The 56912-nt window shown below is 41.3% G+C and carries 61 protein-coding genes and 4 tRNA genes (2 of these 65 running past the window's edge); 21 read left to right on the forward strand and 44 right to left on the reverse strand.

Features of this window, described 5'->3' with window-relative positions:
* The 7 genes from murC to QE422_RS01640 form a co-directional block, all read left to right on the forward strand.
* Positions 1-1137, forward strand: partial view of a UDP-N-acetylmuramate--L-alanine ligase gene (gene murC / locus QE422_RS01610; RefSeq protein ID WP_307454636.1) — the 3' portion only. 237 nt of this gene lie to the left of the window's left edge; the window shows 1137 of its 1374 coding nt (coding positions 238-1374); its start codon lies off the left edge, out of view; it ends in the stop codon at positions 1135-1137.
* 47 nt (positions 1138-1184) lie between these two features.
* The gene (locus tag QE422_RS01615) at positions 1185-2153 is read left to right on the forward strand and encodes a cell division protein FtsQ/DivIB (RefSeq protein ID WP_307454638.1); all 969 of its coding nucleotides are present in this window, start codon (positions 1185-1187) and stop codon (positions 2151-2153) included.
* A gap of 19 nt (positions 2154-2172) precedes the next feature.
* Positions 2173-3564: a cell division protein FtsA gene (ftsA, locus tag QE422_RS01620; protein WP_307454640.1), complete on the forward strand. Its 1392-nt coding sequence runs from the start codon at positions 2173-2175 to the stop codon at positions 3562-3564.
* 70 nt (positions 3565-3634) lie between these two features.
* Positions 3635-5533 carry a cell division protein FtsZ gene (gene ftsZ / locus QE422_RS01625; RefSeq protein ID WP_307454641.1) on the forward strand — a complete coding sequence of 633 codons (1899 nt, stop codon included), beginning with the start codon at positions 3635-3637 and terminating at the stop codon, positions 5531-5533.
* 86 nt (positions 5534-5619) lie between these two features.
* Entirely contained in the window at positions 5620-6066 is a 447-nt protein-coding gene (locus QE422_RS01630) for a GatB/YqeY domain-containing protein (RefSeq protein WP_307454643.1), read from the forward strand.
* A 410-nt stretch (positions 6067-6476) separates the two neighbouring features.
* Complete coding sequence (locus QE422_RS01635; RefSeq protein WP_149245884.1) at positions 6477-6887, forward strand: BrxA/BrxB family bacilliredoxin; 411 nt, start codon at positions 6477-6479, stop codon at positions 6885-6887.
* 221 nt (positions 6888-7108) lie between these two features.
* A complete protein-coding gene (locus QE422_RS01640; protein WP_307454646.1) occupies positions 7109-8623 on the forward strand; it encodes a GH3 auxin-responsive promoter family protein in 1515 nt (504 codons plus the stop codon).
* A gap of 37 nt (positions 8624-8660) precedes the next feature.
* Here QE422_RS01640 and QE422_RS01645 read toward each other — a convergent pair whose 3' ends face one another.
* From QE422_RS01645 to QE422_RS01710, 14 genes are all read right to left on the reverse strand, one after another.
* Entirely contained in the window at positions 8661-9032 is a 372-nt protein-coding gene (locus QE422_RS01645; protein WP_307454647.1) for a hypothetical protein, read from the reverse strand.
* A 33-nt stretch (positions 9033-9065) separates the two neighbouring features.
* Positions 9066-9428, reverse strand: a complete 363-nt coding sequence (locus QE422_RS01650) for a hypothetical protein (RefSeq protein WP_307454649.1) — start codon at positions 9426-9428, stop codon at positions 9066-9068.
* Positions 9429-9432: 4 nt separating this feature from the next.
* Entirely contained in the window at positions 9433-10485 is a 1053-nt protein-coding gene (locus QE422_RS01655) for an endonuclease/exonuclease/phosphatase family protein (RefSeq protein WP_307454651.1), read from the reverse strand.
* Positions 10482-11468 carry an endonuclease/exonuclease/phosphatase family protein gene (locus QE422_RS01660; RefSeq protein WP_307454652.1) on the reverse strand — a complete coding sequence of 329 codons (987 nt, stop codon included), beginning with the start codon at positions 11466-11468 and terminating at the stop codon, positions 10482-10484. Before QE422_RS01660 ends, QE422_RS01655 begins: the two co-directional genes overlap by 4 nt.
* Before the next feature lie 10 nt (positions 11469-11478).
* Positions 11479-12234, reverse strand: coding sequence for a rhomboid family intramembrane serine protease (locus QE422_RS01665; protein ID WP_307454654.1), 756 nt, complete (start codon positions 12232-12234; stop codon positions 11479-11481).
* Between the two features lie 3 nt (positions 12235-12237).
* Positions 12238-14028, reverse strand: coding sequence for a DNA mismatch repair endonuclease MutL (mutL, locus tag QE422_RS01670; RefSeq protein ID WP_307454655.1), 1791 nt, complete (start codon positions 14026-14028; stop codon positions 12238-12240).
* A 325-nt stretch (positions 14029-14353) separates the two neighbouring features.
* On the reverse strand, positions 14354-15199 hold the full coding sequence (locus QE422_RS01675; protein WP_307454657.1) for a YoaK family protein: 846 nt from the start codon (positions 15197-15199) through the stop codon (positions 14354-14356).
* Between the two features lie 22 nt (positions 15200-15221).
* Entirely contained in the window at positions 15222-15716 is a 495-nt protein-coding gene (locus QE422_RS01680; protein ID WP_307454659.1) for a hypothetical protein, read from the reverse strand.
* Positions 15717-15949: 233 nt separating this feature from the next.
* The gene (locus QE422_RS01685; RefSeq protein WP_307454661.1) at positions 15950-17362 is read right to left on the reverse strand and encodes a HAMP domain-containing sensor histidine kinase; all 1413 of its coding nucleotides are present in this window, start codon (positions 17360-17362) and stop codon (positions 15950-15952) included.
* Between the two features lie 3 nt (positions 17363-17365).
* Positions 17366-18070 carry a response regulator transcription factor gene (locus QE422_RS01690; RefSeq protein ID WP_307454663.1) on the reverse strand — a complete coding sequence of 235 codons (705 nt, stop codon included), beginning with the start codon at positions 18068-18070 and terminating at the stop codon, positions 17366-17368.
* 98 nt (positions 18071-18168) lie between these two features.
* A tRNA-Leu gene (locus tag QE422_RS01695) sits at positions 18169-18250 on the reverse strand.
* Between the two features lie 228 nt (positions 18251-18478).
* Positions 18479-18562 (reverse strand) — tRNA-Leu (locus tag QE422_RS01700).
* A gap of 5 nt (positions 18563-18567) precedes the next feature.
* Positions 18568-18643 (reverse strand) — tRNA-Gly (locus QE422_RS01705).
* A gap of 6 nt (positions 18644-18649) precedes the next feature.
* Positions 18650-18731, reverse strand: a tRNA-Leu gene (locus QE422_RS01710).
* 178 nt (positions 18732-18909) lie between these two features.
* On the opposite strand from QE422_RS01710, the gene QE422_RS01715 reads away from it, so the two are divergent.
* From QE422_RS01715 to QE422_RS01725, 3 genes are read left to right on the forward strand one after another with little or no spacing between them, the layout of a single operon-like run.
* Positions 18910-19287, forward strand: coding sequence for a DUF3127 domain-containing protein (locus tag QE422_RS01715; protein ID WP_225687715.1), 378 nt, complete (start codon positions 18910-18912; stop codon positions 19285-19287).
* Between the two features lie 57 nt (positions 19288-19344).
* Positions 19345-19998 carry a leucyl/phenylalanyl-tRNA--protein transferase gene (aat, locus tag QE422_RS01720; RefSeq protein WP_307454666.1) on the forward strand — a complete coding sequence of 218 codons (654 nt, stop codon included), beginning with the start codon at positions 19345-19347 and terminating at the stop codon, positions 19996-19998.
* Entirely contained in the window at positions 19985-20875 is an 891-nt protein-coding gene (locus QE422_RS01725) for a DMT family transporter (RefSeq protein ID WP_307454668.1), read from the forward strand. Before aat ends, QE422_RS01725 begins: the two co-directional genes overlap by 14 nt.
* Positions 20876-20951: 76 nt before the next feature.
* Here the strand turns inward: QE422_RS01725 and QE422_RS01730 are convergent, their stop codons facing one another.
* The 7 genes from QE422_RS01730 to QE422_RS01760 form a co-directional block, all read right to left on the reverse strand.
* Positions 20952-22334: a tetratricopeptide repeat protein gene (locus tag QE422_RS01730; RefSeq protein ID WP_307454669.1), complete on the reverse strand. Its 1383-nt coding sequence runs from the start codon at positions 22332-22334 to the stop codon at positions 20952-20954.
* A gap of 340 nt (positions 22335-22674) precedes the next feature.
* On the reverse strand, positions 22675-24057 hold the full coding sequence (glmM, locus tag QE422_RS01735) for a phosphoglucosamine mutase (RefSeq protein WP_307454671.1): 1383 nt from the start codon (positions 24055-24057) through the stop codon (positions 22675-22677).
* A 336-nt stretch (positions 24058-24393) separates the two neighbouring features.
* On the reverse strand, positions 24394-26427 hold the full coding sequence (gene feoB, locus QE422_RS01740; protein ID WP_307454673.1) for a ferrous iron transport protein B: 2034 nt from the start codon (positions 26425-26427) through the stop codon (positions 24394-24396).
* The gene (locus QE422_RS01745; protein WP_307454675.1) at positions 26427-26681 is read right to left on the reverse strand and encodes a FeoA family protein; all 255 of its coding nucleotides are present in this window, start codon (positions 26679-26681) and stop codon (positions 26427-26429) included. The genes feoB and QE422_RS01745 overlap by 1 nt, the downstream gene beginning before the upstream one ends.
* Before the next feature lie 131 nt (positions 26682-26812).
* Complete coding sequence (locus QE422_RS01750) at positions 26813-27721, reverse strand: GLPGLI family protein (protein WP_307454676.1); 909 nt, start codon at positions 27719-27721, stop codon at positions 26813-26815.
* A gap of 203 nt (positions 27722-27924) precedes the next feature.
* The gene (locus tag QE422_RS01755; RefSeq protein WP_307454678.1) at positions 27925-30630 is read right to left on the reverse strand and encodes a carboxypeptidase regulatory-like domain-containing protein; all 2706 of its coding nucleotides are present in this window, start codon (positions 30628-30630) and stop codon (positions 27925-27927) included.
* A 206-nt stretch (positions 30631-30836) separates the two neighbouring features.
* Entirely contained in the window at positions 30837-31346 is a 510-nt protein-coding gene (locus QE422_RS01760) for a hypothetical protein (protein WP_307454680.1), read from the reverse strand.
* 235 nt (positions 31347-31581) lie between these two features.
* Here QE422_RS01760 and QE422_RS01765 point away from each other — a divergent pair, with 235 nt between their 5' ends.
* The gene (locus tag QE422_RS01765; protein WP_307454682.1) at positions 31582-32466 is read left to right on the forward strand and encodes a cupin-like domain-containing protein; all 885 of its coding nucleotides are present in this window, start codon (positions 31582-31584) and stop codon (positions 32464-32466) included.
* Positions 32467-32513: 47 nt separating this feature from the next.
* Here the strand turns inward: QE422_RS01765 and QE422_RS01770 are convergent, their stop codons facing one another.
* A complete protein-coding gene (locus QE422_RS01770) occupies positions 32514-32792 on the reverse strand; it encodes a hypothetical protein (RefSeq protein WP_307454683.1) in 279 nt (92 codons plus the stop codon).
* Between the two features lie 357 nt (positions 32793-33149).
* Between QE422_RS01770 and QE422_RS01775 the strand changes: the two genes are divergently transcribed.
* On the forward strand, positions 33150-33314 hold the full coding sequence (locus tag QE422_RS01775) for a hypothetical protein (RefSeq protein WP_307454685.1): 165 nt from the start codon (positions 33150-33152) through the stop codon (positions 33312-33314).
* 216 nt (positions 33315-33530) lie between these two features.
* Here the strand turns inward: QE422_RS01775 and QE422_RS01780 are convergent, their stop codons facing one another.
* Positions 33531-34121 carry a Crp/Fnr family transcriptional regulator gene (locus QE422_RS01780; RefSeq protein WP_307454687.1) on the reverse strand — a complete coding sequence of 197 codons (591 nt, stop codon included), beginning with the start codon at positions 34119-34121 and terminating at the stop codon, positions 33531-33533.
* 347 nt (positions 34122-34468) lie between these two features.
* On the opposite strand from QE422_RS01780, the gene QE422_RS01785 reads away from it, so the two are divergent.
* From QE422_RS01785 to QE422_RS01795, 3 genes are read left to right on the forward strand one after another with little or no spacing between them, the layout of a single operon-like run.
* Positions 34469-34669, forward strand: coding sequence for a hypothetical protein (locus tag QE422_RS01785; protein WP_307454688.1), 201 nt, complete (start codon positions 34469-34471; stop codon positions 34667-34669).
* Between the two features lie 18 nt (positions 34670-34687).
* On the forward strand, positions 34688-35515 hold the full coding sequence (locus QE422_RS01790) for a Type 1 glutamine amidotransferase-like domain-containing protein (RefSeq protein ID WP_307454690.1): 828 nt from the start codon (positions 34688-34690) through the stop codon (positions 35513-35515).
* 21 nt (positions 35516-35536) lie between these two features.
* Positions 35537-36382: a cyanophycinase gene (locus QE422_RS01795; protein ID WP_307454691.1), complete on the forward strand. Its 846-nt coding sequence runs from the start codon at positions 35537-35539 to the stop codon at positions 36380-36382.
* Positions 36383-36436: 54 nt separating this feature from the next.
* On the opposite strand, the gene QE422_RS01800 is transcribed toward QE422_RS01795, so the two are convergent.
* Both QE422_RS01800 and QE422_RS01805 read right to left on the reverse strand, forming a co-directional pair.
* Entirely contained in the window at positions 36437-37048 is a 612-nt protein-coding gene (locus QE422_RS01800; protein WP_307454693.1) for a ferritin-like domain-containing protein, read from the reverse strand.
* An 88-nt stretch (positions 37049-37136) separates the two neighbouring features.
* Positions 37137-37733, reverse strand: coding sequence for a Crp/Fnr family transcriptional regulator (locus tag QE422_RS01805; protein WP_307454694.1), 597 nt, complete (start codon positions 37731-37733; stop codon positions 37137-37139).
* Positions 37734-37966: 233 nt separating this feature from the next.
* Here QE422_RS01805 and QE422_RS01810 point away from each other — a divergent pair, with 233 nt between their 5' ends.
* Positions 37967-38734: a succinate dehydrogenase/fumarate reductase iron-sulfur subunit gene (locus QE422_RS01810; protein ID WP_307454696.1), complete on the forward strand. Its 768-nt coding sequence runs from the start codon at positions 37967-37969 to the stop codon at positions 38732-38734.
* A 30-nt stretch (positions 38735-38764) separates the two neighbouring features.
* Positions 38765-39769: an SDR family NAD(P)-dependent oxidoreductase gene (locus QE422_RS01815; protein ID WP_307454698.1), complete on the forward strand. Its 1005-nt coding sequence runs from the start codon at positions 38765-38767 to the stop codon at positions 39767-39769.
* A gap of 3 nt (positions 39770-39772) precedes the next feature.
* On the opposite strand, the gene QE422_RS01820 is transcribed toward QE422_RS01815, so the two are convergent.
* From QE422_RS01820 to QE422_RS01860, 9 genes are all read right to left on the reverse strand, one after another.
* The gene (locus QE422_RS01820) at positions 39773-40144 is read right to left on the reverse strand and encodes a hypothetical protein (RefSeq protein ID WP_307454700.1); all 372 of its coding nucleotides are present in this window, start codon (positions 40142-40144) and stop codon (positions 39773-39775) included.
* 189 nt (positions 40145-40333) lie between these two features.
* A complete protein-coding gene (locus QE422_RS01825; RefSeq protein ID WP_307454701.1) occupies positions 40334-41350 on the reverse strand; it encodes a KGG domain-containing protein in 1017 nt (338 codons plus the stop codon).
* A 176-nt stretch (positions 41351-41526) separates the two neighbouring features.
* Positions 41527-42123 carry a Crp/Fnr family transcriptional regulator gene (locus QE422_RS01830; RefSeq protein WP_307454704.1) on the reverse strand — a complete coding sequence of 199 codons (597 nt, stop codon included), beginning with the start codon at positions 42121-42123 and terminating at the stop codon, positions 41527-41529.
* A 54-nt stretch (positions 42124-42177) separates the two neighbouring features.
* Positions 42178-42585: a cytochrome C gene (locus QE422_RS01835; protein WP_307454705.1), complete on the reverse strand. Its 408-nt coding sequence runs from the start codon at positions 42583-42585 to the stop codon at positions 42178-42180.
* A gap of 12 nt (positions 42586-42597) precedes the next feature.
* Positions 42598-42858: a hypothetical protein gene (locus QE422_RS01840; RefSeq protein ID WP_307454707.1), complete on the reverse strand. Its 261-nt coding sequence runs from the start codon at positions 42856-42858 to the stop codon at positions 42598-42600.
* 2 nt (positions 42859-42860) lie between these two features.
* Positions 42861-43862, reverse strand: coding sequence for a cbb3-type cytochrome c oxidase subunit II (locus QE422_RS01845; protein ID WP_307454708.1), 1002 nt, complete (start codon positions 43860-43862; stop codon positions 42861-42863).
* A gap of 8 nt (positions 43863-43870) precedes the next feature.
* Complete coding sequence (locus QE422_RS01850; RefSeq protein ID WP_307454710.1) at positions 43871-45622, reverse strand: cbb3-type cytochrome c oxidase subunit I; 1752 nt, start codon at positions 45620-45622, stop codon at positions 43871-43873.
* A 130-nt stretch (positions 45623-45752) separates the two neighbouring features.
* Complete coding sequence (locus QE422_RS01855) at positions 45753-45971, reverse strand: hypothetical protein (RefSeq protein WP_307454712.1); 219 nt, start codon at positions 45969-45971, stop codon at positions 45753-45755.
* 183 nt (positions 45972-46154) lie between these two features.
* Positions 46155-46760, reverse strand: a complete 606-nt coding sequence (locus QE422_RS01860) for a hypothetical protein (protein WP_307454713.1) — start codon at positions 46758-46760, stop codon at positions 46155-46157.
* 201 nt (positions 46761-46961) lie between these two features.
* Here QE422_RS01860 and QE422_RS01865 point away from each other — a divergent pair, with 201 nt between their 5' ends.
* The 4 genes from QE422_RS01865 (at position 46962) to QE422_RS01880 (ending at position 50215) form a co-directional block, all read left to right on the forward strand.
* Positions 46962-47360, forward strand: a complete 399-nt coding sequence (locus QE422_RS01865; protein WP_307454716.1) for a low affinity iron permease family protein — start codon at positions 46962-46964, stop codon at positions 47358-47360.
* 68 nt (positions 47361-47428) lie between these two features.
* Positions 47429-47947: a CinA family protein gene (locus QE422_RS01870; RefSeq protein ID WP_307454718.1), complete on the forward strand. Its 519-nt coding sequence runs from the start codon at positions 47429-47431 to the stop codon at positions 47945-47947.
* A 30-nt stretch (positions 47948-47977) separates the two neighbouring features.
* Complete coding sequence (locus tag QE422_RS01875) at positions 47978-48730, forward strand: SDR family oxidoreductase (protein WP_307454720.1); 753 nt, start codon at positions 47978-47980, stop codon at positions 48728-48730.
* Between the two features lie 9 nt (positions 48731-48739).
* On the forward strand, positions 48740-50215 hold the full coding sequence (locus tag QE422_RS01880) for an alpha-amylase (RefSeq protein ID WP_307454722.1): 1476 nt from the start codon (positions 48740-48742) through the stop codon (positions 50213-50215).
* Here the strand turns inward: QE422_RS01880 and QE422_RS01885 are convergent, their stop codons facing one another.
* From QE422_RS01885 to QE422_RS01930, 10 genes are all read right to left on the reverse strand, one after another.
* Positions 50216-50617, reverse strand: coding sequence for a hypothetical protein (locus QE422_RS01885; RefSeq protein ID WP_307454725.1), 402 nt, complete (start codon positions 50615-50617; stop codon positions 50216-50218).
* Positions 50607-50888, reverse strand: coding sequence for a hypothetical protein (locus QE422_RS01890; protein WP_307454726.1), 282 nt, complete (start codon positions 50886-50888; stop codon positions 50607-50609). The genes QE422_RS01885 and QE422_RS01890 overlap by 11 nt, the downstream gene beginning before the upstream one ends.
* Positions 50889-51027: 139 nt before the next feature.
* The gene (locus QE422_RS01895) at positions 51028-52752 is read right to left on the reverse strand and encodes a hypothetical protein (protein ID WP_307454729.1); all 1725 of its coding nucleotides are present in this window, start codon (positions 52750-52752) and stop codon (positions 51028-51030) included.
* Between the two features lie 219 nt (positions 52753-52971).
* Positions 52972-53724 carry a metallophosphoesterase family protein gene (locus QE422_RS01900; RefSeq protein WP_307454731.1) on the reverse strand — a complete coding sequence of 251 codons (753 nt, stop codon included), beginning with the start codon at positions 53722-53724 and terminating at the stop codon, positions 52972-52974.
* 3 nt (positions 53725-53727) lie between these two features.
* A complete protein-coding gene (locus QE422_RS01905; protein ID WP_307454733.1) occupies positions 53728-54057 on the reverse strand; it encodes a hypothetical protein in 330 nt (109 codons plus the stop codon).
* Positions 54057-54599, reverse strand: a complete 543-nt coding sequence (locus tag QE422_RS01910) for an RNA 2'-phosphotransferase (protein WP_307462264.1) — start codon at positions 54597-54599, stop codon at positions 54057-54059. The genes QE422_RS01905 and QE422_RS01910 overlap by 1 nt, the downstream gene beginning before the upstream one ends.
* Positions 54600-54607: 8 nt before the next feature.
* Complete coding sequence (locus QE422_RS01915; RefSeq protein ID WP_307454735.1) at positions 54608-55573, reverse strand: ADP-ribosylglycohydrolase family protein; 966 nt, start codon at positions 55571-55573, stop codon at positions 54608-54610.
* Positions 55573-56259, reverse strand: a complete 687-nt coding sequence (locus QE422_RS01920; RefSeq protein WP_307454737.1) for an NAD-dependent deacylase — start codon at positions 56257-56259, stop codon at positions 55573-55575. The genes QE422_RS01915 and QE422_RS01920 overlap by 1 nt, the downstream gene beginning before the upstream one ends.
* Entirely contained in the window at positions 56256-56849 is a 594-nt protein-coding gene (locus QE422_RS01925) for a hypothetical protein (protein WP_307454738.1), read from the reverse strand. The genes QE422_RS01920 and QE422_RS01925 overlap by 4 nt, the downstream gene beginning before the upstream one ends.
* Positions 56849-56912: the final stretch of an O-acetyl-ADP-ribose deacetylase gene (locus QE422_RS01930; RefSeq protein WP_307454740.1), read on the reverse strand. The gene runs 440 nt beyond the window's last position; only the last 64 of its 504 coding nucleotides appear in the window; its start codon lies beyond the right edge, outside the window; it ends in the stop codon at positions 56849-56851. The genes QE422_RS01925 and QE422_RS01930 overlap by 1 nt, the downstream gene beginning before the upstream one ends.

The following is a 56912-nucleotide window of genomic DNA, read 5'->3' on the forward strand; positions in this document are numbered from 1 at the left end:
GCCATTAAGGCTTTAGGGATTTTAGATTATTTTAATGAAAATCAGTTCGAAGTATTGAAGCGGGCAAAGGTATTAGGTTTAATTACGGAAAATACCGACTGTATCGCTGTTGCCGGAACCCACGGAAAAACAACGACTTCCACGCTTGTTTCTCACCTGTGTAAAGAAGCGGATCTGCCTTTTTCATGTTTCCTGGGAGGAATTTCCGAGAATTTTAAATCGAATTTCCTCTACAATGGCTCCCAATACTCTGTGGTGGAAGCCGATGAGTACGACCGAAGTTTCCTGAACCTTTCTCCGGATTGGGCTGTGATTACTTCTACCGATGCGGATCATCTGGATATCTACGGCGATAAAAACACCATTGAAGAAGGATTCAGGCAGTTTGCAGCCTTGGTTCCTGACGACAAACAGCTGTTTGTACGAAAGGGAATTGAAATCGGAAGGCCGGCGCTGACGTATGCCGTCAACGAAGAAGCCGACTATTATTCGGATAACCTGAGAATGGAAGGCGACCAGATTTATTTTGACTTCCACACCCCTACTGAAACGGTAAAGGATTTCATCTGGGATACACCGGGCATCCACAATGTAGAAAATGCAACCGTAGCGTTGGCAATTCTTCACAACATAGGCGTGGATTTCGACACCCTGAAAAAAGCAATTGCCAGTTTTAAGGGCATTAAAAGAAGATATACCAAACACCGCTATGAGAACGGTAAAATTTACATCGACGATTATGCGCACCATCCAACGGAAATCAATGCCGTGATGGGCTCGATCCGTACGTTTTACCCTGATAAAAAATTGCTGGTGGTTTTTCAGCCGCATCTCTTCAGCAGAACACGTGATTTTGCAGATGGATTTGCCGAAAGCCTCAGCCAGTCGGACGAATTGATTTTACTGGATATTTATCCCGCCAGAGAAATTCAGGAAAATTTTCAGGAAATTACTTCCGAATGGTTGTTAAAAAAAGTAACTTTAAATAAAAAGGAGGTTTCACCACTAAATGAAGCTTTCTCTAAAATAAAAGAAAAAGATTTCGATATCCTCCTCACCATCGGTGCCGGAAACATCGACACCCTATATGATCCTGTTTGTGAGTGGATAAATGAAATGCAAAGTGAACAAAAATAAAAACTAAAAAAGAAAAAACTTGGTGAACTCTGTGTTCAAAAAAGAAAATGAAAAATAAATACAGAATATTAAAAATTGCTATTACGGTAATCCTTCTTGGGTTTCTGCTGAGTTTTTCGTTAAAGAAATTCAGCGGTCAGAAGATTACGGATAAGCAGATTTCTGTAAAAATGAATGAAAAAACACCGGTGTATTTCGTCGATGAGAAAGACATCCGTGAGATTGTAAAAAAGGAAAACCCTTCCGGAGAAGTAGGTGACCTGGATATTCCGGCGCTCGAAAAGAAGATCAACAACCTTCCGGCAGTAGACAGCGCCAATGTTTATCTGAATCTGAACGGAAAACTGAACCTCGACATCAAGCAGAGGGTTCCGGTGTTCAGGCTGAATAAAGAAGGAAGAGACTTTTATGTGGATGATAAAGGCGTGGAATTCCCTATCTCGAAAACCTATTCTCATCCCTGCATGCTGGTGACGGGAAATGTGAAGAAAGAAGAATATGAAAAGCTGGCTGAGCTGGTGGAAAAAATCGATAAGGATGATTTCAGTAAAAAATACTTCATCGGGATTTCCAAAGATCGCCACGGCGATTATAATCTGCTGACCAGCGAAGGGAATTATAAAGTAGAAATAGGAGACCTGGAAAGTATTGAGTTTAAAGTAAAGGGCTTTAAGACTTTTGTAGAAAAGTACCTTGTGTATCAGGATCCGGAAAAATACAGCATGGTTTCCGTGAAATACCAGAACCAGATTGTGACCACTTTAAACCCCTATTTTAAAGAGAACGACAGCATCCTGGAGGCCGGTAACAAAGAACTGGCAAAAGCACCTGTACTCACTGCAAAAGCAGTTGAGAATAGAACCAAGCCGACAGAAAATAAAAGAATAAACACCGCTTCAGCAAGAACAGCGGGGAACATAAAGAAAACTGTAACCAAACCGAAACCAACCAGAAAAACAGAGAAAAAACCTACGGCTGCAAAGCCGAAAACCAAGGCAACCGTTAAAATAGAATAAAAATCAAATCGATATAAAAATGGAAAATCAAGAGTATTCAGTAGGTCTGGACATCGGGACGACGAAAATTGTCGCGATTGTCGGAAGGAGGAATGCACACGGGAAGATAGAAGTTCTCGGTGTAGGAAAGGCGAAAAGTCTTGGGGTTCACAAAGGTATTGTGAATAATATTTCGCAGACCATTAATTCAATTAAGGCTGCGGTGTTAGAAGCACAGTCCAGTGCAGGTGTTCCGATCCGTAAAGTAACGGTAGGAATTGCAGGAAAACATATCCGTTCCCTGCAGCATTCGGATTATATTATGCGTGAGCACCCCGACAAGTTTATTACAGATGACGACATTGAAGCATTAAAAGACCAGGTCAAGAAGCTGGTCATGCTCCCTGGTGAGGAAATTATCCATGTTCTTCCCCAGGAATATAAAGTGGATTCCGAAGGTGAAATTCAGGAGCCTGTAGGAATGCACGGAAAACGTTTAGAAGCCAACTTCCATGTAGTCGTAGGGCAGATGGGAAGCATCCGCAATATTGCAAGATGCGTCCGTGAAGCCGGGCTGGAAATGGAAGCGCTTACCTTGGAACCGCTGGCATCTTCAGAAGCGGTTCTTACCAAAGAAGAAAAAGAAGCCGGTGTGGCAATTGTAGATATCGGTGGCGGAACAACGGATATTGCGATCTTTAAAGACAATATCATCCGTCATACCTGTGTAATCCCTTACGGCGGCGGCATCATTACGGAAGACATCAAAGAAGGATGCTCCATTATCGAAAAGCATGCCGAGCAGTTAAAAGTTAAATTCGGTTCTGCGGTTCCGGAATTGGAAAAAGACAGTACCTATGTTACCATTCCGGGGCTTCACGGAAGACCGGACAAAGAGATTTCTTTGAAAACCCTGGCGCAGATCATCAATGCACGGGTAGAGGAAATTCTTGAGATGGTAAATACTGAATTAAAAGCCTACGGCGCCTTTGAACAGAAGAAAAAGCTGATTGCGGGAATCGTCCTGACAGGAGGCGGATCCAACCTGAAACACCTTCGTCAGCTCGCTAATTATACGACGGGTTTTGACAGCAGAATCGGTTTTGCCAATGAGTATGTAGCGAACGATAAAAATCAGTATCTTAAAGGCCCGGAATTTGCTACTTCGATCGGGTTATTAATGGAAAGTTTAAAGATCCGTGATAAAAAGCAGAATGCCGAAGCGCAACAGCCTATGGAAGAGGAAGTACAGCCGCAGCCGAAAGCTGAAACTGTAACTGTTCCGGCCGAAAGCGTACAGCAGATCCAGCAGCCGGAACCTGTTCAGCAACAGGAAACGATGCAGGAACAGCAGCAGAAAAGAGCGGCAAAGCTGACCTTCGGACAGTCGCTGATGGAAAAAGTGAAAAAATTTTTTGAGGAAGTAGAGTAGAAATTATAAATGAGAAGTGATAAGATGTGAATGATGCCTCAATTATCATTAATTATTAAAAAGAAAAGTTATGGAAAATATAGGTACACAGGGGTTTTCGTTTGATTTGCCAAAGGGAAATTCGTCGATCATCAAGGTAATTGGTGTAGGAGGCGGCGGAAACAATGCACTCAAGCACATGTACGAGAAAGGAATTCACGGGGTAGATTTCGTGATATGTAATACGGATGCACAAACTTTAGATAATAACCCGGTTGCCAACAAAGTACAGTTGGGAACTACCATCACCGAAGGTCTTGGTGCCGGTGCGGATCCTGAAGTAGGGGAAAAATCGGCCATTGAAAGCATCGAAGACATCAAAGCAGCCATGGGTCAGAATACCAAGATGGTATTCATTACTGCCGGAATGGGCGGTGGTACGGGAACCGGTGCGGCGCCCGTAATCGCCAAGGTAGCGAAAGATATGGGTATTCTGACGGTGGGAATCGTTACCGTGCCTTTTAGCTTCGAAGGTAAAAGAAGGCTGGAACAGGCAGAAAACGGCCTTGATAAATTAAGAAACAATGTTGACTCACTGATTGTCATCAACAACGATAAATTAAGACAGCAATTCGGAAACCTTGGGTTCAAACAGGGATTCTCAAAAGCCGATGAGGTATTGACAAACGCCGCTAAAGGAATGGCGGAAGTAATTACCGGTTACTTCGATGTAAACATCGACTTTAGAGATGCTAAATCCGTATTGCAAAACTCCGGTACCGCATTGATGTCTACCGGAATTGCTTCCGGCGAAAACAAAGCTGAGGAAGCCGTTAGAAAAGCGCTGGATTCTCCATTATTGAACGATAATAAGATTACAGGAGCCAAAAATGTACTGTTGCTGATTAGAAGCGGTGCAGAAGAGGTAACAATGGACGAAATTGGGGTGATCATGGATCATATCCAGAAAGAAGCCGGACATACGGCCGATATTATCTTCGGGGTAGGTGCTGATGAAGAACTGGGAGACTCTGTAAGTGTACTGGTTATTGCAACAGGATTTTCAAACGATAACAAGAAGTTTGCAGGACCTACTGAGAAAATCAAAATCAGCCTGAACGACAGTTTTGAATCTCCGAAGGAGTCGCCTTTTAAAACAAGAGAAGAAAGAGAATCTTCCGATCACAGCTATGATTTCGGTGGAAAAAGCCTCTTCAGACTGGATGACGAAGACAGCGATATCCCGCAGTTCGGAAGCACGGCTACTGAAAAAAAAATGACTATTGGCAGCGAAGAGACTAAAACGGAAATAAAATTCTTTGATAAAGAGGAAGATAGAAACAATCCTGCCCAGCAATGGAGAAATGAGGAAGAGGAGCAGGAGTCTTTCAGCCTGTTTTCGCTGGACGACGAAGCCGAAGATCCGAATGACCTGGAAATCGAATCTTTTACCTTTGATTTCGACAGCAAGAAGGACGAACCGCAACAAAACAATTCATTCGGCAATCCTTACACAGAGGAAAAGCCTGTAGAGTTTAACTTTTTCGTGAATGAGCCGAAGAACGATTCAAAATCCGATTACGGCCAGCCGAAAGCGGAGTTTACCTCTTCTACAGAAGTAAACCAGCTTACCGAAGAGCCCCTTCAGAAAGTGGAACATTTCTTCCAGCACCTGAAAGAAGAACCGGTGATTGAAGATAAAGCGGAAACACAGGCTCCGAAACCGGCGGAAGAAGAATTTACGTTCGTTAATAAAACCGTGGATCAGGAAAGAGTGATGGAAAGAAGAAACAAGCTGAAAGAGTTCAACTCGCGCTACCAGAACTTCGACAGCTCAAGCGAATTTGAGTCTGTTCCTGCTTTCAAGAGAAAAAATATTTCCATTGACGGCAATAATGCCTCAGACCAGAATATCAACACGTATCTGTCTGACAACAACGGAAACATGCAGATCAGAGAGAACAGGTTTTTAAATAAAGACGTAGACTAAGAAATATAACAATGTAGAAATGTACCAATGTAACAATGCCTATCATTTGGTAAGCTGTTACATTGATACATTGTTAAATTAAAATCATGAGTTTAGAAAATACCATAAGTGAAGCAATAAAAACAGCCATGAGAGCTAAGGATAAAGTAGCTTTGGACTCCCTTCGTGCTGTAAAATCACAGATATTATTGCTGAAAACCGAAGCATTAGGTGCAGAAGTTTCAGCCGAGCAGGAAATCGCCATTCTTCAGAGAATGGTAAAACAGCGTAAAGATTCCCATGACCAGTTTGCCGCACAGGGAAGAAACGATCTTGCCGAAGTGGAAGAAGCACAAATGAAAATCATTGAGCAGTTCCTGCCAAAGCAACTTTCTGCAGAAGAACTGGAAGCAGAAATGAAAAATATTATCGCTGATACCGGCGCCGAATCGATGAAAGATTTGGGAAAGGTAATGGGAATAGCATCAAAATCTTTAGCCGGAAAATCGGATGGAAAAAGCATTTCCGAAATGGCGAAGAAGCTGCTTTCCTAATATAATTGATATTTGATGATTGACAAAGTCATCATTTACCGTTATTTTTATTTATTGTTGGATATTCAACCTTTGCATATCGATTTGATTAAAGAAGCCCGGAACTTTTTAAGTTCCGGGCTTCATTTTTGTGTTCAGATTTTATTTAATAATGATGATTCTCATTCAGAATTAATCATTTAAATAAAACTGAGGGAAATAGTAAACGTTTTTTCATTCTCCATTGTTTTCAGAATCATTTCAAATTTACTAATATTTTATGGATATTAACATATTTAATTCACAAAATAACAAATATGATTATACAATTAATACTCAGTGCATTCTGTTTAACAAAAACATCGATAGTTTTTATATATTGATGAAGAGCGGGGAATTCCTTAAATTTGTACTTTACAAAAAACAAAAATATGTATCCACAAGATTTAGTAATGCCGATGAAGGCTGAACTTACAGATAAAGGCTTTGAGGATCTGACCACACCGGTGCAGGTAGAAGAAGCATTAAAACAATCAGGAACCACGCTTTTGGTAATCAATTCTGTATGCGGATGTGCTGCAGGAGCGGCAAGACCGGGCGTTGTTTATTCTTTAACAGGAGATAAGAAGCCAGATCATTTAACAACGGTTTTCGCAGGTTTTGATACAGAAGCTGTTGTAGAAGCCAGAAAACATTTGGCACCATTCCCTCCAAGCTCTCCTTGTGTAGCACTTTTCAAAGACGGAGAATTGGTTCACATGCTGGAAAGACACCATATCGAAGGAAATCCTGCTGGAGCAATTGCTGCAAACCTTCAGGCTGCTTATGATGAGTACTGTTAAGAATAGAACGGAACTTTAAGTATAGAAACCGCTGCCAGTTGGCAGTGGTTTTTTGCTTCCCAAAATTTTCATTAATAATTTTTACCCGTAAATATTTAGCTACCACACTTTCTTTAGGTCTTGTACGACTCTGCATAAAACACGCAAAAAACACTATAAAATTTACATTTTTACGTCAGAAAAAATTCCTGGAAAATCCAATTATTGTTATATTTGTTGGAATGGCAACGAAAGCACTTTTCAATACGGTGGTCAATTGGTTTATCCGTCAGCGGATAGATCAGATCCAGAATTTTATGGATCATCCTATTGAGACTCAGAAAGGTATCTTATTCTCTCAGTTGTTTCATGCTGAAGATACGGAATACGGAAAGAAATATGGTTTTAATTCCATTTTGAGTTATCAGGACTTTAAAAACAAAGTTCCGATCATTACCTACGAGGAAATGGAGCCGTACATTGAAAAAGCGAGACAGGGTCAGAAGGATATCAGCTGGCCTGGCTACATTAAGCATTTTGCAAAATCTTCCGGAACAACAAACGCCAAAAGCAAGTTTATCCCGATTTCAGCCGAAAGCCTTGAATACTGCCATATGAAAGCGGGAAAGGATATGGTTTCCATTTATGCCAACAATCACCCCGAAAACCAGCTTTTTAATTATAAAAATCTTCGTCTGGGCGGCAGCTCTGAACTGTATGCCGACTTCAACACCAAATTTGGGGATTTATCGGCTATTCTGATTGATAATCTTCCGTTTTGGGTGGAAGTTACCACAACCCCAAGTAAGAAGGTTTCTTTGATGGGAGAATGGGAAAGCAAGCTGAAAGCCATTACTTCTGAAGTGAAAAATGAAGATGTCGGAAGTATCCTGGGCGTTCCGAGCTGGATGATGGTGCTTCTTCAGCGGGTACTCAAAGAAACCGAATTCAATAATATATCGGAATTATGGCCGAATCTGGAAGTGTTTTTCCACGGTGGAATCAGCTTTAAGCCATACCGCGAACAATACAGGCAGATCATCGGGAAGAGCATTAATTACTACGAGATTTACAATGCCTCCGAAGGCTTCTTCGGAATCCAGGACCGATCAAACAGTGACGAAATGCTTTTGATGCTGGATTACGGTATTTTTTATGAATTTATTCCGATGGACCAGTTCCATTCCTCTAATCCGAATGTGGTAAACCTTGAGGATGTGGAGGTAGGAAAAAACTATGCAATGGTTATCACAACCAATGGAGGTTTATGGAGATACCTGATCGGAGACACGGTCGTTTTCACCTCTACAAACCCTTTCAGGATTAAAATTACGGGAAGGACGAAGCATTACATTAATGCCTTCGGAGAAGAGCTTATGATTACCAATGTGGAATCTGCCTTAACCAAAGCCTGCGAGGAAACCAATGCAGCGGTTTCGGACTTTACAGGGGCTCCTGTTTTCATGAAAGAAAATGAAAGCGGCGCACACGAATGGATTTTCGAATTCTGCAAAAAGCCGGATGATTTGGACCGTTTTACTGATATTTTCGACAATCATTTAAAGTCCATCAATTCGGATTACGAGGCGAAACGCTACAACAATATTACGCTGAAAAGGCCGATTGTCCACATTGCCAAACCCAACCTTTTCTATTGCTGGCTGGAATCCAAAGGCAAGCTCGGCGGGCAGAATAAAGTACCGAGGCTCAGCAACGATAGGGAATACATCGATCCTTTGCTGGAACTGAACCGATAAAAATAAAACCGCAGTGATGACTGCGGTTTTTTTACGATTATTTTTTTAAATCTTCTTTCAGCTTTCTGGCGCCCTCCTCTACTTTGGAAGCTCCTTTCGCTGCGGCATCCTTTACATCCTGCCCAGCCTGATGAAGATCGGCTTTTGCTTTATCTGCAGTCGCATCGATTTTATTTTTCGCGTCTTCTGCAGCATTGTCGATTTTCCGTCCGGTTTCATCAATCTTTGCCTCGGCATTTTCTTTTGCCTGATTGATCTTGGCGGTATCTACGCCCAGTCCTGTTTCGGTAGTCGTGGTAGTGGTTACGGTTCCGTCCGCGTTTTCTACCTGTTCTGTCTTAGATTTCGATTTTGTACAGGATATCACCACTGCGGCAATCATAAGTCCTGATAAAATGCTTTTTTTCATACGTATTGAAATTTTTAAAATGTATTCTGTGTCTTATTGTTCTGCTTTTGTTTCTCCGGCCGATGGTATTTCAGGTGTTTTCGGCTTGTTCTTTTCTTCCGCTTTCTTTTCTTCCTGCGCTTTATTCTTATTTTCTTTTTCCAGCTCTTCTTTCAACTTCTTTTCCTGCTCCTGGAGTTTTAGTGCTTCTTTCACAGAATCCTGATATTTCTGGGAAGACATCCTGATCTGGCGCACCACATCGATGGAAGTCGCTCCATTGGAAAAGGAATCAATGGCCGTAGTGTCGTAATTCGCTTTTTGGCTGTCTGCAGGATAAAGGTCTGCCGGTTCTTTTTTGGAACAGGATACCAGTAAGGCTGAAAAAACAAATGCGGCAAAAGATAAATTTTTCATGGAACTAATTTAACAGAAATTCCGCAATTACAGGATAATGATCTGACAATTCAACGGAATTATCCACTTTATAGCTTAAAGGGATGATGGATTTCGAGCTGAAAATATAATCGATCCTCAATGGTACTTTATAATCGTGGAAACTGGAGGAATTGCCGTTTCCTGCTGCTAAAAAAGCATCCTGAAGGTCTTTCCCCAGATTATAATATTCATAAGAATTCGGGACGGAATTGAAGTCACCGGCCAGAATTACCGGATACGGTGAAAGATCTACGGCTTTCCTTATTTTTTTGATCTGGTCTTCATGCGCCTTAAACGTTGGGGTCATATGCGAAAGAAGGGTATTTATTTTATTTCCTTCTTTGCTGAAACCGTCAAACTTAAGCATGGATTTCTGCAAACGGAAAGGTTCAAGATATACATTGATGATCCTGATGATTTTCCCGTTGATGTCTACATCGGCATAGAAAGAATTTCCTCTCGACTTATCGGTAATGAGTTCTTCCTGCCTTACGATTTTATGCTTTGTTTTCAGAATAACGGAAGGGTATTTTACCATATCCTGCTTTAGGGCATGGTTGGTATCCTTTTCCTGCACTAAGATGATATCCGCATCCTGATCGGTAATGTATTTCTTTACTTTTTCCCATCCTGATTCTCCGTATTTTACATTAAAAGTTATTACTTTAATATCCCTTACCGATTTTGTATTTTCCGTTTTCGGCGTAAAATTAATCCATCTTCTGATTGGATTATAAAAGAGGAAAGTGCCTAACACAAAAGCAATGGCAAATTTCTTTCTTCGGATGATCCAGAATAATGTAAAAATAATGTGAAGAGAAATAAGATAGGGAAATCCCAGCGACAGAAGGTTGAGAACACTTAAAAGGTTAGGAGGTACCCATGCGTTTCCTAAGGTACACAGCAGCAAAACAGCAATGGTAATGTGGGCAAATAACAATATCTGGCTCAGCTTCATGAAAAACAGTATAAGGTACCGTGGCAATTTCTGCAAAAATCCTACCACAGCCAAAACTTTAACGGTTTTTATGATCACTTTTCGAGCTTAAAGGTTGCCACCACCGGAAAATGATCGGAAATCTTTACGGAACGGTCCACTTTGTAACTGAGTGCCTTAATTGATTTTGAAGTGAAAATATAATCTATTCTGATCGGGAACTTATAGTCGTGAAAGCTGGTGCCACTTCCCCGCCCTGCTTCTAAAAAGGCATCTTGCAGCCCTTCTGAAAGATGATAATATTCATAAGAATTGGGAACGGAATTAAAGTCGCCCGTCAGGATCACCGGATAAGGGGAATTTTCCACAGCTTTTTTAATGACCTCCACCTGTTCCTGATGAATCTTAAAAGTAGGAATCAGCCTTTTGATGATATCTTTTATTTTTTCTTCATCCTCTTCGTTGTTTCCATTAAGTTTGACCATACTTTTTTCAAACCTGAAAGACTCAAGATGGATTCCTATAAACCGGTATATTTTCCCTTTAATTTCGATATCAGCCTGTAGAGCAGGATTAATAAACTCGTTATTACTCAAACCTATCGATTGTATATTAATTATCTTATATTTCGATAAAATAGTTAGGTCGCCTTTAACGATAAGGTTATAGCCCGAAGACTTATAAGCTGTTCCGAGATCTTCCTGAAGAAGAATAACATCTGCACCGGAATTTTTTAGATAATTTTCTATCTCGGCCTTTGCGTTACCTCCTGATCTTGTATTGAAAGACATTACTTTCAGATCAGGCACTTCAGTTTTCACTGAAGAATAATTTACCCATTTCAACACCGGATTAAAAAAGAGCAATCCCAGAAAAAAGAAGACAAAAGCCCTTTTCTTCCAACAAATGATCCAGAAAAGAGTGAGGGCTACATATCCGAAGATCAATCCCGGAAAAGCCAGGGACAGCAAATTAAACCACGGGAAAACTTTCGGTGAAATATAATCATTGAGAAGCATTCCTACTAAAAGCAGAAAGATCCCCAGGTGCAGCAACAGAAAAATAAGGCGGACGATTTTCACAGGATCTTAATTAATTAAATCTGTATAAATGCCTTTTCCATATTTTTGCCAGAATGAAGCCTGCCACCGCCCCACCTACGTGCGCCAGATGAGCAACCCCTCCGGCATTTCCGGAAATTCCTAAATATATAGACCCGATGACAACAACCGGCAAAACATATTTTACTTTAACCGGAATAGGAATAAACATAATTGCAATTTTTGCTTCAGGATATAGCGTAGCAAAAGCAGCTATTACTCCGAATATTGCACCGGAAGCCCCAAGCATAGGAGTTCGTAAAGCGATATAAAGCTGTTGTGATAAAGCCTGCCCCTCTGCAGTTGTCGCGCTAATTTTTAAGTCTCCCGAATAATCAATGGCTGATTTAGCATAAATTTCAGAGGCATTCAATCCTAGCGCTTCAAGCCCAGATACAATCTGGCGAATCTCAATAAAATTCCACAAATTGAATAAGAAGAAAGCTCCCAATCCACTTACAAAATAGAGAATGATATATCTTCTTTCACCTAGACTTTGTTCCAGTACAGGACCAAAACTAAATAAAGTGAACATATTAAACAAAATATGCATAATACCTATACCTTCCCCTATCTGAGCATGCATAAACATATGAGTGATAATCTGCCAGGATCTGAAATTCGGCGAAAACGGATAAAATGCAGATAAGGTATTATATAACTGTGGAAAAAGAAAATTGGATATAATATAAACTACAATGTTTATAATAATTATATTCCTTGTAACTGGAGGTATAGTATTAAACATCTTCTAAAATTTATTCTTAAAATCATTAAACGGAACCTCGAAAAAGCATCTTTTCCCGTCCGGTAAAAATTCCGGAAAGCCCAAAGCCGTAAAATCCCGGATCAGCTGTTCCGCATCTTTTTTGTAGATAAAATCGAACCTGGATTTGGACTGCATCTTATTCCATTGGTTCTGATAATAATGCAGGAATTCTTCTTCCGATTTGTATTCCAGGATCTCGAAAAGGTTTTCCAAGAATTTCATCACCTGAGTTTCCTTCAGTCCTTCGGGTACGGCGTCGATTCTTAATACGCTTTCATGTGCCACACTCATTTCGAAGCCTAATTCCGGAAGGTATTTTTTTATGGAGTTGTATTTCGCTTTCTCAATTTCATTCATGTGGTATTCCAGGGAGAAGAGCAGCGAATGGCTGTTTGTAACTCCCCTTTTTGAAGGTTTTGTATTTTCCGAAACCCAAAGCCTGTGCATTCTTCCCAGATCTAGCATCAGGGTTTTATCGCCTTTATTGAAAAGCCAATACCCGTTTGGCAGCCGCATTAAATCCTCATCGAAATCTTCATCTTCAAAGAGGTTGATCTTCGAAGGTTCTGCCGTCGAAATATTCTGATGGTACATTTCCGTCAGATTTTGGATCTCGGTGTGGGTTACTTCGCGCTCTTCCAAGAAAGGATTATAATCCCGGTCTACAATGATCTCGGGCATTTTTATAACGGTATTTCCACCGCCATTGCTTTTGCTAGGAAAGGTTTTCTGCATCATATCATCCAGCTCGGGATCCCTTTCAAAATCAAGGCTTGGAGACACATTATAAATCCCCAGCGATCTTTTGATGGTGGATCGAAGCAGGGCGAAAATCAAATGCTCATCTTCAAATTTAACTTCCGTTTTCTGCGGATGGATATTCACGTCGATTTTCTCTGGATCAAGCTCAAGGAAAAGGAAAAAAGTAGGAACATAACCCGGCAGCAGCAGCCCTTCAAAAGCTTCCTGAACCGCCTTGTTGAAGTAGGCACTTTTAAAATACCTTCCGTTCACGAATAGGAACTGTTCGCCCCTGGTCTTTTTTGCCCCTTCCGGCTTCGCTACAAACCCGTGAAGCTTACACCAGATAATATCTTCTTTGATCGGAACGAGCTGCGGCTGAAGTTTCCTCCCGAAAATATCCACAATCCGCTGCATCTGGCTTCCTTTTCTTAGCCTGAATACCGCATCGTCATCATGGAAAAGGGAAAATTCCAGGTTTTCATGTGCCAGGGCCACTCTTTGAAATTCATCGATCACGTGCCTGAATTCCACATTGTTGTTTTTCAAGAATTTTCTCCTGGCCGGAACGTTATAGAACAAGTTTTTTATCAAAAAATTAGAACCGTCTGCCGTCTGGACCGGATCCTGAAACTGGAATACACCGCCTTCTATGTAAATATTAGTGCCGATGGTTGCTTCCGGCTGTTTTGTCCGCAGTTCAACCTGAGAAACGGCTGCAATAGAAGCCAAAGCCTCACCGCGAAAACCCTTGGTGGCAATCTTGAAAATATCTTCAGTAGCTCTGATCTTTGAAGTGGCATGTCTTTCAAAAGCCATGCGCGCATCGGTCTCAGACATTCCTTTGCCATTGTCGACAACCTGAATCAGATTTTTTCCGGCATCCCGAATAATCAACTCGATTTTGGTAGCTTCCGCATCAATCGCATTTTCCAAAAGTTCTTTTACAATGGACGCAGGCCTCTGCACGACTTCTCCTGCCGCAATTTGGTTGGCTACATGATCCGGTAAAAGCTGAATAATATCTGACATAAAAAACGTAAATCAACTTACAAAAATAGTCATTCAAATTAAGAATTAAAACTATAAATGCCTGAATTAAAATTTAATTATCAACATTTCAACAAAGTGAAACATGAACAGTCTACAGCAAAAAAGCCCTGATCACAACCCTTTATTAAAACACAATCCCCCAATTGCACAGGGGCAACAGGAGGATTGATTCACAGCTAGTTTACACAAAATTAATACTGATATTTATATCTCTTAATTAACATTCTATTTTTATATCTGCAGTCCGGGCAATGAACCGGAAAATTTTTATCAACAAGTTTCCGCTCTTTTACTTCATTCTGTTTTATTCATCGAAAACAAGTTTCCCTTTTTTCTGCCTTACAGACCGCTCCTTAATTTCCGGAACGCCATGGATTTTATGATACAGATAAGCGATTGCATTCGGCTTTTTATAAATCTTACTGTATCTGTATTTGGTATAAAAATGTCTGATATGAATTTTATAGGCGTCATACCCAATAACCACCAACAGACATGCACTGATTACATAAAACACCCTGAATTCGAGGTAAAAGTAGGTAAGTCCCGAGAAAACCGCTCCCAAAATATACGAAAGCATAATGCTCATCAACAGTTTTGCCCTGGCTACCAGTTCACCGTTATTTCTGAATTCCTTTTTGGTGAACATCGAGAATAAAATCCCAAGATCGGTAGTGGTTCCCGTAAGGTGGGTGGTTTTTACAGAGAAGTTGGAAATACTTGCCGTCAAACCATTCTGCAGACCTGTTGCAAACAGCATCAATGCGACCAGCCATTCTGTTTCTTCCAGTGTTTTGCGGTAATAAAACTGTCCGTAGATCCCCACAAACAGAAGACAGGCGATTTCCAGCACCAACGGCATGGCATGGGCGAAATATTTGCTCTTCTTATTAAACGTGATAACGATAAAATTCGAAACAAATCCTCCGAAGAAGAACAGGAAAATCCAAAGTCCCACCACCGCAACCTGCGACCAGTTTCCTTTACTGATCTCTGCTGCGAAAATAGCGTAATGCCCCGTTACGTTCGATGTAAAAGAGAGGAATATCAGAAGAGAGGCAATGTTTATAGTACCCGCGGTAAAGGCGGTCAGCGTCCCCAATCTGATGTTGTCTCCCAACGTTCTGCTGTTACTATAATTCCTTAACATTTTTTAAATTTTTAAAGTTTATTTAAGCTTCCACAAAGATCTCCGCCAGCCTTCCTTTTTCCGGAAGACGACCCCGTACTTCTAGAGAGATTTCCTGAGACTTCAGGTCTTTGCATTTTTTGATATAAGGAATCAGGTCGAATTTGCCCTTACCCTTGCTTCTGATCGATGGAGAATAATAAGCCTCCTCAATATTCTCAGCTTTCACATAATTGTTGAAAGTCCTCTGGAAGCTGCCGGTGAAAATGTCACAGACAATCTTGCCGATCAGATGAGGATATTTATTCCTGATAATTCCATAAGCATCGCAAAACTCCTGCGGCCTCAGCTTATTGAAAATCGTACTTTTCGTATTAAACAGAAGGTCTCTAATGGAATCTCCTGTATCATATCCCGAAACCAAAAGAATATTGTATTGATTCTGATCTTCCGAAGCGTCCTTTTCTCTCAATACTTTCTTCAAAATATTTAAAGATTCAAGAGAATAATCGGTGGCTATTAAAATCGTCTTGGTCATATTGTTGAGATTTAGGTTCGTATTGTATCTTTTTCGATAATACAAAACTAAAGAGACCAAATTAGAACACCTTTGGAACGGAATTAAAATGTGATTAAAGAGATTAGAATGTGATTAGAAAATTTGAGGCGAAGATTTGGATAAGCCGGAAGAGGGGAAGCTGGAGGCTGGAAGTTTTTCTTAGATATTATTTGCCTCACTACTTTTGCATTTAACTGTATTAATAAAGCCGTTTAACTATTTTCCTTATCCTCTGCCTGTGCATTATAGAAATTCGGGAAACGCAGTTGTACGGTAGTTCCCTGGTTTTCGTATGAACTTACGATCAGCTCGCCCTGATGCATCCTGACAATATTTCTTGCCAGCGGAAGTCCGATGCCATAACCTTCGTAATTTTTGGTGTTGGAGGCCCGGAAAAAAGGATCGTAAATTTTATTCATTTCTTCTTCGGGAATTCCGATCCCATTATCTTTTACAATGATATAAACATCGGTATCAGTGGCTCCTAACGAAACTTTAACCTGCTGGAAATCGGAATATTTACAGCCGTTCTGAATAATATTCGTTACTGCAAGATGCAGCAACTGTTCATTCCCCTGCACTTTCAGTTTTTTGGGATTATCCGGAAGCATGCTGATGTCCAGATAAATATTGTTTCTGAAATCGATTTTCCGCAGGGTTTCAATAACATCCCAAAGCAGCTGATCGATCCTTATCATGTCTACTCTCTGGATTTTTCCATTGAAACCGGTCTGAGCGATCATCAGCAGGGCTTTTATTTTTTTGTCCAGTTTTTCCGCTTCATCCAGAATAATCCCCAGGGTTTCTTTATATTCTTCATTGGTCCTGGAGATGGAAAGCGCTACATCCGCCTCCCCCATAATTGAAGTGAGCGGTGTCCTCAATTCGTGGGACACGTTTCCGATCAGATGGTTCTGGGTTTCAAAAGAAGTCTCGATACGGTTCAGCATACCGTTGAAAGTATCGATAAGCTCATTCAGTTCTTTATTATCCGGCTGAGGCTCAAGGCGCAGATGGAGATTTTCCGAACTGATTTCCTTTACTTTTCCCGTAATTTTTAAAATAGGCTTGAATAAGGTTTTGGAAAGATAAAACGAGAAAATCATGCTGAAGAACAGCGAAAGAACAATACAGGTAATCAGTGTCCGTTTCAGGAACCCGAGATAATACACCACATAATGGTTCTTGGCTGAGGCGATGGCAATGTAATTTTTATCATCATGCTTGAAAGTCTGCCCGATGTAATAAAACTCTTTATCGTTGTAATTGGCCTCTCCTTTTTTAACAATGCTTTTAAAAAAGTAAGAAGGAATATGAATTTCGTTTGAAATTTTCTGAAAGTTGGAATCTGCCGGAACCGCAAAAACATAATCCCGTTCCCTGGGTAGCTCTTCATCGTTCAACCCATTTAAGATATAGTTTTCCGGAAGATCCAGATCATCTTTTCCTTTTTCGATCTGGATGATGGTTGTGGTACGGATTTTCAGCAGCTCATAAAATCTTTGATGCGAGAAGTTGACAATCGAAAAATACACCAATCCACTGAACAGCAAGATAATGGCGGTAAAAACCAACATCAGGAGCACCATGGTTTTGGTCTGATTCGTGATCACTCTATTAAACATCTTTTAAGGTTTTTTCAAAACATATCCCATTCCTATAACGGTATGGATCAATTTATCTTCGTAATGATCCAATTTTTTTCTTAGATAATTTACATATACATCAACGACATTCGTACCCAGCTCGTAGTTTACACCCCAGACCGCATCGAGAATTTCCGCGCGGGAAATCACTTTCTCAGGGTTATTTAAAAAATATAAAAGCAGTTTGTATTCGGTGGAAGTGAGTGAGATGTCTTCGCCTGCCCGCGTTACTTTTTTGGTGTAATCATTAAGTACAAGATCCGAAAACTGGAATATATACTCCTGATCCACTTCCGGCTCGGCAATTTCGGGAGAACTTCCGTTGCCGCTCCTCCTCAGGAGAGATTTAATTCTGGCCACCAATTCAATAAACTTAAAAGGCTTTACGAGGTAATCATCCCCTCCGCTCTCCAGGCCAAGGACAATATTTTCTGAAGTCCCCAATGCCGTCAGAAATAAGATCGGCACATGCTCATTGGTCTTCCGGATTTCCTTACAGACATCCAGACCATTCATTTCCGGCAGCATAATATCCAGGATCACCAGATCGAAATCATTTGACTGTACCAGCTGCACCCCGGTTCTGCCGTCGAATGCCACAGAAACTTCATAGCCATTCTCCTGCAATCCTTTTTTGATAAAGGACACCACACTGGTTTCGTCTTCGATGAGGATAATTTTTTTCATAAGAAACTGGGACTTTCACAAAAGTAGGAAAAACTAAGGAAGGGTGCAAAAATCAAAAAACCTCCTTAATGAATGAATTACGAAGGTTTATAATCCTGTGCGGATGAAGGGACTCGAACCCCCATGCCTTGCGGCACCAGATCCTGATTCTGGCGTGGCTACCAATTACACCACATCCGCATCGAAGCGATAGTCGCCAAGACTGCAAATATAGGACATTTTAAAGAAAGAATGTAAAAGCAGTTATAAATTTATATAGTAAAATTAATGCAAGTAAAACCTCATTGTTCGGCACGCTCAGCATGAAGCAGATCTGAAGTTAAAATTTAATTGATCGTTAAGAAAGATCAATGCACAACAGATAAAAACAAAAAACCTCCGTAACGAATCATTACGGAGGTTTTTTAGTACCCCAGGCGGGACTTGAACCCGCACGCCAAAAGAGGCACAGGATTTTAAGTCCTGCGTGTCTACCAGTTCCACCACCAGGGCAGGCGTGGAGCGAAAAACGGGATTCGAACCCGCGACCCCAACCTTGGCAAGGTTGTGCTCTACCAGCTGAGCTATTTTCGCAAACTGTGCGGATGAAGGGACTCGAACCCCCACGCCTCACGGCACCAGATCCTAAGTCTGGCGTGGCTACCAATTACACCACATCCGCAGTTTTTATTAAGTTGTATTTTTAAAGAACTTGTTTCGTTTTCAGTGGTGCAAAGATAGGATAAATTCTTTTAACTCCAAATTTTTCACCAAAAAAAATTAAAATTTTTAGATTTTTTTTTCGGCATACCCTTTATTACAATTGATTTTATTACTTTTACATCGTTAATTAATATGATATGGAATTACAAGGAACGGTAAAGAAAATATTTGATGCTCAGACTTTTGCGAGCGGTTTCCAAAAGAGAGAAATGGTGATTCTGACGCAGGAGCAGTATCCGCAGCCGATAAACATAGAATTTTTGTCTGACAAGATCGGTTTATTAGATAATTTGAAAGAAGGCGAGAATGTAAAGGTGGGAATCAACATCCGGGGCAGAGAATGGGTTTCTCCTCAGGGCGAGACCAAATACTTCAACTCTATTACAGGATGGAGAGTAGAGAAAGTTTTTGATAACGGTTCAGAACCTACCCAGGCTGCACCTTCTCAATCCGCATCTCCGGTTTCTAATGAGAATCCATTTGCAGGAGACGACGATGATGATCTTCCTTTCTAATTAAAAGATAACACAATACATGAATCCTGCTTTTAAGCGGGATTTTTTTTCCTTAAAATGGTCCGATTAGACGAAAATGAGATTTCATTTCCCGATCCGCTGCTTTACGACGGGTACGAAGGAATTGTGGCTGTCGGCGGCGATCTTTCGGTGGAACGCGTCTGGTTTGCCTACCAGCTGGGCATTTTTCCCTGGTACAATCCCGGGGAAGAAATTCTCTGGTGGTGCCCCGATCCGAGATTTGTGCTGTTCCCGGATGCGCTGAAAGTTTCCAAATCGATGCAGAAAATCCTGAACCGTAATGTTTTTACCTTTTCCGAAAATCAGAATTTCCGGGAAGTGATTAAAAACTGCCAGGAAATTAACCGCCGCGGGCAGGACGGAACCTGGCTTTCCGAAGAGCTGATGCAGACTTTCATTAAGCTGCATGAATACGGGTTGGCAAAAAATCTCGAAGTATGGCAGGACGGGGAACTGGTCGGCGGATTTTACGGACTTCAGATCGGCAGGGTGTTTTGCGGGGAAAGCATGTTTGCCAAAGTGAGCAATGCTTCAAAAGCCGGATTTATCCATTTTGTGGAGACCCACAAGGATAGCCTTCAGATCATTGACTGCCAGTCGCACACGGATCACCTGGAAAGCCTTGGGGCGACCATGATCCCTAAAAAAGAATTTTTAAAAATTTTATACGAAAATAATGAACGCAGATAAAGAGAAGTGGGTTCTTCTTATTGTACTCAGCCTGATCTGGGGATCATCTTTTATCTTAATTAAAAAATCCCTGGAACATTATAATCCTTATCAGGTCGGTGCCTTAAGGGTTCTGATTGCCGGGCTTATTCTGATGCCGGTTGCCATCTCAAAGTACAGGCTGTTTCCCAAGAAGCATCTGAAATGGCTTATCCTGGCCGCTTTTACAGGAAACTTCATCCCCATGTTCCTGTTTCCGATTGCAGAAACGGAAGTAAGCAGCAGCATTGCAGGAATCATCAATTCGATGATGCCGATTTTTGTCATCATTGTGGGCGCTCTGGTATGGAAATTTGAAACGACGAAACAACAGATCATCGGGACATTCATCAGCTTCACCGGCGTCTGCCTCCTGGCTTTCGGCGGAAACGGCGATGAGGGGCAGTTTAAGCTGATCCCTATTCTTCTGCTGTTACTCGCCACTTTATGCTATGCTGTAAGCACCACTACTGTGAAATCCAAACTGATGGAAGTTTCCTCTACGGTGTTGTCTGCTTTTGTGTTTTCTTTTGTGCTATTTTTCCCTTCACTCATCGCTTTGGCAGGTACCGGATTTTTTTCCACCTTCAGCTTTGATGAAAACCATCTGACCGGACTGATGTTTGTTGGCCTGTTATCCGTATTCGGAACCGGGCTGGCCATGATGATGAATTACCGCCTTTTGAAAGTCTCTTCTCCCCTGTTTGCCTCAACAGTAACTCTGCTTATGCCGATCGTAGCAATTATCTGGGGTATTTTAGACGGCGAAAAGCTCTCTGTGATGCAATTTGTAGGCGCAGGGATTATTATTGCCGGACTGATCTTTTTGCGGGCAAAACCTAACGTTGTTAAAAAATAAAAATCCTGCATTGCTGCAGGATTTAATAAAATTCATAATCATAGGCTTGAATAAGCACTTTCGTACGTTTTCAGGTCTATGAATTTTTCTTTTTCACTTTAGCCTTCACCTTTTTTACCTCGTCTTTAATAAAAGGATATTTTTTCTGCATATCCGTTACCAGGGTAGGATCAAGATCCAATGCTTTATGAAGCGATTCAATACCTTTTTCCTGATCTTTCAAGTTCAGGTAGCAATTGCTCAGCTGATAGTATAATTCGGCCCTATTGTGCGCTTTTACCGCTTCATTCAGAAGTGTTACGGCTTCTTCATATTCACCCAACAGCATCAGGACTTCAGAATAGGCATACCAGTTATAAAATCTTGTCGGCTCCGCATCCACCAGTTTTTTCAGGCAGGAAAGGCTTTCTTCAAACTTCCCGGAATCGATGAATAAAAAAGCCAGCCGTTTCTGGTAATCCAGATTGTTCTCATTCAGATGGGTTGCTTCTTTAGCAAAATGCAGGGCTTCTGTCATTCCGCCCATTTCCTCATAAATGTAAGACTGCTCCATCATCGCCAGATAAAACTGGGGATCTTCCCTCAGCGACTTCTGGAAAGCATTTAAAGCTACAATCGGCTGTTTTAATGCTTTATAGCACAATCCGATTTTATAAAAGGTAAATGCTTTGGTATATTCCAGCTCAAGCATTTCCTCATAGACTTCAATGGCTTTTTTGTATTGCCCCAACGCTTCATAACAGGCCGCTTTGTTGGCATATACGCCTACGGAATTGGAGTTGATGGCCAATAAATAGTCGTACCCTTTAATGGCTTCGTCATAATTTTTCCGGTTGAAGTAAAACTGTCCGTACTCGAACCAGGCTACTTCCGAATAAGCAAACTCATCCAGGTATTCATTAAGGAAGGCGATTGCCTCATCATTCTTATTCAGGTCAGCAAAGCACACCATGCAGTTTTCCAGGGAATATTCATCCGTCGGATCTTCTTTCAGTGCTTTCTTATAATGTTTAAGAGCGTTAAAAGGATCTCCTAAATTTACATATTCATCCGCAATAAAGTTGTGAAGGAAATTTTCTTCTTCCCTCAGCTCTAATGCTTTTTTACAAATTTCAATGGATTTTTTAGGATTTCCCAGATTCGAATAATACTTCGCATAGCACACCAGAAAGTCGGTGTTTTCCATAGAAGAACCTTTCAGCTCATCGATAAGTTCTTTTGAAGTATTATAGTCTTCCCATTCCAACAGGATTTCAAGCTTTTTGATCTTGATATCCAAAGAATTGGGGTGAAGCTTGAGAGCATAATTAACGGCTACATCGGCATAATTAAAATCTCCCAACTCCAGATAATAAACAATAATGTCTTCCAGCTCTTCGGTATCGAAGTAAAATTCATCATTGTTATCCATCATTTCTTCGAACTTCTTCACAAGTTCATTTCCAAAATACTCTTCCAATACTTGTATCCTTAGTCAATCAATGTCTGAATATGCTTACAAACCTCGACAAACTTTTTTAAATTAATATTACTTCTGAAATTTAAGATTCAAAAGGTATGCAAAGTTGCGAATTTTTTTCGACATTCCTCTTCGTAAATTTCTATTTTAAAGATAGTAAAAAGAATAGTATCCTCAAATAATTGTGGATAAAAACAGGGGATTTATAAATAATTTAACATACCAGTAAAAGCCATTATTACAAAATTTAAAATTTTCAGTAATCCTGAATCTTGAGCCGTTTACAGATCCGGTATGAACAAAAAGAACGAGACTTGTAAGCCTCGTTCCTTTTATTTCATTAGATCAGACTTCTGATCTTTGCGATGATATCATCTCCCAATTGATCGGCTTCTTCCTGAGATTTAGCTTCGGTATAGATTCTGATAATCGGCTCCGTATTTGATTTTCTAAGGTGCACCCAGTTATTTTCGAAATCAATTTTTACCCCGTCTACTGTAGATACTTCTTCGTTCTGGTATTCTTTCTCCATTTTTGATAAAATATCGTCTACGTTGATTTCAGGGGTAAGCTCAATTTTCTTTTTCCCCATAAAATAGCTTGGGTAACCTGCTCTTAGTTCGGAAACCGCTTTATTTTCCTTTGCCAGGTGGGTTAAAAACAAAGCAACTCCTACCAATGAGTCTCTTCCGTAGTGAAGATCCGGATAAATGATTCCCCCGTTTCCTTCACCGCCGATCACGGCATTTTTTTCTTTCATTAAAGTAACTACGTTTACTTCCCCTACGGCACTCGCAAAGTATTCTGAGTGATGTCCCTGAGCAACATCCCGTAAGGCACGGCTTGAAGAAAGGTTTGAAACAGCTACTCCGTTTTTATGTTTTAATAAATAATCCGCCACGGCAACCAGGGTATATTCTTCCCCGAACATTTCTCCTTTTTCGTCAATCAACGCCAGTCTGTCTACGTCCGGATCTACAACAACTCCGAAGTCGGCTCCTTCTTTTTTTACCAGCTCGCAGATATCTCCCAAATGTTCTTTCAACGGTTCCGGATTGTGCGGGAAATGGCCTGTCGGTTCACAGTACAATTTTACCGTTTCACAACCTAACTGATCCAGCAGCATCGGGATGGCAATCCCTCCGGTAGAGTTTACGGCATCCAGCACCACCTTGAATCTCTTTGATCTGATGGCTTCCACATCAACCATCGGTAAATTTAGAATCTGCTGAATATGGATATCAAAAGCATCATCTCTAGTTTCATATTTTCCGAGGTCATCTACTTCTGCATAGTTGAAATCTTCACTTTCCGCCAGTGCCAGTACTTCCGCTCCGTTTTCTCCGCTGATGAATTCTCCTTTGTCGTTCAGAAGCTTCAGGGCGTTCCATTGTTTCGGGTTATGGGAAGCGGTGAGGATGATTCCGCCGTCTGCTTTCAGCTCGGGCACCATAATTTCGACCGTCGGTGTTGTAGACAACCCTAAGTCTACCACATGGATTCCAAGCCCCTGCAACGTTGCAGAAACTAATGAGGAAACCATCTGCCCTGAGATTCTGGCATCTCTTCCAATCACCAGGGTCAGGTCTTTTTTATTTTTATTGTTCTGCAGCCAGGTTCCGAACGCGGAAGCGAATTTTACCACATCCAGCGGCGTCAGGTTATCATTCACTTTTCCGCCAATGGTTCCGCGGATTCCTGAAATACTTTTTATTAATGACATGAATTATGTTTTTATTTATACATTCCTAGTAAACCCATTTTGCCAATGCTGGAAAAATGGTGTTAATTTTATTCAAAAATACAAATAAAACTGCGGATTGATGTCGGAAAATAAAGCATTCGATTTGTTGCAAATGAAAAGCCTCACTAAAGCGGTCTATCTATTTTTAGTAGAATCAGTTAAGCTAAGAACACCCGCAATCTTTATCGCAGCCGGTTCTTTTGGAGCTGAATTTTTTCGGTGCAAAATTCTTCCTGAGTATCCTGAATAAAGAATAACAAGCGAATGCAACGATCAGTAAAACAACTATGTATTGTAAGATTAATGAAGAATCCATTATTTTAAGATCTGATAGGCTATCATGGACACAAAGTATGCCAAACCGGTCATCATCGCTACCTGCAGGCCGGTCCATTTCCAGCTTTTGGTTTCTCTGTAGACTACTGCCAGTGTGGAGACACACTGCATTGCAAATGCGTAAAACAAAAGTATGGAAACCCCTGTGGCAAAACTGAAGACTTTTTCGCCGTTCGGTTTTACGTCCCGCCTCATTTTATCGATTACTTTTACTTCAGGAGCATCATCTTCCAGGCTGTACAAGGTAGACATGGTTCCTACGAATACCTCTCTTGCCACGAAGCTGGTGAGAATTCCCACACCCATTTTCCAGTCATAACCTAGTGGTGCAATAACAGGTTCAATTCCTTTCCCCATTTTGGCCAGGTACGAATGATCCAGTTCCACATTGGTGGCTACAAACTGATCCGGATTCTGTTTCGGTCCAAAATAGCTGAGAAACCAGATGATGATACTGACGATGAAAATAATTTTTCCCGCTCCGGTAATAAAATCCCATACTTTGCCAAGTACCATTTTGAAGTCATAGAGAAAAAGAGGTTTCTTATACGTTGGCAGATCCATTACCAGATAGGTTTTTCCTTTATTCCTGATAAATTTTTTAAGAACTGCTGCAGAAAGCAGGGCTACCACAAAGCCCAGCAGATACATTCCCATCAGCACCAATGCTTTATATTTTATTCCTAAAAAGGAGCGGTCTGAAATAATCAGCCCGATAATAATACTGTATACGGGAAGCCTTGCGGAACACGTCATGAAAGGCGTTACAAGGATCGTCAGCAGCCTTTCCTTCAGGTTTTCTATATTCCGGGTTGAGATTACTGCCGGAATCGCGCATGCCGTCCCTGAAACCAGGGGAACGATACTTTTTCCGTTTAATCCGAATGGCCGCAAAAGCCGGTCCATCAGGAAGACCACCCTGGCCATATATCCTGAGTCTTCAAGGAGATACAGGAAATATAATAAAATACCGATCTGTGGCGCAAAAACCACAATTCCACCGATCCCCGGCACAATTCCATTGGAAACCAAAGAATTGATCGGGCCCTCCGGTAAATGTTCCGATGTAAAAGCGGTAAGCCAAGAGAAGAAACTGTCGATCCAGTTCATCGGGTATTCAGCCAGGAAGAAAACACTCTGGAAAATCACCAGCAAAATCATCAGGAAAACCACATACCCCCAGAATTTATGAACTAGGACCTTATCCAGTTTCTCGGTTAATAATTCTTTGAACTGCGGTTTTTTAGAAATAACATCGGCTAAAATCTTATCGACATTCTGATACCGACGGACGGTTTCCTGCACCTGAAGCCTTTTGGGCACCAGACTGGTGGAATCCGGTTCCTCGATCAGTCCGACAATCGATTCTATTCTGTTTAAGTTTGTTCCTAAGGAAAGGCTCATCCATGCTTTATATTCATTATCAAAACCTTTGTGGGAAGCTAATTTTTGGATAAAGTCTTTATGCTCATTGGGTGTTTCAAAAGAAACACGGTTTGTTTTTACGAAATCATTACGAAGAACAGCCTCCTTGATATCATCGATCCCGATTTGCTCTTTCGCATTGGTCTGGATGATTTTAATTCCTAAAGCCTCGGAAAATTTCTGAATATCAATGGTAATTCCCCTTCTCTCCGCCTGGTCGATCTGGTTTACGACCAAGATCATCGGAATCCCGAGATCCTGAATTTGCTGAAACAGCAACAGTCCCCTTTTTAGGCTTAGTGCTTCAAGAATATAAATAACTCCGGCGTAGTTCTGCTGTTCGTCGATCAGGAATTTGGAAAAAATGGCTTCGTCCTCGGAACTCGGGTAAATACTGTAAGAACCCGGAAGGTCGATAATTTCTACTTCCTCGTCTTTATAGGTATAGGTTCCCGAATGGCTGGCCACGGTAACACCGGCATAGTTCCCGGTCTTCTGCTTTTTGTTGCTCAACGCATTGAAAACCGTTGATTTCCCGACATTCGGGTTTCCCACCAAAAGCACCTGTTTTTTCTGACTGTCCTGCATCAATTCAATTCTTCAACAATAATATAATCTCCTTCTTCTTCACGAAGGGCGATACGGCTTTTCTCATCGCCGAATTCCACATACATCGGTCCGCTGAAAGGTGCCTGGTACAAAATCCTGAAATACGTCTCGGGAAGAAGTCCCATTTCGATGATTTTGTTGGGCATCTTCAGGCTGTCGTTATCATACCCCAATATCTTTCCCATCCTATTTCTGGGAAATCCGCTCAACTTATGTAAACCCTTATCTTTCAAAGCCAAGATTTTTGTGTCTGCAAATATACGCTATTTAAATTTAATCTAAATAACGTTATTCTATGAAAAAAATCAACCCAAATGCATGAAAACATTTGGGTTGATCCTATATAATTTAGTTAGTATGAATGTTACTTTTTCTTTTTCTCAGGGGCAGGCTGAGAAATCTCGATCGGGTTGTTGTTGGCATTAAAGAAATCTTTGTACATCTTTTCCTGTTTCTTCATCATATCGCCGATGGTGCCATCCATTCCCGGGATTGTTCTGGACATGATCTCCTGCGTCATCATAGGTCTTGCCGATGCAAATGGATCTTTTTTGAAATCATTGAATGTCTTTTCGAATTTTTCACGTGGCATTTCCGTTACTTTAGTTCCTACGTTGGAAAGTTTTTCCATGTAAGTCAGCTCTTCCCAATTAGGAACCTGCTTATTTCCCTGAAGTACCCAGGAGTAGTTTTTATCCTGATCTTCAATTTTTACAATTAGCCCCGGAAGTCCTGAAAATTTATACGGCCCGTCCTGAAATGGAAGATCGGTACTGAACCATGCCGTCCATGTTCTTCCACCGAATTCAGTGGTTGCTTTCTGAGCATTATAGGCTCCAATTTTTGCTTTATCGTTGGAAATTTTCCAGTCGAATTTTATAGTTTCAGTATACCCGAGGTTCATGGGTGTAAATCCGTTTGCTACTCTTTCGATATACTGCATTTTCATATCAGGATACGTTTTCACGATTTTTTCCGAAAACTTAGGCATTTTAAAAGATTTGGATAAATCCTTGAAAACTCCTGCTTTCTGCATGGCATCAAACTGAACTTTAAGGATAGAATCCTGTCCGATGGCCGTATAATCTCTGTATATGGATTTGTCTTTAACGATATCCAAAGCCATGATTACTTTTTCCAGTTTCGCAGAATCTTTTTTCGGCTTAAAGGTAAGCTCATAGAAAAACCGGTTGGCTGTTTCTTTGGAATCATTATTCTGAGCACTTACAAATGCAAAAAGTGCGATAAAGAATATTGAGAATAGTTTTTTCATTTTAATAATAATGTTTGATCTATTAGTTTACGGTTTGCGGTTTTTGTTACAGTTTTTTTGTTTTTTATTTTTTTTATCCGTTTACCTTCTAATTTTCAGCTCATTTCAGAAGTTTTAAAAACAAGATAGAAATAATAAGCGCATCCCGCTAAAAAATTATTCTCATAAAAAAACCAACCTCGGTGAGATTGGTTTTTGCTGTTTTATTTAAAGTTAAATTTTACGGTAAACATGACCTGGCTTGGGCGAAGCAGAATCCTGGTAAAAGAAGTACTTTGAGGATTTATGTCATACGTTTCAAATACCCTCTTATTCGCAATATTCATCCACTTCACTTCAAAATCTATTTTCTTTTTAGACCAGGTAAACTGATAGGACAGATCATAGAATCCATTGTGATACTTTTGATTCTGCGCATTGGTATTCACCTGATCCCAGTTGAATCCGATGGTATGGTTTTCAATAGGGTAGAAGAAAAGGCCCAAGTTATGGGTAAAGCCTGTTCTTGCCGCATTTGAAATTACCTGGCCTGTACTTGTTTGTTTTGTTCTCGAGAAGCTGGCGTTATAGTCAATACTCATCCAGCTGAAATAAGTATTGTTGAACTTCAGGCCAAACGACTGGCTGTTGTTTTTGTTTGTATATGAATCATCATTATAAAATGCATCAGACTTCGCTGTATTATTGCTATAGTTAACAGAAGCATTGGTTTTGAATTTCGGGAAATATTTCCCTACTTCCAAATTATATCCGTTATTCAATACATGATTTTCCTTTTCTAAATATTCCATAACAGTATACCCACCGATAATAGTCGGATTTGATATCAGATTTCTTTTGGCATCCGAATATCTGTAATTGATGTTAAAGAATAAATTATTGAGCGGGTTTCTATATTCTATTCTTGTTCCTGCTGATTTATTATTATTTTGAGGAATCGGATTGTTAGGATTCATTGCGGTGATTCCATTTGGCGAAGTCATTAAGAATCCTGAATATGCCGTATTAATTTCTCCAAAATTATTATTGATATTGGCATTTACCGAGGCTTTCCAAAAAGAAGCAAAATTATATTGAGCGAAAACACTTGGCTCAAAGGTCACTTTGTTTACTTCTTTTGAAACCAATCTTGCAGGGTCCTCTGCTTTAATATTATTAGAGTTTACAGGGAAATTGGCATATAACATCCAGGAATCGCTTTTATAATTTACCCCTACGCTTCCATAAGGGGTTGCCGTGGTATAACTTAAATCATTGTTGTATTTTGAGGCGAGTGTGGCATCTGAACTGGTAAAAGGATTGGTTATAATATTTGATAAACCTGAAACCAGATCCGTTGATTTAAAATTAAATCCGACTTCCGGGGTAAACGTCCATCCTTTTGTAGAAAAACCAATATTTGCAGAATGATTCGCTTCAAATGTTTTAAGTCTTAAATTCTGACTTACGAAATTTGCAGAGGTCGGAAGAAATCCCGGAATTTCCAGATAAGATGCCGGTGAGACCTCCAAAGACTGTCTATCGGTCTGATAGCTGATGTATGACAAAATATTGACCATCTTCTCTTTCCACGGAACAATGGTACTCAATGAGTTTTGGAAAGATGTTGTGGGCGATTCCAAAGCTTCTTCACCATGCTTTAGAGAATTAACGTTACTGTTGGATGTTCTGTCTACAATTCCCCGGTCGGCATTCCAGTATTGGGAAAAGCTGGTGGTATTTTTAAAAAAACCTTTTTTAGCATTTTTAGTAAAAATCAGTTCTCCTTTTGCCTTATCGGTATAGAAGTTATTATGAATATTTTGCAGTACTGTGTAAGCCGGATTATTTGTTGTTGCGAAAAACTGCTGTTCACTGTAAGACTCTCTCTCCACGGCATTATTGGTATAATTAGCATTGGCTTTCAGTTCCCATTCCTTTTTCTTATCAATATTGGTAAGGTAATTCGCCGATAAATAATGCACATTGTTCATTAAATATCTTTTTACCGGAAGGTTTGGAGTGCTTGCATTTTCTACATTCAGCCAGTCGTTTTGGGTAGCGTTGATCCTTCTTCCCTCATATCTGTTTCCAAACGATAAAATATTCCCTTCGTTTTCTACCTGTTCCCCAACATTATTGGCTTTATAATTTACGACCCATTGGCTTTTCTGCCCGAAAAACATCGGGGTAAGCTTAACGTTCCATAACAGCGGGCTGGCTCCTACTCCTACTTCTCCCCTTCCCGTCATGGTTACGGAATTTTTAAGCTTGATATTGATGGCTGCCTGGTCGGAAGGTACTTTGTCCTGAAGGATTTTTACCGGCTGGTGATTTTCCAGTACTTCTACTTTCTGTACGGCATCTTTCGGAAGCGAATTGTTGATCGTTCCATATCCGCCTTCCATAAGGTCTTTTCCGTTGACGTAAAATTTATTGATGGCATTTCCCTGGTAAAGGATGGTTCCGTCTGTATTCACTTCAATTCCCGGCATTTTTTTCAAAACGTCCGCCAAGGTTCTGTCGCTTTTGCTGTCGAAAGCTTTAAGGTCGTACGAGATGGTATCGCCTCTCGCCGTAACCATTTTGGTTTTAAGCTTTACTTCTTTAATCTCTGTGGCTTCCGAATCCATCTTAAAATTCAGGGTCTGATCGCTGTTGCTGATCTGCCGGGTCACCGACTTCTGGTTGAAAGCCTTCACTTTAAGATCTACATTGGATTCTGCTGAAGTGAAGGTCACTTTATATTCTCCTTTCGCATTGGTAATCCCATAAGCCAGGATGGCATCTTTTCCAGGCTCTTCCACCGTCACGCTGGCACTTGGTATTCCCACCCCGTCTTCATCCGTGATTTTTCCCGAAACGGTTTTCTGTGCAAAAGCAATCACAGAGAAAAAAATCATCAGAAACAAAGAAATTTTCGTTTTCATAATTTATTATTTGACTAATTAGTTAATGGTTCCCGTATTTTGTTACACCCTTATAAAGATTGAATTAAAAGAAGAAAGTTAAAGACTTCTTTTTATCACTATAAACATAGTGATAATTTATTATATTTATATATCAATTTTTTTATAAACACAACCCCATTGCGATGCAATGGGGTTGTGTTTTTTATCTTAAGAATTTAATTAATTCATAGGCCTAGTGCATTTAAATAATATCCTAGAGAAGTTGGATTTACTGCAATCTCTTTTCCTAAGCGGCTTCTTTCTTCATTAGATACTTTTTTAATATTTGCATGACCAATTTTTATTAAATTATTTAAAAAATCCTCTGAAGAGTTACACAAAACACAAATTTCTTCAAAATAGCCATCAATCATATGTATTTTATTTGATTCTCTATGGATGGCAATAAGTTCTCCTGATCCATCTGTTCCAAATACGATAAAATTTTCGTCCGATAACAATTTATCATAATTAAAAAACCCTATCATACCTATATCAAAAGTATCCACTACATAATTTTTAACCAAATCGAGGATTGGATCTTCAAAAAAAATATATGGTGCATCTTTTCTTTCCAGAATTAAACACATCCTTAAACATTCTTCTGCTACTTCATTATCAGGTTCTTGTTGGACACCTTCTTTGTAATGATTCTCAGCTGCTTCTACAAAATTTTTAGTAATAATATTTTCCAAAATAATCTATTTATAGGGTTAGGTATGGTATAATTGAAAGTTTTCCATTTTTCATTTCGCCAAAATACGGAATAGCTACTTCCAGCCCACAATAGGTATCATTAATTTTATGTGAAAACAAATTCTTTATTTAGTCTAAATAGGTAAAAATAATTTGAATGATAGATTAAAAAAAGCTTAAACCTCTTAACATATCTATTTAATTTAATAATTTTGTAACATTAAATTTTAAGAAATGGGAATCAATTTAAAGCCGATTGATATTGTAGATGATATTACACAGGAGGAGTTCATTGAAAAATATCTAAAGCCGAGAAAGCCTGTTGTGATTAAAAACATGGCAAAAAAGTGGCCTGCTTATCAGAAATGGACCATGGAATATATGAAGGAGGTTGTAGGTGATGTAGAAGTTCCGCTGTATGACAGTTCGAAAGCAGATCCCGCTGCTCCCATCAATTCTTCCGCTGCAAAAATGAAGTTTGGGGATTATATCGACCTGATCCAGCGGGAACCTACAGATCTCAGGATTTTCCTGTTCGATCCTATAAAATTTGCCCCGAAGCTGCTGGAAGATTATCTTTCGCCTAAAGAACTGATGGGCGGATTCCTGGATAAATACCCGAATATGTTCTTCGGAGGAAAAGGTTCCGTAACCTTCCTTCACTTTGATATTGATATGGCGCATATCTTCCATACCCATTTCAACGGAAGAAAACACATTCTTCTTTTCGATTATAAATGGCGGGAAAGGCTTTACCAGATTCCGTATGCAACCTATGCCCTCGAAGATTACGATATCGAAAATCCGGATTTTACAAAATTCCCGGCACTGGATGGCGTTGAAGGTATTGAATGCTTCCTTGAGCACGGCGATACCCTGTTTATGCCTACCGGATGGTGGCACTGGATGAAATACCTGGACGGCAGCTTCTCCATTTCTTTAAGAGCATGGGACAAATCCTGGGCGGTAAAAGCACATTCTTTGTGGAATCTTACGTTTCAGCGTAAGTTCGACGATATCATGAAGAAAAATTTCAGGAAGAAATATATGGACTGGAAAGAGAAGGTAGCCATCAAAAGGGCTGAGATTGCCCTGAAAAAAGGCTTGCCAAGATCATAAGACAAAGAAAGACGTTTCCTTCGAAACGTCTTTTTTATTTAAATAATTTACCGTATTACTTTTTCTACATTTGCCTTAGCACAGCTGAAAGCTTCTTCTGCCTCTTCATACAGTATTTTCATGGAGATTTCGAAGCCGTTTGCCATAAAATAAGTGACATGGCCCTCGACATTGAAACTTAAAAAGACAATATGATTGACATTTATCACCAGCGGCTGACCCAAAACTTTTGCCCCTTCCAGTGAATTCGGCTTCTTCACATTCAAGACGTAAGACGCTTTAAGGTAAATCAAGCCATCCGAAGCTGTTTTTATTATATAAGCCATCCTGTAATTTTCTGTAAAGTTATTCAAATTAAAGCACATGAAAAAATCCCCAGTGCAGACCGAGGATAATCAAAAGTATTAATATTTATAGTGATTGGTGTTTTTCTGAAGTAAAAATCAAAAATATTCCCGAATTGCTTCGGGAAATATTTTAGATCCCTTTATTGTGTTTATTTTTTAATAGTTGCAGTACAGTATCCAACTATTATGCCACTAATGACTGTCCCTATGTTTTTGCGGAAATAAAATAATTTTTCAGCAAAATATTTTATGACGGGTATTATTTGCAGAATATTCCTAAAAAACGGTACACTTTTAGATTGGATGATGATAACACACACTAAAAAAATATTACGTATGAAAGCATCTGCACAATCTGAAAACATCAATTCGCATTTTAATAGGGAAATTGAGCGCCAAAAGGCCATTAAGGCACTGGAAAAGGCAAAAAGCATCAAAAGAAAAGTAGTTTTCCTTCCGCAGGGTGCTACCGGAAATCTTAATTATAGAGATACTTTCTAAAAGAGATCCCTTTATCATATAAATAAGCTGCCCTTGGGCAGCTTATTTTTTTATCATTATTTAACCATAAGAAGATTTGTTCTGAGCGGTTGAATTAAGGCTGAAAATAAAAATGAAGCAACCCCAGGTACTTGCGTTTCCTAATGTTGCTCCATTTGCTACCGTTGATCCGGGACCGCCGGTGTCAAAACCTGTAGAGATAAACATATATAAACATTAATAATAAATTTTTCGGTTTTCTATTTTCAGCTGATGGTTATTCTGCATCTTTTTTATCGTCCTGATAACCGTTTCTACCCGCAGGCCCGTTAAATTCGCCAGCTGCTGTCTGGTAAGCGGAACCTGGAAAGAATATTTGCCGCCGGTATCGCCTTTAAGGAAATCCATTACTGTTCTGATCTTAAAAGAAGGATCGGGAGAAGAAATGTTGAAAAGCATGATGTATTTATCATACAGGCGGTCTGCAAGGCAGCGGAACATCTTTGAGCAGGCTTCCGAATTTTGTTCCAGGAGATTCAGGAAATCATTTTTCGAAAGCTTTAAAATCCTGCAGGCCGTTTTTGCCGTAGCATTGGTCGGATAATATCTGTCATCAAATAAGAAAGATTCCCCGAGGCTCTGTCCTTCATGCAAAATATTCTGAATGAATTCTTTGCCATCCTCATGGTGATTGTTCAGTTCTACAATTCCGCTGACGATCTGAAAATAAAATTTGGGCAAATTTCCTTCATGAAAAATAGTTTCATTTACATCATAAATTTCATATTCTGCACCATATGCCAACAATAAATCTTCACTAATTATCATATATTGAATTTAAATGTTAAATAAATGAATATTTAGCCAAATTGTTTTTAAAAATGCTGCAAATAATAAACCATATTAAGTTATTATTACAATAAAAAATACCACATTTTAGGGAATTAATAGATAAAAATAACAGAAATTCAGGAATATGTTATGATAACCATCATAAAATAAGGAACTAAAGCTTTATACCTTTGAAGTACATCCTTATTCAATTTTTGCACTTATTCTCACTTAGGCCCCTCCATTTTGCGAGGGGCTTTTTATTTCAGGATTCTTGTGACCGGCGTCATAAATTCTTATGCTTTTTCATGATTAAGTTTGAAGCTATCAAATCATATTTTATCATGAAAAAAACCATATTATCAGCATTTCTGCTGTACACTTTATCGGCATGCACAAAATCCGAAACGCAGTATACGGATCAGCAAAACAAAAAGGAATCGGTAAACAACCCAGCTTCGGATACCATCCGCACCCTAAATGAAGTTTCCGACACGGCTTCTGCAAAACAGCACCCGAACGATATAAAAACCGATAACGAATAAATTACCCTTATTATTTTTATGACTCCAAAAGGCAGATTGATTATCATTGGCGGCGATGAAACAGACCCGATTCATGAAGCGGAACATGAGATTCCGAAAACGCAGTTCCCGGCTTCTGAAATTATCGGCTTATTGTCCGGCCAAAAAAATGACCGTATCGAGATTATGACAATTGCTCCGGATACGGCAGTACAGACCACTGCAAAGTATTCTTTAGCACTGCAGCAGGAAGGATATACTAATTTAGGCTTTATTCACCTTAAAAACAAAAAGGAAGATTATCATCCGAGAATTCTCGCCGCAAAGATTGTTTTCCTCATCGATGATGATCCCGACCTCTGTGAAACCCTGCAAAACTCATCCCTCATCCAGCTTCTCTATAAAAAATACCTGCTGGAAGAAGAGTTCACAATGGTAGGCATCAGCGCAGGCGGCATGTGGATTTCCGGACTGATCATGAACGATAAAAAAGTCCATCCAGGGCTGGGATTTATCAATAATTGCATCATCGATACCCAATTCAAACACGGCAACCGGTTCAAAAGCCTGGTAAAAGCTACAGTCTCTCACCGCGAATGCCTCGGCTTGGGACTGAGTGAAGGGATGGCACTGCTGATCGAGAAAGGGTATAAGGCACGATGCATCGGAAATGGTTCCATTATGGTAGTAAATGCCAAAAATGTAAGAAAGAAAAGACCCAGAAAAGGAACCTCTGTCTATCCTAAAAACCTGAAAGGCCATATCCTGACGGCCGGTTCTACACTTAACCTTCTTAGCGGTGATCTCATTAAAGAAACACCGTTCGATTACAATTTAAATTTTACAAACAGGAACACAAAATATTAATCAAATTAAAAAGTATAAACGATGATACCAAAAGGACGGCTGCTGATCATAGGCGGTAAAGAAGACAAAGGAGAAAACGATTCTGAAATGGAAGAAAAGAACAACAATTTCTCACCCAAAGAAATCCTTAAGCTGCTGGCAAAATCGAAAGACGACCGCGTTGAAGTAATCACCACGGCAAGCTCCGAACCGGAAGATATGCGGGAAACCTATACCAAAACGTTTAAAGAAATCGGGTATACCAATTTTGATTTTCTCGATATCCGCGACGATCAGGTGCACTCGGATTTTCATCTTAAAAGACTGGAAGCTGCCAAAACAGTGTTCTTTACAGGAGGCGACCAGGACAGAATCTGCAAAAGCCTGAGACCATCTGTGCTTACCGATCTCCTGAAAAAAAAATACCTTGAAGAGGACAACTTTATGATTGCCGGAACCAGTGCCGGAGCGATGTGCATTCCCAAAATTGTTATCCTGGAAGCAATAAACGGCGAAGCGATGCTGGAACATGACATCGAACTGGATACGGGGCTGGGATTTATAGAAAACTGTATTATCGATACCCATTTTATACACCGTGCGAGATTCGGAAGGCTTGCTCATGCCGTTATTCTGCACCAGGAATGCTGGGGCATCGGGCTCGGTGAAGACACTGCCTTGCTGATTGAGGACGGCTGTAAGGCGACCTGCCACGGATCCGGAATGGCCTGGATTATTAATGCACGACATATCGGGCAGACCAATACCCAAACGGTGAAAAAAGGTTCTCCCATCTATGCGGAAAATCTCAAGATTCATATCCTGACCGATAACTGTAAAATCGATTTTAACAGCGATACATTCGAAGGAGCAACGGCCGGAGAATAACACAAAAAAAGGAAACCTAATCAGGTTTCCTTTCATTATAATGGTTGTGTTCTTTTATAATGCTTTGCTGTTCAAATTGGTATCAGCAACTTTCGTTAAAAGTTCATCGCATTTTTTTTCTTCTTCAAGTGTGCTCAAAAGAAGCTTCAGGCAATCTTCTTCCTGCAATACTTTTGCAAAGGCAGCCAATGTTCCGTAGGTTGCGATTTCATAATGCTCAACTTTCTGTGCTGCAGCGATAATTCCCGCATCTCTTACCGTTCCCGGCTCAGTCTCTTCTATAATGCTTTTTCCTTCGTCCAGTAATCCCTGCATCGCATCGCATTTTTTAGCCTGTGCTTTTTTGCCTATTGCTTTGAAACATTCTTCCAGCCTTTCGATCTGTCCTTCTGTTTCCGTAATATGATTGTCGATTGCATTTTTCAATTTCTCATCCGTTGCATTTTTCATCATTGTCGGCAATGCTTTCAATAATGCTTTTTCTGCCCAATAAATATCCTTCAAAGAATCTTCAAAAAGATCTTTCAGTTCTTTGGCTGCTCCTTTTTTAGCGGGTGTTTTAGTAGAAGCTTTGGCTGCTGTTTTAGCAGGAGCTTTTGCCGTCGTCGTTTTAGATGCCGTTGTTTTTTTGGCCGGTGCTTTTTTAGTAGCTGTTTTAGTTTCCATAATAATAATTATTTTTAGTGTCTGGTTCCTGTAAATCTGCAACTATAAGACCACTTTTGACGGAAATATCGAAGTGTGGTATAAAAACTCAGACGTATACCTTCCTGTTGATGATTTTCAGATAATTTTCCTTTTCCAGCTTTTTCACCGCTCTTACTACCGTTTCTACCCTCAAGGCAGTAATAGAAGCGATCTGCTGACGGGTAAGAGGCACTTCATAGGAAAACTTAGCCTGGTCTTCACTGAAGCTTTTGTGATAATCGAGCATTCCTTTGATTCTTGTAACCGGGCGCAATGAAGAATTGTTTTCCAGCATGATGTATTTGTAATACAGCCTTTCCGATAAAAACTTATTGATGTCACGGGAAATCTGAGGATTCTCGTCCAGCAGCTTTGAGAAATCACCTTTCGGAAGCTTCATCAGTGTACATTCTTCAAAGGTAACCGCATTTACAGGATAGGTTTTGTCGATAAACAAAAGAAGCTCACAGACGCTCAGCCCGGCATCCAGAATAGCCAGGATCAGTTCTTTTCCCTCATCATTATAATGGTTCAGCTTGATTCTTCCTTCGATGATCTGGTAATAATATTTGGGACTGTCCCCTTCCCGGAAAATAATGTGCGAACGCTTAAGCGTTTCCTTCTCGGCTCCATAAGCCCGTAAAAGATCTTCTGATATCAGCATATATAAGGGTTTTATAGGTTATAACCATGACAGTGCAGTCACGGATATTTATAATAAAATTAGAAGTAAAAAAACGGTACTATTATGATTACGATCATAAAGCAAATTCCTTGCCCTAAAGCATTCGTTTTATATCGTCGTCCACAGACAAAGTTTGTCATACAATATGAGCCGTCTCATAAAACCTTCAGCTTTTTTAAGCGTATTTTTAAATAAACCAATCAAAATAGGGTATGAATACACGAAAAAACCTGAACCTGACTTTAAAAATCTGGAGACAGAAAAACAGAAAAACCAAAGGCCGGTTTGAAATCTATAAAGTTTCGGATATTTCTACCGATGCCTCTTTTCTGGAAATGCTGGATATTCTGAACGAACAGCTGATCCGGGAAGACAAGGAACCGATAGCCTTCGACCATGACTGCCGGGAAGGCATCTGCGGAATGTGTTCTTTATACATCAACGGGCGGGCACACGGGCCGGATACAGGCATTACCACCTGCCAGCTTCATATGCGGATGTTCAGCGACGGAGAAACCATTGTTATCGAACCATGGAGGAGCATCGCTTTCCCCGTTATCAAAGACCTGATTACCGACCGGAGTGCTTTCGACAGGATTATGGCGGCCGGAGGATTTATTTCGGTAAATACTTCAGGAAATACCCTGGATGCCAACGCCATTCCCGTTCCCAAAGAAGACGCCGATAAGGCCATGGATGCCTCTTCCTGCATCAGCTGCGGGGCCTGTGTAGCCTGCTGCCCGAATGGTGCCGCCATGCTTTTTGTAGGAGCCAAGGTTTCCCATTTTGCTCTTCTCCCACAAGGTAAAGTAGAAGCTAAAAGAAGGGTACTGAACATGGTGCAGGCCATGGATGAAGAAGGCTTTGGCAACTGTTCGGTAATCGGAGCCTGCGAAGTGGAATGCCCGAAGAAGATTTCCCTGGATAATATTTCGAGAATGAACAGGGAATATATGTCGGCCTGGCTTGATACCAAATAGTCCGGAAGGGAAATCCTTTAATTTTATACAATGGTTTTGGTAACGGGAGCAACGGGAATTTTGGGCAGGGTCATTGTTTTGGAGCTTCTGAAACAGGGGAAAAAAGTACGTGCTGCCAAAAGGGAATCCAGTGATCTGGAAGACGTGCGGAAATCTTTCGCCTATTATACCGATAATCCGGACGGTCTTTTCAATGCGATTGAGTGGACAGATACCGATCTGAATGATAAAAACAGCATCGGTCATGCGCTGCAAGGCATTTCCGAAGTGTACCACTGTGCTGCAAAGGTCAGCTATGATCCTGCCGACCGGGAAAAAGCAGAACAGGTGAATGTTGCCGGGACAGAAAATATGCTGGAGTGCTGCCTGGAAGCTGCGGTACATAAATTCCTGTATGTAAGTTCGGCCATTGTTTTTGCAAAAGAAAAAGAAGACGGGCTGATCCATGAAAGTTCAGCGATGATCAGTGGTAAAGAAGCGACAGTCTATGCCGCTTCGAAATGTAAGGCTGATACTGCTGTATTCGAGGCTTTCCATAAGGGAATGAATACGGTAATTATCAATCCGGGGATGATCATCGGAAGCGGGAACTGGAAGAACAGCAGCGGAGAATTTCTCCGTACTTTCATGAACGGATTTTACACCTTTTCAGGAGGCACAGGCTGCGCCGATGTAAGGGATGTTGCCGCCATTGCCATCCGGCTGATGGACGAAAACAGATTCGGGGAGCGTTACCTCATCAGCTCCGAAAACAAGACTTACAGAGAATTATCTGCCATTATTACGGAAAGAGTACAAAAAACAAAACCCGTTGTGCTCTCGAAACCTCTTTTAACGGTCGGCCGTATACTGAATATCCTGACTTTCCGCTCGATTCCTTTCTTACGGTTGCTGACCCGCCCTAACATAGCTTTTTTAACTTCTTTCCAGGGAATCTCGAATCATAAAGTGGTCTCTGCACTGGAGTATGAATTTATCCCTGTCGAAGAAAGCCTTATTTTCCATATTAGCAATTATCTCAGTGAAAAAAGCTGAATCCTATTTCTCTTTTGCACGGACGATGTAGTATATCCAACAGACAAAAAATACCAGCTGAAGGGCTCCGTCGATAAGATAGACCCATCTGATTTCCCTGCTGAAATAATAATAGACATCAATTACAAGAAGCCCTATACAGCATATCATCATTGCAAGGACTATAATAAAATTTCTTTTATTGCTGAAGGTTAGATAGACAAGCAGAAGACAGTACGGCAAAAGCAGAACACTTACTGTTTTTACCAGCCAGATGTCCGTTTTCTGGCCGGTTACGTTCATAAAGCTTTCGATATGCACCACAGGCCATACCGCCGTGATGAAATAATAAACAGCCTGGCTGAACGGAAAAATTTTAATCTTTTCACTCATCATTAAAAGAAAAAAGCCATATGAAATATAGCTTTACAACATTAATCTTTGTATTCCGCATCAGGAGAACCGATTTTTGGCAATGTGTACGCCTGTAAATGCCTTTTCCTGTGCGAATTAATTTTTCAGCTAAAAAGCGATTACCTCTTTTGAACACAAAAAAAAGAGGTAATCTAAAGTATCAACTATGAACTATGAATTTCGACCGCGTCCTGAGCCTGATCCCGAAGACCTTCCGCCTCCGTGGGATGCCTGACCGCCCATTCTGGCGATTCTTGTACGTTCGGCCTTGCTCATGGAAGCAAATCCTCTTCTTGAGGTACCGTTTCCGGAACCTGAGCCGCCGCCATTACCGCCTGAACCTGAATTAGATCCTCTTCCTCTTCCGGAACCCCCTGATCCTGATCCACCGCGGGAACCTCCGCCGCCTGAGCCTGATCCTGATCCTGAAGATCTTCCGCCTCCGTGGGATGCCTGGCCTCCCATTCTGGCAATTCTTGTACGTTCTTCTTTGCTCATGGAAGCAAACCCCCTTCTTGAGGTACCGTTTCCGGAACCTGAGCCGCCGCCATTACCGCCTGAACCTGAGTTAGAGCCTCTTCCTCTTCCGGAGCCGCCTGAGCCTGATCCGCCACGGGAACCCCCGCCGCCTGAGCCTGATCCCGAAGACCTTCCGCCTCCGTGGAAAGCCTCGCCGCCCATCCTGGCAATTCTCGTACGTTCTTCTTTACTCATTGCAGCAAATCCTCTTCTTGAATTGCCGTTTCCGGAACCCGATCTGCCGCCATTGCCGCCCGAACCTGAATTGGAACCTCTTCCTCTTCCGGATCCTCCCGATCCGGAGCCGCCACGGGAACCTCTTCCGGAATTTCCGCCGGAAGTAAATCTTCCCTGGCCATCTCTCTGCTGATTGCCGTTGTTTCCTCTGCCATCTTCGTCGTCCTCATCTTCATCATCGTAGTCTTCGTCGTCATAATCTTCGTCATCATCGTAATCTTCATCATCGTAGTCCTCGTCGTTATAATCATCATCATCGTATTCGTCTTCAAAATAATCCTCATAATCTGAGAAATCGTCATCATAATCCTCGTCCTGGGATGCATCATTAAATCCGTGGTCGTACCCTAACTGATAAACTTCTTCAAAGGTTGACCTCTCACTGGAGGAACTGTTTCCTGAATTTCGTCTTCCTGAGTTTTTAGTGCTCATAACTAAATTTTTTTTAATTAATATTTTGGTGATTGCTTACGGATGCCTGATTGTATTTGCCTCCGTAAAAGTTTGATTTTATATCTGGAACCGTGTTACTTGTATCGAATGACCTGTAAAAGAATGATAAGCTAATTTATCATCTTTATCAGCGCTCTTTTATGATATGCATCATATCAATAGAAAATTTTACGGTCTTTTATCATTACAATATTGTTTTTCTCCATCAGTTTTATAGCCCGTATGGCCGTTTCCACACAGATGCCCGTAAGATTGGCCAGCTGCTGCCTCGTAAGCGGTACTTTAAAAGAAAACGGTTCCTGCTTCTTCTGATTGTACTTGAGGTAGCTCATGACCCCGATAAGCCGGTCTGCAGGATTCTGCGAAGAATTTTTCTGAAGCATGACATACTGATAATACAGAAGATCGGACATGGAAAGACATACATTCCTGTAAAGTTTCGGATAGATATCCAGCATGCTGAAAAAATTTTCCTTGCACAAACGCATCACGGTACAATGGGTTAAAGCCGTTGCACTCATCGGGTATGGTTTCTCAAGAAATAACAAGGCTTCGCCAAAACACTGCCCTTCGGACTTGATGCTTTGTATAAATTCTTTGCCGTCTTCCGTAAAATTATTTAGTTTGATCTGGCCTTCTATAATCTGATAGAAATATAAAGGCGAGTTCCCCTCGTGGAAAATAATTGTTCCCGCACTGTACTCTCTAATCTCTGCGCCTGCGGAGAGTAAATAATTTTCGTTGATAACCATAATAGCTGTTTTTAGATTATAATTCTATTGAGTTCTTCGTATTTCTGGGATCCTTTACTGGACATTGGCACTGGTGATTTCGTAATACAGGGCCCAGCCTGCAAAAAGAATCACGATAATCCATATCCAAAAAGGGATCGTCTTCGGAGTTTCACTTCCGGTAATGAGGAAGCTTTTCTGGTTTCCTTTATCGTATGCATTGATCATTAAGGATAAAGTTCCGTCCACCACATCTTTGTTTTTTAATCCTTCAATCCGGATGGCGGGCCCGTTGGCTACCGTAAAATAAATCTTGCGGATGCCTTCCCTTCCCGTCGGCGAATGGCTTACAATGGTAAGAAGATGTTCCCCGTCCGTCAGTTTCCGGGTATCCAGATCAAAAACAATGGGAGTGTCCAGCTCTGCAATGGGCACCGGCTCTTCATCTACAAAAAGAAAAACCTTACTGCTGTCTTTAGTCATACGTTTTTATTTTCATTGTAAAAAGGAATGCTTGATGTGGTCTTTACTTTTCTCACCCGGCTGTACGAGATACTTCACCGTATAGTAAAAGGCGACCAGCGTTATCAGTATCACAATTCCTACGATAAACCAGTCCCAGTCGCTTTCCGGACCTACACCATGGGTAAGGTCTTTCGTGATTTCAGGCTGCTGGCTCTTGCATGCGTCGCAGGCTGAAATATATGTTGCTGCAAGCATGAGAACCGCAGTCAGTATTTTTTTTAATTTTTCCATATCTATTTTATTTTATCCATAATTACTTTTACTTCTTCCAGTGTCACTTTTTTGGCGTTATTGCCCCAGCTCGTCCTTTCATGATTGATCACTGCGGTAACGTCTTCCGGTGTAAAGTTCGCATTGGTTCCTACCGGAGGCATGGTGGCAAATTCCGGACGGGGGTCGTACCCTTTCATAATGATCGTTACGTAAAGTTCAAGATCGCCGCCGGTAACGACAGGGCTTCCTTTCAACGGCGGGAATGCACCGGGAACCCCTTCCCCGTTGGCCTGATGGCACGATGCACAGTTGGCCGTAAACAATTCCCCGCCATCCGGCAGGTTTCCGCCACCGGAACCTCCGCCGCCCTCTTCTTTTTTAGGCTGCTTGTACAGAAATTCCGGAACAATCGATTTATCGGTATAATCGGTCTGCTTCAGAGATTTGAGGTACGCAACCAGCTGCAAAGCCTTCGGAGTAGCCACTATTTTTTTTCTTTTGTTCTTTAAAAACCGTTCAGGCACCTTTACTTCTACATCTCCCGGCTGCAGATAATCCCTTTCGATAAAAAGAAATTCATAGGAAGGCATAATTGATGCTTCAATGGCTGCTCTCGGGTTGAAGAGGTGGATCAGGTGCCACTCTGCGCTCGGCTGCCGTTCCCCTACACTCGTCAGGTCCGGCCCTGCCCTTTGCGTACCCATGAGATTGGCGGTATTTCTCCAGAAGTCCGTTCTTCTGTTTATCGCATAATCTGCCGGGATGCTCGGTCTTTTCCCGAATACATTATCCATTTCCACATTTCTTACCTGCTGGGTATGGCAGGCTACACATCCGTTTTCGATGTACACCATTTTTCCGGCCCTCTCCTCTTTTGTCAGGACTTTGGCCTGCCTGGGCAACGGCTGGTTGATCGCCTGGTTTTCCATGGCTGGAATAATGGCAATGTAAAACGTAAGGAAAAGAAAAAGGCCAAGTGCCGCCCCGAAAAGGATCCTGTGATCATTTAATAGCCTCATCATTCAAATTTTTAAGAATTAAACTCTGTATTTCCAAACTGTCTTTTGGCAGCCAATACTTCGGCGGGAGTCTTTGGAACCCGTACACTTTCTTTCTTCCGGACCATGCAGTAGAAGTTGTAAGCAAAAATGAGATGGGAAATCCACATGAAAGTGCCTCCGATAGCCCTCCAGAGCCAAAACGGGAACATATTGATCACTCCGTCTATGAAAGGCTTTTTCTTCATCCACATCAGACCAGTCTCGGTACCGCCGATCATTAAGGCAATCACGTACATCAGCAGACCGATCAGCGCCAGCCAGAAATGGATCCCCACCAGCAATTTAGGAGGTTCTTTTCCGGTAAGCCTCGGGATCAGGGTGTAGGAGAATGCCCAGATCATAAAGGTGATGATCCCGTACATCGTTAAATGCGAATGGGAAACCGTAAAGTCCGTGAAATGCCAGAGCAGATTGGTATACCTGAATGCTTCCACAGTTCCCTGTAATGATCCTGTGAAGTAAAAGATAATCGACATAAAATAAAAAGGCAGCGTATAGCTTGTTTTAAGCTGGTACCAGGCTCCGTTGAAGGTCATAATAAAATTGGTTGTTCCTGCCGCAACGGGAATCAGCATTCCGACACTGGCGATAATGGCTGTTGTCTGAAGTCTCCACGGGATGGCACTGAATATGAAATGGTGGGTCCCGATTAAAGTATAAAAGAACGTATGCGACCAGAATGCCAGTGCGCCAAGGCTGTAAGAGTAAATGGGCTTATTCAGCTGCTGGGGAAGAAAATAATACATAAGCCCAAGATTGATCATCATAAACCACATTCCGATCGCCTGGTGCATATAATATCCCTGGGTAATGGTTTCCCCGACACCGTTTTGCCATACCGGGATATAACCGACCAGAATCACGATGATGATAAACATAAATCCTGAAATCACATACCAGTTCGATATATAAATTTCTTTTACAATCCGTTTCACCACCGGCCTGAATAGGTTGTGTGTGGAAAAAGCTATCCCGATCCCGAAGGTAATCATGATTGGCCAGATGTATTCGCGATATTCTCCACCGCCATTATTCACGCCTGCCAACAGCGATATCGTTCCGGCAAGTACCGCAGCATTGATTAAAATTAAAGAAATATACCCCTGCCGGATGTTATAGTTCTCTACATTGCTTACCCGGGTTACGACGTAGTATGACAGGCCAACCATCGCCAGTGATGCCCAACCCCAAAATACGGCATTGGTATGCGCAGGACGAAGCCTTCCGAAGCTTAGCCAGCCCGTATGCTCTACGTCGGGGACAACATATTTTATTCCTGCATATAGCCCGAAGGTAGTCCCGATCACCAGCCATGCAATTGCCGTCCCCAAAAACCACAGGATCAACCGGGTAAGCTCCGGAGAGATGTACTTGATGAATGAAGAATTTCTTCTTTTGGTGGGGAAGATCCTGAACTCCTCAACGGAATTAATGTTGCGGATCACACCTTTTGTATCTGATGGCGGCAGGTTTCCCGATAGTTGGTTTTCAGGCTGGTCCTGCTCAGCTTCCCTTAGTTGTTTTTCGTACTCAGCGCGTTCTTCCGGCGAAAGATTCCACCGTTTTTTTTCGGCTTCAAGCCACTCCCTCTGCTTCAGAATATTGGAGTAAATAGATAAAAATTTCAGGACCACGATAACCAGTCCGGCAACGATGATGATTAGCATCAGTGCTAAAGTAAGCTGAATTCCGGTCTGATTAAACAATGGCGAGTCTGCCATAACAAAAATGAATATGGATTAATGATTAAACCTGATAAGAATTTCCTGAAGATCCCATTCCGCATGAGGATAGCATCATCCTGCGCTCCCGCAATTACGGAAACGTGTAAGGAAATGTATGTAAAATGGATTATCTGCTGTTTTTAATAGAATCGACATCGTAAGATGCACTGTCCATGGGCAATGTTTCATCACCGGTATCAGGAGTAACGGGAGCTGTTCCTGAAACCATGCTGTCTCCTGTATTGATGTTATCTGAATGGGTGGGCTGAGGCTGGGTCTGCTGCTGCTTGGTGCAACTGACGACAAGACTTCCTGCAAGTACTGCCAGTACAAATAGTGATTTCATAATATTAAATTTAGTGATAGTGTGTATTCAAAGGTATAGCTATGTAACAGGTTATTTTATGACTCCTATCATATAAAACATTTTTATGGTTAAATTTTTAATCAAGGATGATTTTAAATAAAAAAACTCCTCAAAGAAGAGGAGTTAAAGAAAAGTAAAATGGTCTGAAAAAAATTAATATGCCTATTTAAAATCCAGCAGCCCTTCGGCCAGAATTTTCCATTGAATTTTGCTGAATCCGAAGATTCCGCCTATCCCGATGAAGAAATTTCTTATCTTATCTGTAATGCCGACCTTGAAATTCGGTCTTTCGTTTCTTCCGTAGATGCCCGCTTTTAAGATATTGCCTTTTTTCGAGATCATGATGTTTGAGGTGGCTGCAGGGCTGTAAAAATGGGCAATATTTGATCTCCGCTTATTCGGTTCCTTTGAAGGCCGGCACATGATCAGGTAAGATTCGCTGCGTCCTGTGTCTCTGTGGGAGATATTGACGATCTCCACCCAATCGTATCCCTTTCCTTCTTTAGTTCCTGGGCCGGGAATCTCTATTCGTATAAAATCTCCTTTTTTAGGAATTCGGTCTATAGGTTCTCCCGAAGCATCAAAAAGCTTAAAATCTGCCGATGCTTTTCCACAGTAGTCCTTCCATTTATTAATGGAAAAAAAACGTTCTTTCAGTACATCAAATTTTGAATTTATTTCCAGGGATGTAAATTTCCTGGTACTTTCAGTATCATGGAATCCTCCTCTCTTCTGAAGGGGAACTCCCGGAATCTGTTTCGGCTTCATATTCTCTGCGTTGTAGTGTATTTACAAATTTACTTTCCACTGCTGTAAATAATTATGAGCAGAATCACAAGATCCGGCGTTCAATGCCTTCTTGATTCTAATCATACAATTTTCATTTATTAATTACGAAATTCGGTTTACTGATTCACAAAAAACTTCCGCCAATTCTGTTTTGTCATGGAAGAATGAAGCGTTATGAATATGAAAAAGAATTTTTTTGACAGGTTTTCAAATCGGGTATCGTGCTTTGCGGGAAGTGCCGAAGCTTTTATCGGCGCAGTTCTCATTGTCATTATCTGGGCTGCCATAGGCCCGCTGTTTGGGTTTTCCCAAATCTGGCAGCTCATCATCAATACAACGACTACCATCGTTACTTTTTTAATGGTTTTTCTTATTCAGAAAGCACAGAATAAAGATTCTAAAGCAATCCAGATTAAGCTGAACGAACTTATCACAACCCATGAAAAAGCCAGCAACCGGATGGTAGATATCGAAGACCTGACAGAAGCGGAACTGGACGAACTTCACAAGCTGTATGAGAAATTCGGAAAGGCCCGCGAAAAAAGAAAATCCGGGAATCAGGTAAAAGCAAAATTATAATATCAGCAATGGGGCTATTTTTTTAAGGTATTCCCTGAATTTTTTATGTACCACCAAAATATATTGATATGAACCTCCAGAAAGATTTATTAGAAAGTATCGGAAACTATCTGCAGGCATCCGAAGAAACCGTTGCTACCGCAGAGAGTGTTACTGCGGGGTTTTTACAGTTCTCTTTTTCGCAGATCAAAGACGCCTCGAAGATTTTCAAAGGCGGGATTACGGTTTACACCCTGAAAGAAAAAGTGAAATTTTTAGACATTGACGAAAAGGAAGCGGAAGCATGTGACTGTGTTTCGCAGAATATTTCGGATACCATGGCACTGAACGTTGCCAGATCATTCGGTACCGACTGGGGAATGGCCATTACAGGCTATGCTACCCCCGTCGAGGAATCGGATTTTAAATTATTTGCCTATTTCTCCTTTGCTTATAAAGGCGAGGTAGTCCTTTCCCGGAAAATGGACCTCAATGCCCGAAAAGACTCCATCAGCGCACAGCTGTGCTACAGCGAATTTATGCTGGAATGCCTGAAAGTTGAAATCGAAAATCAGCAGATCCGGCGGCAGGAGGAAGAAGAACATTAAAACCACCATCAACACCACAAAATATTATTTATGGAAAATTTACAGCTAAAAGACAAAAACGTATTCATTACGGGGGCTGCCAGCGGCATCGGAAAAGCAACGGCTCTGTTGTTTGCCAGAGAAGGTGCCCATATTTCCTTTATTCATTACCACGACAGGGAAAATGCGGAGACTACTGAAAACGAAATAAAAGCTTTGGGAAGGAAAGTCCTGTGCTTCGACGGGGACATCAATGATGTGGAATTTTGTGAAAATGCCGTAGAAAAAACCGTTTCGGAGTTCGGAGGCATCGATATTCTCATCAACAATGCCGGGACGCAGTTTCCGTCGGAAAGCATTACGGAACTGGAAGAAGAAGAGGTTAGAAAAACATTCAATTCCAATATTATCGGAATGATTTTGCTGACGAAAGCGGTATTTCCTTACCTTAAGCAGGGAAGTTCAATCATTAATACGACATCGGCTGTCGCTTATCTCGGTCACGAACAGTTGGTAGATTATTCGGCTACGAAAGGAGCTATTGTTTCCTTTACACGATCCCTGGCTTTGCAGGCCAAATCGAAGGGAATCCGCGTCAATGCCGTAGCACCCGGGCCTGTGGCAACACCGCTTACCGAAAAAACGTTCGGAGACGAGGAAGAAGATTACAGCAAGCCGCCACTGGAGCGTAATGCCTCTACCGATGAAATCGCGACCTGCTTTTTATTTTTGGCTACGGATGCTTCTGTACAAATGACCGGACAGGTGCTGCACCCCAACGGAGGATCGATTGTTAACGGATAAAATTAAGGAATGAACGGAGTTATAATACAATATTTCCACTGGTACCACCCTGGAAATTTATGGAACGAATTTGCTGACCGTGCAGCTTCTCTGAAAGAGCTTGGCTTTACAGCAGCCTGGCTTCCTCCGGCCACAAAATGTGAGCTTGGCAGGGAAGGAAGAGGATATGATGTTTATGATCTTTATGATTTAGGGGAATTTAATCAGAAAGATGGTATTCCCACCCGGTACGGCACACGGGATGAGTACCTGAATGCCATCAATAAAGCCCATGAAGCCGGTATTTCGGTATATGCCGATATTGTACTGAACCACAGGATGGGTGGTGATGAAGATGAACGGATTACCGTACACCAGGTAGATGAAGAAGACCGGAATAAAATAATTTCGGAACCTTTTCAGGTTTCTGCCTGCACGAAATTCACATTTCCCGGCAGAAATGGGAAATACTCGGATTTTATCTGGGATTACCGCTGCTTCAGCGGAATCGATGAGGTAAGGAAAGACGGTGAAAAGAAAACCGGAATCTTTAAAATCCATAATGATTACGGTACGGAATGGACAAATGCCGTAAGCCATCAGTTCGGCAATTACGATTACCTCATGGGAGCGGATGTGGAGTACAGAAACCCTCATGTGATCCAGGAAATGAAGAACTGGATCAAATGGTATATCGAAACCACGAAAGTAGACGGAATCCGCCTCGACGCGCTGAAGCATCTTTCCTCGGACTTCCTAAAGGAATGGATTACCTATATTAAAACGGAAGTAGATTCCGACTGTTTTGTGCTGGGGGAATTCTGGAAAGATGAAGCTGAAAAGATCATCTCTTTCTCCGATAAGATGAATGACCTGATCTCTTGCTTTGACGCACCGCTGCATTATAACTTTTTTAAAGCATCCGAAGAGGGTAAGGATTATGATCTCAGTAGGATTTTAAACGGAAGCTTTTTAGAACAAAAACCGGAATTTTCGGTTTCTTTTGTGGAAAATCATGACACCCAGCGGCTCCAGGCTCTGGAATCAACCGTTCAGGACTGGTTTAAGCCGCTGGCCTACGCCATTATTTTGCTTTCGGAACATGCCTATCCCTGCGTTTTTTATCCCGACCTCTTCGGAGCAGAATACACGGATGTAAAAGACGGTGAAGAAATAAAGGTTGTTATGCCTAAAATCGAAGTCTTACCGGCATTGCTTAAAGCCAGGCAGCAATTTGCGTATGGTGCACAGATCGATTACTTTGATCATCCTAATTGTATTGCCTGGGTGAGGAAAGGTAATGCAGAACATTCCGGATGCGTAGTGATCTTATCCAACAATGAGGAAGGTTGTAAAGAAATCGACCTAGGAAAAGAAAATGCCGGTTTGAAATTTACCGATTTTCTGGCGCAAAGAAAAGAGGAAATTACAACCGATGAACAAGGTAAAGCAGTTTTCCGGGCAGATGCCCGTTCGGTAAGTGTCTGGGTAAGATCTGACGTCTAATCAGGGTTGAGCATTCACAAGCAGCTCCTCCATATTACGGGTAATTTCATTGCAAGAAAAGCAGGCTTTGTTCCCGTCCTGGAAAAACCACCTGCATTGCCGCCGGATCGGGCAGAAAGATATTTCAGCAGTTTCAGAAACAGTAAGCTGCTGAACTTTGCCGGACAGGGAGCATTTCAACTCTTGCTCATCCCATTGGCCGCATCCTTTTTCAATGCATTTTCCCGTAAACCGGAACCTCTGCTCGAGGTTACCGTTGTTTTTAATAAACTCTTCAGTGACGGTAAGGGGTGTGATAAACTGCACCCTGCCGTCCTTATTTACCACTCCGAAAAGCTGTGTCCCAGCTTTTCCGATATAGCTGGGACACTTCTTTTGGGTACTGTTAGTCTCAGCCTCCATAATTTTTGATTTGGAGGTGAATGTCTGCCAGCTGTTTATTGAAATCGATTCCCGGTTTGAAAATAATAATACCCCATGGAAACCAGTCTTTTACCCGTAACGGTCTGATAAGTTCCTTAAAATTCCTGTGTGCTCCAAAGGCTTGGGTATTGTCTACTTTGGAAAGTTCGGAAAGAACGACATTCTGGATTCCCCGGTCGATATTCTTCAGCTGTTCGTCGGTAAGGTCAACACCTTCCAGCGAAACGAAAAATTGCTTTTTAGTGGCCATAATTTTTGGTTTTTATTGTTTTACTAAAGCAAATTTCGTTTGAAAATTAATAAAATCCCTCAGTAAAAACAACATTCCCCAACAGGGAAAACCCGGAAATTAAAGCCTGATTATCAACAAGTAAACTACATAAATAAAATTATAAAATTCTGTAAACGGGGTACTGCCTGAATGTCTTTCCCTCGAAATAAAGCGAATTCCTGTAGATCCAGTCCAGCTGAGCGGTACCATCTTCTGCAAACTTTTTATCCGAACCTTTTTTAGCCTCGAATTTCTGCTTCAGGCTTTTATCTTTTTTCAGGAGCTCTGCTGCCGTGTCTTCAAAGATATAGGCGGAATAATATTCTTTCTGAGCTAAAATTCCGTCGAAGAAATTCCAGTTGAAGAACGAATCCAGTGCTTCGGGCTCCAGGGTTTCGATGAGGTATTTTACACCTTCCTGACTGGTTGGCACCAGATAATCTCCCGCTGAAAACAGGATATTTTTATTTGAGTGCTCAACCGTCGTTTCAAAATGGGGATAATGTCCTTCGTAAGGGTTTTTAACGGTCCTGAAATCATTAATTGTATAGGATTCTACGGTAATGCTGCTGTCTTTCCGGATCGGCTTCATCCGGATGCCGTTTCTTTTGAGTTCTTCGATCACCCGGTACTGTGCCTGCGGAACGACATAATATTTCGGAATGGTAATAAAACCTGTCGGAACTGCCGTTGTAAACAGCTTTATATCATTCGTAAAGGGTTTCTTACGGTCGTAATACAGCCTCGGTTTCCCGGAAATTTCGCTTGGTTTGTATTTTCCTTCATAGCCTTTAAAATCCATAGTTGTGTATTTCGTGGAATCTATTTTCCAACGGATTCCGTAGGGCTCTCCGGCCTGGTACTGCTTCAGATTTTCCGTTCTCAGCTGCTTTATTTTCCGGTATTCTTTATCCAGGTTCTGCAGGTTGACCAGCATGTATTGGTAGGTGGCATCCACTCTTTTATCATACGGTTTCAGCATGTGGGTTTCCGGCATAGTCGACATGGCGTTGAACAGCGAAGCATACCCGGTGGAATACCTCGGCGAATCTTCGAAAGCGGCAAACCCGATGTCCGGGACATCCCCGTGGATATTGACGTACGGTGTACTTTCATAACCGATTTTCTTTAAATCTTCCAGATTTTTAGCCTGATAGGTATTGTAAAAGTAATTTCCAAGCACTTTGCCCAGCCGCTCCTTAAAGGTTGAAATATAGGTAAAAGTATACTGGTAATCAGCACCATTGCTCACATGGTTATCGATAAAGACATCCGGCTTCAGCCACTGGTAGATTTCCTGGAAACTCCTGGCATTTTTCGTATCGGCCTTAATGAAATCCCTGTTCAGATCAAAGTTCCTCGAATTTCCCCTGAATCCGTACGCTTCGGGCCCGTTCTGGTTGGCTCTGGAGAAAGAGCTGCGATTGAGCATTCCGCTGATGTTATAGGCAGCAATGGCAGCCACAATAAAGTTTTGAGGCTGGCTGATTTTCCCGGTGGCCAGATCCCGCATCAGCATCATGGTCGCATCAATTCCGTCCGGCTCACCGGGATGGATTCCGTTGTTGATGAAGAGTACCGCTTTGTCTTTTCTGAGTTCTTCTATTTTCTTTTCCGGAAACGGGTTGTAAAGCACGACATAGATCGGTTTCCCATTATCATCCTCCCCTTTTTTCAGGTATTGGATGGTCGGGAAATTTTTCGCCAGGTCCTGGTACCAGGCATTCATTTCGCCATAGGTGACGGTTTGGTTGCCGTTGCCTTTTTCAAAAAGGGTTTTGAAATTGTTCTGTGAAAATATAAATGATGATACAAGGAGGAATAGAAGCGCGTTCAGTTTCATTGATGCATGTTTGAGGCTTCAAAAGTACTTAAAGTTTTGGAAATGGGTTTGGACTGGAAGAGGAAAGCTGGAGGCTGGAAGTTTGGACGTGCTATTTACCACCCCGTCTCCGGCTTTAGCCGGAGCCACCCCTCCACAGGAGGGGAATTGCAATTAAGTATTGAAATTCAGTTCTTAAAGTTATAAAAATCCTCATTTCAATAGTTATGTGAAAGAATGCTATTTCACAGGTTTGATCTGATCTTTATTCCTTCCTTTTTCATCCGGATATAAAGACGGAAGCGGATCGCTCTGCCAGAATGCTTTGATATCGACATCCATAATGGTGAGAGATCCGGTAAAGGCCGCTCCGGTGTCCAGATTCCAGACATTTGCCTTGTTCACGGGCTCTTTGCTGCCGAGATGCAAGGTCGGCGTATGGCCGATGAAAATTTCGTTGTACAGCAGCAGCCTTTTAGGATAAAGTTTCGAATCTTTCGTCAACTTTTTATCCATCGCTACAGCGGTTTCCCACAATGTGCGGTCCCAGCGGTAATTGGTGGAATAGACTTCTTTATCTGGACCATGCATGGAAGAATAACCAGCATGGATAAACAGCCGGTTTTCTTTATCAACATAATAATTTTTCATCCGCTGAAAAAATTCCAGGTGTACTTCCAGTTCGTCCAGAGAATAAGCGAAGTAGCTGTCGACCGTACTTTTTCCACCGTTAAACAGCCAGACGTCTTCACTTTTTCCGAAAGAGAGCCAGTCTTCGCACCAGGCATCATGGTTGCCTTTGATGAAAATACATTCCTGTTTTTCGGAAAGTCCAATTAAAAACCGGATCACTTGGGAAGACTCGCTCCAGCCGTCGACATAATCGCCCAGGAAAATTAGGGTGTCATTCTCTGTCACCTGCGCTTTGTCCAAAACCTGTTCCAAGGCTTTAAAGCCTCCGTGGATATCGCCTATGGCTAATGTTCTTTTCATATTTTATCTCCAAACATTAAATTCGTACTTGATAAAATTCCGGGAGCAAAATTTTTTGACTTTTTGGACACCGTCTTCTCCGGAAAATTTTTTAATAAAGAATTCTTTTAAATCATTAAAAGAGGTTAGCCTCTTCAATAATTTAAATTTTATAGTGTTGATTTTATTGATTTCCAAATAATATTCATAATCAAAATCTCCGGTAATTTCTTTAATTATGCTTCCATGTTCACAACCGTAAATTATAATCTTACTATCAATTGAAACCGTAATTACAATATTCAGATGCTCTGTCTTTAAGCAGTATAATTCGAATACCAACTTATTTTTCATTATTTCAAAATATATTTGGCGTCCACAAAATCCGTCAGCCAGACGTTGTTTTCGGAAAGATAGAACGGGATCCCGGCTTCACGCATTTTTCCGGTTTCTATGGTTAAGATCACCGGCTTTCCGTGGCGCATCCCCACTTTGGTGGCAGTATCTTTATCCTGACTTAAATGAACATGCTGACGGCTTCTTTTCTCAATCCCGCTTTTCAGAATCGAAGGGATATTTGCTTCGGCTGTCCCGTGATAGAGGAATTCCGGCGGCTGTTGTGGCTGTAAAGCCAGATCAATATCGATCGAGTGTCCCTGATTCGCCCTGATCCTTGTTTTATCGTCGTTGAAAATAAATCTTTTCTTGTCATTGGTTTCCACCATTTCGATCAATTCTTCCAGCGTAAAGCTTCTTTCGTGCTTTGCGCACTTTTCCATCAGCTCATCCACCGCTGCCCAGCCGTTTTCATCCAGGGTCAGGTTGATCACTTCAGGTTTGTGTCTCAGAACCAGACTCAGAAATTTGCTGATTCTTTTTTTATGTTGTTCGTTTATGATTTGTGTTATTTCATTAATTTGTTTTCTAATCTAATACAAAGGTTTTCAATATCCTCCTTTCTAGCCAACATTACTACCCATTCTTCAGGAATATTTTCAAAACCATAATAAATTCCTGCAAGCCCGCCGGTGATGGCTCCGGTGGTATCGGTATCTTCTCCCAGATTTACTGCTTTTGAAACCGCTTCGGAATAGTTTTCCGAATTCAGGAAACACCATAAGGATGCTTCCAGGCTGTGAAGGACATAGCCTGAAGAACTTATTTCTTCCTCTCGTAAAGTGTATAACGGATCCAGTTCATAGTCACCTACTTTTAATTCCAGAATACGATGGAACTTGTCCATTTCGTCCTGCGAGCAGATCGGATGAAAATTTAAAAATTCTTGAACTGTATTCTGCATTGTGCGATAAGCTTCCCATTTGTCTTTTCCTTCCAAAAGTTCCAGAACCAGTTCCAGATAAATAAAACAAGCCAACACAGATCGGATATGCCCATGTGTAATGCTGGAAACCTCTTTTACCGTATCAAAACGTTTTTCAATCGGAAGATCTTTGATATAGAAGGCCAATGGCAAAATTCTCATTAAAGAACCATTCCCATTATCGAATTCCGAATTTCCGCCGCATAAAGTAGGGAAAGTTCCCTTGCCTATTCTGTGAATGGCTTGTGAGGTGGCGATTCCGATGTCGAAAACCCTTCCGTGAGGTGTCCAGATCTCCGCATTGTACCATTGCAGAAACTTCAGCGCCATATCTTCCGGATTATATTCTTTGCAAAGACTGTCAGCAAGACATAAGGTTAACGAACCGTCATCACTCCATGTTCCGGCGGGCTGGTGGTGAGTTCCCATGGATCTCATCGTAGTAACCGGAGAACTTTTCAGCGGTTCCCTGCTTCTAAACTCCACCGGCACGCCCAGCGCATCACCCACACAGACACCGAAAATTCCGGCTTTCACAAGATTTTCCATCAAGCAAGGTTTACCAGTTTATCAAACAACAGTTTCATTCCCTGGGTTGCCGTTTCTTTCATAACTACTGCTCTCTGCCCGTAGCCGAAGTTCGTTTCGTTGGGATTGATTACAATCAACAGACAGTCGTCCTTAATGTCGTGAAGCAGTCCGGCTGCCGGGTAGACCTGCAAAGAGGTTCCGATGACCAAGAAAATATCGGCTTCTTTCGCCATTTGGGTGGCTTCCCTCATCAACGGAACATCTTCCCCGAACCAAACGATGAACGGCCTTAGCTGTGACCCGTCTTCTGCCTTATCACCGATGTTGATGTCCTTTTTATGCTCATAGGTCAGGTTCTTGTTGTTGCTTGAACAGGATTTGAAGAGCTCGCCGTGAAGATGCAGGATATTGGTTGAGCCGGCTCTTTCGTGCAGGTCATCGATGTTCTGGGTAATGATCTGAACGTCGAAATATTTTTCCAGTTCCGCCAGTAAATGGTGGGCCTCGTTAGGTTCCACTTCATGAAGCTGGCGGCGCCGCTGGTTGTAAAACTCCAGGACCAGTGCCCGGTCTCTGCGCCATCCTTCCGGACTGGCTACATCGGTAATGCTATGATTTTCCCAAAGTCCGTCTCCGTCTCTGAAGGTTTTTATTCCGCTCTCGGCGCTGATTCCGGCGCCGGTTAATATGGTTAGTTTTTTCATTGGTTTTTTATTTTTTGTTTTATCATTTGAAAACCGAAAACGGCTGTGATGATCATTGTGGTTATTATTACAACAAGATACAGAGGAATATTTAATATGTGCTGCACTAAAGTTCTTCCATATTTGTCATTCGTCTTATCATTGATGATATCGGTAAATCTTCCGGCTTCATAATCTTTAACCCTTTTTTGAAAAGCCATCCAGCCTTCATTGATACAAGCCTCCTCAAAGAGATAAAGTTTCGGATTTTCTGTTTTTTCAGACAGATCAAAAAACATATACGATTCAAAAGTCCTGCGAAAATGTTCTATATAAACCTGATCTTTTCTGATACAGAGAACTTTTTTATGGTCCGCCCATTTCAGAAGTTCCAATTCTAATTCCAGTTCTTTTTGAATTTTTTTTAATTTTTCAATATGGGTTTCTACTGGAAAAACATTTGATTTTTTTCCTGCATGCTGAAGGTAAACCCTGTAAGCTTCCAGAAATTCAAGCTGCATTTCCTTCTGAAGCCCATTAATTTCATCAGAAGTCAGTCCTTCATTCTGATTTTCAGGATCATTTACCCATCTGAAATTATATTTTTTCATTATAACAGCTTTTGGTAAACCGCTTCATTTTCATCATCGAAGCAGACGAAAATAATTTTTTCG

Source organism: Chryseobacterium sp. SORGH_AS_0447 (genome assembly GCF_030818695.1).
Lineage (GTDB): Bacteria > Bacteroidota > Bacteroidia > Flavobacteriales > Weeksellaceae > Chryseobacterium.

What these genes read in the sequence shown, in the direction of transcription:
- QE422_RS01615 (WP_307454638.1), top strand. Translation starts at nt 1,185, where the DNA reads ATGAAAAATAAATACAGAATATTAAAAATTGCTATTACGGTAATCCTT.
- ftsA (WP_307454640.1), top strand. Translation starts at nt 2,173, where the DNA reads ATGGAAAATCAAGAGTATTCAGTAGGTCTGGACATCGGGACGACGAAA.
- ftsZ (WP_307454641.1), top strand. Translation starts at nt 3,635, where the DNA reads ATGGAAAATATAGGTACACAGGGGTTTTCGTTTGATTTGCCAAAGGGA.
- QE422_RS01630 (WP_307454643.1), top strand. Translation starts at nt 5,620, where the DNA reads ATGAGTTTAGAAAATACCATAAGTGAAGCAATAAAAACAGCCATGAGA.
- QE422_RS01635 (WP_149245884.1), top strand. Translation starts at nt 6,477, where the DNA reads ATGTATCCACAAGATTTAGTAATGCCGATGAAGGCTGAACTTACAGAT.
- QE422_RS01640 (WP_307454646.1), top strand. Translation starts at nt 7,109, where the DNA reads ATGGCAACGAAAGCACTTTTCAATACGGTGGTCAATTGGTTTATCCGT.
- QE422_RS01645 (WP_307454647.1), bottom strand. Translation starts at nt 9,032, where the DNA reads ATGAAAAAAAGCATTTTATCAGGACTTATGATTGCCGCAGTGGTGATA.
- QE422_RS01650 (WP_307454649.1), bottom strand. Translation starts at nt 9,428, where the DNA reads ATGAAAAATTTATCTTTTGCCGCATTTGTTTTTTCAGCCTTACTGGTA.
- QE422_RS01665 (WP_307454654.1), bottom strand. Translation starts at nt 12,234, where the DNA reads ATGTTTAATACTATACCTCCAGTTACAAGGAATATAATTATTATAAAC.
- mutL (WP_307454655.1), bottom strand. Translation starts at nt 14,028, where the DNA reads ATGTCAGATATTATTCAGCTTTTACCGGATCATGTAGCCAACCAAATT.
- QE422_RS01675 (WP_307454657.1), bottom strand. Translation starts at nt 15,199, where the DNA reads ATGTTAAGGAATTATAGTAACAGCAGAACGTTGGGAGACAACATCAGA.
- QE422_RS01680 (WP_307454659.1), bottom strand. Translation starts at nt 15,716, where the DNA reads ATGACCAAGACGATTTTAATAGCCACCGATTATTCTCTTGAATCTTTA.
- QE422_RS01685 (WP_307454661.1), bottom strand. Translation starts at nt 17,362, where the DNA reads ATGTTTAATAGAGTGATCACGAATCAGACCAAAACCATGGTGCTCCTG.
- QE422_RS01690 (WP_307454663.1), bottom strand. Translation starts at nt 18,070, where the DNA reads ATGAAAAAAATTATCCTCATCGAAGACGAAACCAGTGTGGTGTCCTTT.
- QE422_RS01715 (WP_225687715.1), top strand. Translation starts at nt 18,910, where the DNA reads ATGGAATTACAAGGAACGGTAAAGAAAATATTTGATGCTCAGACTTTT.
- aat (WP_307454666.1), top strand. Translation starts at nt 19,345, where the DNA reads ATGGTCCGATTAGACGAAAATGAGATTTCATTTCCCGATCCGCTGCTT.
- QE422_RS01725 (WP_307454668.1), top strand. Translation starts at nt 19,985, where the DNA reads ATGAACGCAGATAAAGAGAAGTGGGTTCTTCTTATTGTACTCAGCCTG.
- glmM (WP_307454671.1), bottom strand. Translation starts at nt 24,057, where the DNA reads ATGTCATTAATAAAAAGTATTTCAGGAATCCGCGGAACCATTGGCGGA.
- feoB (WP_307454673.1), bottom strand. Translation starts at nt 26,427, where the DNA reads ATGCAGGACAGTCAGAAAAAACAGGTGCTTTTGGTGGGAAACCCGAAT.
- QE422_RS01750 (WP_307454676.1), bottom strand. Translation starts at nt 27,721, where the DNA reads ATGAAAAAACTATTCTCAATATTCTTTATCGCACTTTTTGCATTTGTA.
- QE422_RS01755 (WP_307454678.1), bottom strand. Translation starts at nt 30,630, where the DNA reads ATGAAAACGAAAATTTCTTTGTTTCTGATGATTTTTTTCTCTGTGATT.
- QE422_RS01765 (WP_307454682.1), top strand. Translation starts at nt 31,582, where the DNA reads ATGGGAATCAATTTAAAGCCGATTGATATTGTAGATGATATTACACAG.
- QE422_RS01770 (WP_307454683.1), bottom strand. Translation starts at nt 32,792, where the DNA reads ATGGCTTATATAATAAAAACAGCTTCGGATGGCTTGATTTACCTTAAA.
- QE422_RS01775 (WP_307454685.1), top strand. Translation starts at nt 33,150, where the DNA reads ATGAAAGCATCTGCACAATCTGAAAACATCAATTCGCATTTTAATAGG.
- QE422_RS01780 (WP_307454687.1), bottom strand. Translation starts at nt 34,121, where the DNA reads ATGATAATTAGTGAAGATTTATTGTTGGCATATGGTGCAGAATATGAA.
- QE422_RS01785 (WP_307454688.1), top strand. Translation starts at nt 34,469, where the DNA reads ATGAAAAAAACCATATTATCAGCATTTCTGCTGTACACTTTATCGGCA.
- QE422_RS01790 (WP_307454690.1), top strand. Translation starts at nt 34,688, where the DNA reads ATGACTCCAAAAGGCAGATTGATTATCATTGGCGGCGATGAAACAGAC.
- QE422_RS01795 (WP_307454691.1), top strand. Translation starts at nt 35,537, where the DNA reads ATGATACCAAAAGGACGGCTGCTGATCATAGGCGGTAAAGAAGACAAA.
- QE422_RS01800 (WP_307454693.1), bottom strand. Translation starts at nt 37,048, where the DNA reads ATGGAAACTAAAACAGCTACTAAAAAAGCACCGGCCAAAAAAACAACG.
- QE422_RS01805 (WP_307454694.1), bottom strand. Translation starts at nt 37,733, where the DNA reads ATGCTGATATCAGAAGATCTTTTACGGGCTTATGGAGCCGAGAAGGAA.
- QE422_RS01810 (WP_307454696.1), top strand. Translation starts at nt 37,967, where the DNA reads ATGAATACACGAAAAAACCTGAACCTGACTTTAAAAATCTGGAGACAG.
- QE422_RS01815 (WP_307454698.1), top strand. Translation starts at nt 38,765, where the DNA reads ATGGTTTTGGTAACGGGAGCAACGGGAATTTTGGGCAGGGTCATTGTT.
- QE422_RS01820 (WP_307454700.1), bottom strand. Translation starts at nt 40,144, where the DNA reads ATGATGAGTGAAAAGATTAAAATTTTTCCGTTCAGCCAGGCTGTTTAT.
- QE422_RS01825 (WP_307454701.1), bottom strand. Translation starts at nt 41,350, where the DNA reads ATGAGCACTAAAAACTCAGGAAGACGAAATTCAGGAAACAGTTCCTCC.
- QE422_RS01830 (WP_307454704.1), bottom strand. Translation starts at nt 42,123, where the DNA reads ATGGTTATCAACGAAAATTATTTACTCTCCGCAGGCGCAGAGATTAGA.
- QE422_RS01835 (WP_307454705.1), bottom strand. Translation starts at nt 42,585, where the DNA reads ATGACTAAAGACAGCAGTAAGGTTTTTCTTTTTGTAGATGAAGAGCCG.
- QE422_RS01840 (WP_307454707.1), bottom strand. Translation starts at nt 42,858, where the DNA reads ATGGAAAAATTAAAAAAAATACTGACTGCGGTTCTCATGCTTGCAGCA.
- QE422_RS01845 (WP_307454708.1), bottom strand. Translation starts at nt 43,862, where the DNA reads ATGATGAGGCTATTAAATGATCACAGGATCCTTTTCGGGGCGGCACTT.
- QE422_RS01850 (WP_307454710.1), bottom strand. Translation starts at nt 45,622, where the DNA reads ATGGCAGACTCGCCATTGTTTAATCAGACCGGAATTCAGCTTACTTTA.
- QE422_RS01855 (WP_307454712.1), bottom strand. Translation starts at nt 45,971, where the DNA reads ATGAAATCACTATTTGTACTGGCAGTACTTGCAGGAAGTCTTGTCGTC.
- QE422_RS01860 (WP_307454713.1), bottom strand. Translation starts at nt 46,760, where the DNA reads ATGAAGCCGAAACAGATTCCGGGAGTTCCCCTTCAGAAGAGAGGAGGA.
- QE422_RS01865 (WP_307454716.1), top strand. Translation starts at nt 46,962, where the DNA reads ATGAAAAAGAATTTTTTTGACAGGTTTTCAAATCGGGTATCGTGCTTT.
- QE422_RS01870 (WP_307454718.1), top strand. Translation starts at nt 47,429, where the DNA reads ATGAACCTCCAGAAAGATTTATTAGAAAGTATCGGAAACTATCTGCAG.
- QE422_RS01875 (WP_307454720.1), top strand. Translation starts at nt 47,978, where the DNA reads ATGGAAAATTTACAGCTAAAAGACAAAAACGTATTCATTACGGGGGCT.
- QE422_RS01880 (WP_307454722.1), top strand. Translation starts at nt 48,740, where the DNA reads ATGAACGGAGTTATAATACAATATTTCCACTGGTACCACCCTGGAAAT.
- QE422_RS01885 (WP_307454725.1), bottom strand. Translation starts at nt 50,617, where the DNA reads ATGGAGGCTGAGACTAACAGTACCCAAAAGAAGTGTCCCAGCTATATC.
- QE422_RS01890 (WP_307454726.1), bottom strand. Translation starts at nt 50,888, where the DNA reads ATGGCCACTAAAAAGCAATTTTTCGTTTCGCTGGAAGGTGTTGACCTT.
- QE422_RS01895 (WP_307454729.1), bottom strand. Translation starts at nt 52,752, where the DNA reads ATGAAACTGAACGCGCTTCTATTCCTCCTTGTATCATCATTTATATTT.
- QE422_RS01900 (WP_307454731.1), bottom strand. Translation starts at nt 53,724, where the DNA reads ATGAAAAGAACATTAGCCATAGGCGATATCCACGGAGGCTTTAAAGCC.
- QE422_RS01905 (WP_307454733.1), bottom strand. Translation starts at nt 54,057, where the DNA reads ATGAAAAATAAGTTGGTATTCGAATTATACTGCTTAAAGACAGAGCAT.
- QE422_RS01915 (WP_307454735.1), bottom strand. Translation starts at nt 55,573, where the DNA reads ATGGAAAATCTTGTGAAAGCCGGAATTTTCGGTGTCTGTGTGGGTGAT.
- QE422_RS01920 (WP_307454737.1), bottom strand. Translation starts at nt 56,259, where the DNA reads ATGAAAAAACTAACCATATTAACCGGCGCCGGAATCAGCGCCGAGAGC.
- QE422_RS01925 (WP_307454738.1), bottom strand. Translation starts at nt 56,849, where the DNA reads ATGAAAAAATATAATTTCAGATGGGTAAATGATCCTGAAAATCAGAAT.